This window comes from Rhodanobacter sp. OR87 (assembly GCF_000473345.1).
In the GTDB taxonomy this organism is placed as follows: domain Bacteria; phylum Pseudomonadota; class Gammaproteobacteria; order Xanthomonadales; family Rhodanobacteraceae; genus Rhodanobacter; species Rhodanobacter denitrificans.
On the sequence record NZ_AXBJ01000004.1, the window covers coordinates 164,746 to 218,477 of the forward strand.

Sequence of the window (53,732 nt, forward strand, 5' to 3'; positions counted from 1 at the left end):
AGCTCGGCGAGACGCCGGAAGCCACCGAAGCGGTCGTCGTCGGTGAGGACGCCGCGATGCTGGCAATCCCCGACAGCATCCAGCCGGTCATCGACCAGGACACCACGCCGCCGGACAGCGTCGAAGAGGACCTCGTCGAGGCACCGCTGGACAGTCCGGAATGGCACCAGGTGCAGTCGCTGCAACCAGGCACCTGGCTGGAGTTTTGCCTGCCCGACGAGCCGATGACCCGGGCCAAGCTGTCGTGGATCAGCCCGATGAGCGGCCGCTACCTGTTCGTCAACCGGCGCGGCCTGAAGGTGGCCGACTATTCGCCGCAGGAATTGACCGTGCTGATCACCGATGGCCACGCCCGCATGCTCGCCGCCAACGCGCTGTTCGACCGCGCGATGACCGCGATCGTCGACAAGCTGAGCCAGCCCGGCACCACGCCACCGGCGGACACGGCCACCGAATGAGCGGGGCTTCGTCGTTCGCGCCGCCCGACGCCGCGCAGATCGCCGCCGACGTCGAACGCGCCTTTGCCGAGGATCTCGGCCCGGGCGACGCCACCGCAGGGCTGCTGCCGCCCGACGCCAGGGCCCACGCCGAACTGACCTGCCGCGATGCGGCGGTGATCGCCGGTACGCCGTGGTTCGATGCCTGCTTTCGCCGGCTCGACCCGGCTGTGCAGATCGACTGGCGGGTCCGCGACGGCGACCGGGTCGCCCCCGGCACGGTGATCTGCCGCCTGTCAGGGCATGCCCGCTCGCTGGTCACCGCCGAGCGCTCGGCGCTGAATTTCCTGCAACTGCTGTCCGCCACCGCCACGGTGACCGCCGGCTATGTCGCTGCCACCGCCGGCACCGCGGTGCGCGTGCTGGACACTCGCAAGACCATCCCCGGCCTGCGCCTGGCGCAGAAATACGCGGTGCGCTGCGGCGGCGGCCACAACCAGCGCATGGGCCTGTACGACGCGGTCCTGGTCAAGGAGAACCACATCATCGCCGCCGGCAGCATCGTTGCCGCGGTGCAGGCGGCGCGCCGGCTGCATCCGGAGCTGCTGCTCGAAGTCGAAGTGGAAAACCTCGACGAGCTGGAGCAGGCGCTGCAAGCCGGCGTGGACCGGATCATGCTGGACAACTTCGAGCCGGCGCAGATGCGCGAGGCGGTGCGGTACACCGCCGGCCGCGTGCCGCTGGAAGCCTCGGGCAACATCGACCTCGGCACGATCGGCGACTACGCGCGTACCGGCGTCGACTTCATCTCGGTCGGTGCGCTGACCAAGCACGTGCACGCCATCGACCTGTCACTGCGCCTGCAACTGGACTGAACCCGCGCTTGCGCCCGCCCACCGGCGCCCACACACTGCGGGGATGAGCGACCTTTCCAACCTGTTGCTGCTGCTGGCGCTTGCCGCCGTCGTGGGACTGTGGCTGAAGCTCAGCGCGGCGCGTGAACGCGCCGTGCGCGAAGCACGCCAGCAATGCCAGCAGCACGGCGTGCAACTGCTCGACGAGACTGTCGGCCTGCGTGCCGTGCGCCTGCGCCGGATCAACGGCCTGCGCATGCTCGAGCGTTGCTACGGTTTCGAGGTGAGCATCGACGGCCACGACCGCGAGTCGGGCCGGCTGTGGATGATCGGCGACGCGCTCAGCAGCCTGAGTCTGCCCACCATCGAACTGCTGCCGCATGAGGAAGCCGCGGTACGGAACACGGCGGTAGCGTCCGGCAATGTGGTGCCGCTGCGCCCGCGCAACCGGCCGAACTGAGTAGGAGCGGAGCCCGCCGCACGGGTTGAGCGCGGCAGCCCGTTTCTACTTGACCACGCGAAGGTGCGGCGTGCTGCGTTTCGGCTTGTCGCCGCCGGCGTTGTCGGCACCCGACGCCGGCGCGGTGTCGTCGGGCTCGGGGGCCGACGGCGGCGGCGGGTCGCCGCCCTCTTCCTCGGCCGGAAACATCATGCCCTGGCCGTTCTCCTGCGCGTACAGCGCCAGCACCGCCTGCACCGGGATCTGGATCGCCTGGCTGACCCCGGAAAAGCGCGCCTGGAAGCTGATCCACTCGTTGCCGAGGTCGAGATTCGCCACCGCACGCATCGCCAGGTTGAGCACCACCTGGCCGTTCTTGATCACTTGCGGCGGCACCCGCACGCCGGCCACACCGGCGTCGACCAGCACGTACGGAGTCAGGTTGTTGTCGCTGATCCAGTCGTAGATCGCCCGCAGCAGGTACGGGCGGTTGGAGCTCATCGGTGCCGCTTCATTCTTGCTCATGGATCTGCCGCATCGCCTTTTCCTGGTCGGTCATGCTGCGCGCAAAACCCTGACTGTGGAACAAACGCTCGCCGTAATCGATCACCGGCTTGCCCTCGCGCCCCAGCTCCACGCCCAGCCACGGCAGCCGCCAGATCACCGGCGCCACCAGGCAGTCGGCCAGGCTCATTTCCGGATTGAGGAAGAACTTCGCGGCCTTGAACAGCGGCACCGAGGACAGCAGGTGCCCGCGCAGGCGCTTGCGCGCCGCGTCCGCGGGCCGGCCGCCGGCGCGGATGATGTCGACCTCGGTCAGCCAGTCCTTCTCGATGCGCACCGCGGCCACCCGCAGCCGCGCGCGCGACTGCGGATCGATCGGCATCAGCGGCGGGTGCGGATAGCGCTCGTCGAGGTATTCGCAGACCACCGAGGTGTCGAACAGGGTCAAGTCGCGGTCGACCAGGGTCGGCGTGCTGGCATACGGATTCAGGTCGACCAGGTCTTCCGGCGGTCGGGCCGGATCGACCAGTACCCGTTCGTAGCTGACCCCCTTGGCGGCCAGCACCAGCCTGGCGCGATGACATTGCACGTCGTCGGCGGTGGTGTAGAGCGTCAGTACGCTGCGTGAGCGGGCGCTTGGGACCATGCGCAATTCCCCATCGGTGAGACGACTGCGGCGGCTCGTGGCCGCCGCAGTCGGATAATGCCATCCAGGCTGCTCAGTGGACGTCCTTCCAGTATTCCTTCTTCAGCAGGGCGGCCAGGAAGGTAAAGAACGCCAGGAACAGCAGCACCCAAACGCCGTAATGATGGCGCTGCAGGGCGGCTGGCTCGGAAGCGTATTCCAGGAAGGTCGTCAGGTCACGGCTGGCCTGCTGGAACTGCGCCGGAGTCAGCTTGCCCGGCTGAGACAGCACCAGCTTCTCCACCCTGGCGTCCTCGCCCGGCTTCGCCTCGGTCATCACCGCGCTCTGCAGGCCCTGCAGTTCCCACAGCGGGAACGGCATCGACGCGTTCGGGAACACCGTGTTGTTCCAGCCCACCGGGCGGCTCGGGTCCAGGTAGAACGAGTTGAGGTAGGCGTAGACCCAGTCGGCTCCCTTCGCGCGCACTTCCAGCGAGAGGTCCGGCGGAGCCTTGCCGAGCCACTTGGCCGCCGACGCTTCGGGCATGTGCGAAACCACGGTCTCACCGAACTTGGCGCCGGTGAAGTTGAGGTTCTGCATCACGTCCTGCTCGGTCAGCCCGAGGTCGCCGGCGATCCGCTCGTAACGCATGTACTTCAGCGAATGGCAGCCGATACAGTAGTTGAAGAACAGCTTGGCGCCGCGCTGCAGCGAAGCCTGGTCCTGCACATTGGTGCCGGCATGCGGCAGGCCGCCTTCCGCTGCCTGCACCGACACGCTGCCGACGACCAGAGCGAGCGCCAACGCCACCGGGAAGATGTACCGCTTCATTAGCAGCTGCCGCTTAGTCATGCGTCGTCACCCGTTCCGGAACCGGCTTGGTCTTTTCCCAGCCGAAATATGTGTAGGCCCAAAGAAATGCGAAGAACCCGAAATAGACCGCCGTCATCACGCGACCGAACAGGTTCTCCCAGAACGTCACGTCGACGTCGCCGAACCAGCTCGGGATCACCTCGGCCGTGATGCCCGCGCCGACCGCACCCAGCGCAATGAAAGACAGCACGAACAGCCCCAGCGCCACCTTGAAGCCGGTCCCGCGGTAGCGGATCGACTTCACCTTGCCGCGATCGAACCAGGGCAGCGCGAACAGCACCGCGATGGCGCCGAACATCGCCAGCACGCCCCACACGGCCGAGCCGAGGAACGACGGGATCATGCGCACGATCGCGTAGAACGGGGTGAAGTACCAAACCGGCTTGATGTGCGACGGCGTCGCCAGGTTGTTCGCCGGGATGAAGTTGTCGTGCTCCAGGAACCAGCCGCCGAAGGTCGGCGCGAAGAAGATGATGAACGCGGCGATCAGCAGGAAGAAGCCCACGCCGACCAGGTCCTTCACCGTGTAGTACGGATGGAACGGAATGCCGTCGGCCGGCTTCAGCGCATCCCAGCGGTTGCCCTTGGGACCCTTCTTGATCTCCACGCCGTCCGGGTTGTTCGAACCCACCTCGTGCAGCGCGGCGATGTGCAGCACCACCAGCAGCAGCAACACGATCGGCAGCGCGATCACGTGCAGCGCGAAGAAGCGGTTCAGGGTGGCATCGGCCGGCAGGAAGTCGCCCATGATCCATTCCACCAGCGAATTGCCGATGTAGGGGATGGTGCCGAACAGCGAGATGATCACCTTGGCGCCCCAGAACGACATGTTGCCCCACGGCAGCACGTAGCCCATGAACGCTTCGGCCATCAGCACCAGGAAGATCAGCATGCCGAGCAGCCACACCAGCTCGCGCGGCTTCTTGTACGAGCCGTACATGATGCCGCGGAACATGTGCAGGAACACCACCACGAAGAACAGCGAGGCGCCGGTGGAATGCATGTAGCGGATCAGCCAGCCCCACTCCACGTCACGCATGATGTACTCGACCGAGGCGAAGGCTCCTGCCGCGCTCGGGTTGTAGTTCATGGTGAGGAAGATGCCGGTGACGATCTGGTTTACCAGCACCAGCAGCGCCAGCGAACCGAAGTAGTACCAGAGGTTGAAGTTCTTCGGCGCGTAGTACTCGGTCATGTGCGCGCGGTACATCGGCATCATGCCCGGTGCGCGCTCGTTGACCCAGTCACCGATGCTCGTGAATACGTTGGCCATTAGCCAGCCTCCTTCGGATCCACGCCAATCTGGATGGTGCTGTCGTCGATGAAATGGTACGGCGGCACCGGCAGGTTCTTCGGCGCCGGCACGCCGGCGTAGACGCGACCGGCCAGGTCGTAGCGCGACTTGTGGCAGGGGCAGTAGAAGCCGCCCTTCCATTCCGGATCGAACGGCTCGGGCTTGATCTCCGGCACGAAGTCGGGCACGCAGCCCAGGTGCGTGCAGATGCCGATCACCACCAGCCATTCCGGCTTGATCGAGCGCCCCTCGTTCTGTGCGTACTTCGGCTGCTGGTCGGCGGAGGCGCCGTCGGACTTGGGGTCCACCAGGCGCGAATCGACCTGCGGCAACGTGGCCAGCTGTGCCTTGGTGCGGTTGAGCACGAACACCGGCAGGCTGCGCCATGACACGGTCAGCATCTGCCCCGCCTCGATCTTGGCCAGCGACTGGGTGACCGGAGCGCCAGCGGCCTTGGCGCGCGCGCTGGGTTCCCACGACTTGATGAAGGGCACAGCCGCCGACACGATTCCGATACCACCAACCACCGCGGTGGTTGCTGTCAGGAAGCGGCGGCGGCCATGATCGACGACTTCGTTCGCCATCAGGCTCTCCGGTACTTGCGATGTCATGCCAGGTGGGGTTTGGGCCCCGCAAAAATCGCGTTAGTGTAGCGTCAGGCCCCGCCCCGTACAATAAAGCGCATCGCGGCGAAGTCCAGACGCCGCAACACTCGCCACGACTGCCGGGACCTCTCCTTTCGACATGAAACATGCCGCCGGCACGCTCCTCTTCATCGCGCGCTTTGCCATCCTCGGCCTCGCGATGGCCTTCGTGGTCGGCCTGTTCTGGCCAGGCAGTGGCGAGCACCTGCGCGAACGCTTCGGGCTGGGTGCGGCAGCGCCGACCGCGCCCGCGGCCAGGTCGCCCCATCCAGGCAGCGGGCCGGTCTCCTACGCCGACGCCGTGGCGGCCGCGGCGCCCTCGGTGGTCAACATCTACGCCAACCGGATCGTCACCGAGCAGGCCGTGCGGATGTACGACAACCCGGTGCTGCAGCAATTGTTCGGCGGCCAGCCCACCACCTTCCAGCACCGCGAGCAGACCCTCGGTTCCGGCGTCATCGTCAGCGCCCAGGGCCAGGGCTACGTGCTGACCAACAACCACGTGATCGCGCACGCCGCCGACATCCAGGTGTTGCTGTACGACGGGCGCATCGCCAAGGCCAGCCTGGTCGGCGCGGACGAGGAATCGGACCTGGCGGTGCTGAAGATCGACGCCAGCAACCTGCCGGTGATCCACATCGCCGAGCAGCCGCTGCGGCCCGGCGACGTGGTGCTGGCGATCGGCAACCCGCTCGGCCTCAACCAGACCGTCACCATGGGCATCGTCAGCGCGATCGGCCGCCAGTTGAACAGCTCCAGCGCCGAGGATTTCATCCAGACCGACGCGGCCATCAACCTGGGCAATTCCGGCGGGGCGCTGGTCAACGCCGAAGGCGAACTGGTCGGGATCAACACCTTGCTGATCGGCAAGGCCGCCGGTGCCGAAGGTATCGGCTTCGCGATCCCGGTGACCACGGCCAAGAAGGTGCTGGACCAGATCATCGCCACCGGCCACGTGGTGCGCGGCTGGCTCGGGGCCGACTATGCGTTCGTGCCGGTGGCCGCCAACGGCGGTCTGCCGGGGGCAGCACGCGGTGCGCTGGTGACCATGGTCTACCCGGGCGGCCCGGCCGCGCTGGCGGGCATTCGCCCGCGCGACATCCTGTTGCGCATCGGTGCCGACGACATCCTCGACCCGGCCGACCTGCGCCGGCGCGAGGCGGCGCTCAAGCCGGGCAGCACGGTGACCGTCTCCGGGCTGCGCAACGGCACTCCGTTCCACCTCGACGTCACTCTTGTCCAGCGCCCCGCCATGAGCGCCGGCAGCATGCCGGACGGCTGACAGCCGACGGCTCAGCCCGGCCCGCGCAACGCCAGCGGCGGATGGATCGCCGCGCCGTAGCGCCGGCGCAAGGTGTCCACCCGTTCCACGTAGACCTGGGTTTCGGCGTACGGCGGCACGCCCTTGTAGCGCTGCACTGCACCGGGGCCGGCGTTGTAGGCGGCCGCGGCCAGCCGCTCGTTGCCGTCGAAGTCGCGCAGCAGCAGGCCCAGGTAGCGCGCGCCGCCGCGGATGTTCTGGTCGGAGTCGAACGCGTCCAGCACACCCATGTCGCTGGCCGTGCCCGGCATCAGCTGCATCAGTCCTTGTGCGCCCTTGAGCGACAGCGCGCGCGGATTGAACGCGCTCTCCGCGTGGATGATCGCGCGCAGGAACGCCTCGTCGACGCCGTACTCGATGCTGGCGGCACGGATGGTGTCGGCGTAGGCGATCAGGTTCAGCCGTGTCGAATTCCAGTGGATCGGCGAGTGCAGGTCGCAGGCGGCGCAGGTCCTGATGTACTCGACGAAGGTCTTGGTCAGCACGTCGTCTTTCTGCAGCGGCGGCGAGTGGTCGCCCAGATACATGCTGCCGTCGGCGTGCACCACCTTATAGTAATAGGTGCGCCCGATGGGCCCGTTCGCCGATGCCTCGGCTTTCCGGGCATCCCATGCCGGCTGCGCCGCAGTGGGCGTTTCCGTTGCCGGAGGAAGCGGCACGCCACCGGTCACCACCGAGCCCCGGACCGCGGCCAGTGAAGCCCGCTCCTGCGGCTGGGCGTCTAGGCGGCGGGCACGGGTCTCGACCACCGCGCCGCGCACGCCGGCCAGCGAAGCCACCCCCGCTGCTTGCGCCTGCAACGGGTTGGCCGTGGTCTGCACCGTGCCGGCCACCCGGTTCAGCGCGGCCCGCGGCGGCGCCGCGCGGCGCCGAGGCGCGGGGGCGGCATAGCCGCCGATCGCCTTGCAGCCGTGGTAGCCGACCTTGCTGGAGCTGTACACCGCCTCGCCGCTGGCGCCGGCGCACTGGTACAACGTGCCCGCCCGTGCTGTCGGCCACCACAACAGCGCGCAGCCGAACGCGATCCCGCAAAGGATCGAACGTGTTGGGAAGCCCCCGGCAGGCCGATCGGCGCTTCCCCCTTGGCTTGCGACGCCGAACATGGGGCGCAGTGTGCCGCCATGCACCCGCCAACGCCAAGTGCGCACGTCTCATTCCATGACCTTTGCCGGGCAGGCACGCCCTCGCGGCCCTGCCGCCTGGAAACGGCGGGTGGCAGCCGCCCTGCAAAGCCCGCAAGTGCTTGATCTGGCAGGTGCGTCCGCGCGGGGGTAAACTGCGCGGTCGATCGGATGGCCAGTCCGGCCTCACGCACCACGGTACCCCACGCCCATGAGCGGCAAACTTTTCATCAAGACCCACGGCTGCCAGATGAACGAGTACGACTCGGCCAAGATGGCCGACGTACTGAAGGCCTCGCACGGCCTGGAGCTGACCCAGGACGAGTCCGAGGCGGACGTGATCCTGATCAACACCTGCTCGATCCGCGAGAAGGCGCAGGAAAAGGTCTTCAGCCAGCTCGGCCGCTGGAAGCAGCACAAGCAGGACGGCAAGCCGGTACTGATCGGCGTCGGTGGCTGCGTGGCCTCGCAGGAAGGCGCGGCGATCGTCAAGCGCGCGCCCTATGTGGACCTGGTGTTCGGGCCGCAAACCCTGCATCGCCTGCCCCAGCTGATCGAGGCGCAGCGCGCCAGCGGCTTGCCGCAGGTCGACATCAGCTTCCCCGAGATCGAGAAGTTCGACTGCCTGCCCGAGCCGCGCGCGGAAGGCCCGACCGCCTTCGTCTCGATCATGGAAGGCTGCTCGAAATACTGCAGCTACTGCGTGGTGCCGTACACCCGCGGCGAGGAAATCAGCCGTCCCTTCGACGACGTGCTGGTGGAAGTGGCCAAGCTCGCCGCACAGGGCGTGCGCGAGGTGAACCTGCTCGGCCAGAACGTCAACGCGTACCGCGGCCCGACCCACGACGGCGGCATCGCCGACCTCGCCGTGCTGATCCACGCGATCGCGCAGATCGACGGCATCGGCCGCATCCGCTTCACCACCTCGCATCCGCTGGAGTTCTCCGACTCGCTGATCGAGGCCTACGCCAACGTGCCGCAACTGGCGAACTACCTGCACCTGCCGGTGCAGGCCGGCTCCGACCGCATCCTCGGCGCGATGAAGCGCGGCTACACCGCGCTGGAGTTCAAGCAGAAGATCCGCAAGCTGCGCGCGGTGCGGCCGGACATCTGCGTGTCCACCGACATCATCGTGGGCTTCCCCGGCGAGACCGACGAGGATTTCGCCAAGACCATGAAGCTGGTCGACGACGTCGGCTTCGACCAGAGCTTCACCTTCATCTTCTCCTCGCGCCCCGGCACACCGGCGGCCAAGCTCGCCGACGACACCCCGATGGCGGTGAAGCACGAACGCCTCGCGCGCCTGCAGGCCGCGATCAACGCGAACGCGAGGAAGATCAACGGGGCGATGGTCGGTTCCGTGCAGCGCGTGCTGGTGGAAAAGCCCAGCACGCGCAATCCGGACGAACTCAGCGGCCGCACCGAGAACATGCGCTACGTGAACTTCGCCGGCCACCCGCGCCTGATCGGCCAGTTCGTCGACGTGGTGATCACCGATGCGATGAGCAACTCGCTGCGTGGACGCGTAAAGCTGGCCGACGAACCGGCCGCGCTCGCTTCATGAGGGCTGGGCTGGTGCTGCGGGAGATCGGTGCGGACGAGTTCGCGCGGGTGTGGCCGCTGTTCCGAACGGTCCTCGCCGGCGGCGATACGTACATGTACCCACCTGATCTGGGCATGGATCAGGCGTGCGCGATGTGGACCACGTCGCCGTCGCGATGTTTCGTCTGCGAACGCGACGGCGAAGTGTTGGGTTGCTACCGGCTGGCGCCGAACCAGATCGGCCTCGGTGATCACGTGGCCAACGGCAGCTACATGGTGGCGCCCGAGGCGCGCGGCCAGGGCATTGCCTCGGCCATGTGCGAGCACTCGCTGGAACAGGCGCGCCAGACCGGCTTCACCGCGATGCAGTTCAACTGCGTGGTGGCCAGCAACACCATCGCGGTTCGCCTGTGGCAGCGCCACGGCTTCCGCATCGTGGGCACCGTGCCCGGCGCGTTCCGCCACGCACGACTCGGCCCCACCGACTTCTACGTGATGCACCGCACGCTGTGACCGGGTGGCCGCACGCGGCATGCCGGCTCAATCCAGCCGTTTGCGGAAGCGCCGGATCGCCAGCGCCATCATCACCAGGACGAACGCCGCCAGCGCCAGTACGTCGCCCCACATTTCCCCCAGCCCCGCGCCGCGCAGCATCACGCCGCGGATCAGGCGCAGGAAATGGGTCAACGGCAACACCTCGGCCAGCCACTGCACCAGCTTCGGCATGCCGGCAAACGGGAACATGAAACCCGACAGCAGGATCGACGGCAGGAACACGAAGAAGGTCATCTGCATGGCCTGGAACTGCGACTGCGCGCGGGTGGAGATCAGCAGGCCGAGCGCGAGGTTGGCCAGGATCAGCAGGCCGGAAGCCAGGTAGACATCGAGCACGCTGCCGCGGATCGGCACCTCGAACAGCCACGTGCCGAGCGCCAGGATCACGCTGGTCTGCACCAGGCCGATCGCAACATACGGCAGCACCTTGCCGACCATCAGCTCGGCGCTGGTCAGCGGCGTGGCGATCAGCAGCTCCATGTTGCCGCGCTCGCGTTCGCGCACGACCGCGATGGCGGTGAACAGCACCATCGTCATGGTCAGGATCACGCCGATCAGGCCAGGCACGATGTTGACCGCGGAGCGCCGCTGCGGATTGTAGAAGCCGACCACGCTGATCCGCCCGTCGGCCGGCGTGCTGGTCAGCGGTGCGCGCGTGTCGGGCACGGCGCTGTCGATCGGCACCTGCATCAATTGCGCGGCGGCGCCCTGCACTGCCGTGTCGCTGCCGTCGACCAGGATCTGTGCCACGGCGCGTCCGTCGCTGCGGCGGCGCTCGAAATCCGCCGGCAGCACGATGCCGATGCTGATCCGGCCGCGCCGGATCATCGCCATCAACTCCTGCGGCGTATCCGCCCTGGCTACCGGCGCCACCACGCCGGTGGCCAGCATGTCCAGCACCAGTGCGCGCGAACCGGCGCTGTTGGCCTGGTCGACGATGCCGGCGTCGAGCCCGCGCAGATTGGTGTTGATCGCATAGCCGAACAGCACCAGCTGGATCACCGGAATGCCCACGATCATCGCCAGCGTGATGCGGTCGCGGCGCAGCTGGCGCAGCTCCTTGACCACGATCGCCCACAGCCGGCGCCAGTTCATGCGGCGCACTCCTCGCCGTCGCCCCTGTGCGTGGCGGCGACGAACACGTCTTCGAGATTCGGCGGTGCCGCCGCCAGTCCGGCTTCCTGCCCGGCCGCAGCCAACGCCTTGTCCATGTCCGGCGTCGCGCCATCGGCGCCGGTCAGCACGCGCAAGGTATTGCCGACCTGGGCCACGCCGAGCACGCCCGGCACATCGGCCAGCGCGCGCTGGGCGGCGCGCGGGTTGCCCGTCTCGACGAGGAAGGTGCGTCCCTCCAGTTGCGCGGTCAGCTCATGCGGCGTGCCGTCGGCAACCAGCACGCCCCGATCGAGGATCGCCAGCCGGTGACAACGCTCGGCCTCGTCCATCAGGTGGGTCGAGACCAGCAGGGTGGTGCCGATGTCGGCCAGTTCAAAAAGCTTCTCCCAGAAATCGCGGCGCGATTCCGGATCGACCGCGCTGGTCGGCTCGTCCAGTAACAGCAATTCCGGCTCGTGGATCACCGCGCCGGCCAGCGCGAGGCGCTGCTTCTGGCCGCCACTCAGGGTGCCGGCCAGCTGTTTCTGCCGATCGCCGAAGTGGTATTGCCCGATCAGCTCGTCGATGCGGCGCCTCGTCTTCGCCTTCGGCACGCCCTGGATCGCGGCCAGGAACTCCAGGTTCTCGCGCACGCCGAGGTCCTCGAACAGCGAGAAATTCTGCGTCATGTAGCCGATGTGCGGACGCAGCGCGTCGGCCTGCGCCGGGACGCGCAGGCCGAGCACCTCGATCTCGCCCTCGCTCGGCGTCAACAGGCCGCACAGCATGCGGATCGTGGTCGACTTGCCCGAGCCGTTCGGGCCGAGGAAGCCGTAGACGCGTCTGGCCGGCACTTCGAGATCGACATGATCGACCGCCACCAGCTTGCCGAAGCGCCGGGTCAGGCCGCGCGCGCGGATCGCCACGCCGTCGGCATCGGCGCTCATTTCGCGGTCCGGCGAAATTCGACGCGTACCGGCAGGCCGGCAGGAAGCTCGGCCGCATCCGCGCCCAGCGCGACCTCGGCGAGATAGCTCAGCCGCGCCGCGTCGTCGCCGATCAGCGCGTAGTACGGGGTGAAGTCCGGTTCGCTGCGGATCATCCGCAGCTTGCCGGCATACGGCTGCGCGCGACCGGCCACGAAGACCTCGATCGGGTCGCCGACGTGCACGCCGGCGCGTTGCTGCACCGGCACGTAGATGCGCGCGTAGGGCGCGTCGCCCGCCAGCAGGATCGCCAGCGGCGCGCCGACCGGCGCCTGGTCGCCGAGCTTGTACGGCAGGCTGTCGATGCGCCCGGCACGTGGCGCCACGATGGCCAGCTTGCCCAGCAGCACCTGCTGCGCACCGGCCTGCGCCTGCGCCGCCGCCACCGCGGCCCGCGCCTGCGCGATCTGCTCCGGACGGGTGCCGTGACGCAGTTCGTCGAGTGCGGCCTGCGCCGCCGCGACCTGGCCATCGGCATTGCCTGCCGCGGCGCGGGCACGGTCGAGGTCGGCGGCGGCCGCGTAACCGTTGCCCCCGAGCGGCACCAGTCGCGCGTAATAGGCCCGCGCCTCGCGCGCCTGTGCCTGCGCGGCAGCCAGGTTCGCCCGCGCCCGGTCGATGTCCTCGCGGCGCGGGCCGGTTTCGAGCTCGGCCAGCCATTCGCGCTGCTGCTGCACCTGCGCCTGCGCCGCGGCCAGCTCGGCGCGGGTGTGCGCGGGGTCGAGCTGCAGCAGCGGCTGGCCGGACGTCACCTGTTCGCCCTCGCGCACGTCGATCGCCACGACGCGCTCGGCGGCCGGCGCCGGCAGGGTGATGCGGTCGAACTCCAGCGTGCCCAGCGCCTGCGGCGGCGGCTTGCTGCAGCCGGCCAGCGCCGCCACGGCCAGCAGGAAGACCGCTGGCAGGCGGTGAATCGTGCGTGCGACGTTCATGCGGCTTCTCCGGATTTGCGGGTGCCCACGCCATGACCCAGCAGCGCGAGCGTGTGTTGCGACATCGCCGCGGACTCCAGCCCTTCGGCACCGAACATGCGCCGCCAGATCGGCGCGCCAGCGGCGGGGAACAGGGTCAGCCCGACCAGCGAGACGACCAGCAGGCGCGGGTCCAGGCTGGCATTCAGCCGTCCATTCGCCTGCGCCGCCGCGAAGCGTTGCGCCAGCAACTGCGGCAAGCCCGGCACCGCCTGGGTGAACAGCACCTCGCGCAGCGCACCGCCGTCGCACAGCACCTCGCGCACCCATAGCGGCGGCAGCCATGGATGTCGCGCCACCACTTCGCCGATGCCGCGCACGAAAGCTTCGATCAATACCCGCGGATCGTCGCCGGCCCGTTCCAGTTGCACGCGCAACGGCGCCAGTGCCGGCAACAGGCGCTCCTCGACCAGCGCCTGGACCAGCCGTGGCTTGTCGCCGAAGTAGTAATGCAGCATCGCGGGCGTGACCTCCGCCTCGCCGGCGATCGCGCGCAACGACGTCGCGCCTATTCCCGCCCGGGCGAACTGCGCGATCGCGACATCCAGCAGGCGCGCGCGCAGGTCCAGGTCGTCGCCGCTGGGACGCCCGGCGCGGCGCCCGGCTTTCGCGCGCTTGGTCGAAGTAGCCATGCACATAAATTAATTCAACATTTAATTTCATGCAACTGGCGACATCGCGGCCGTCACGGCCGACTGTCGTCATGGCTCTTCCCGCAGCGGCGCGCTACTCTCGCGCCCCTATGAGCGAACTCAACCAGCGCGACTTCACCCTCGACCCCGAAGACAACGCCCGCCTCGCCAACCTGTGCGGGCCGTTCGACGAACACCTGCGCCAGATCGAGCTGCGCCTCGGCGTGGAAATCAACCACCGCGGCAGCATCTTCCAGGTGATCGGCGAGGACGCTCCCGCCAAGGCCACCGAGAAAGTGCTGCGCACGCTGTACGCCGCCACCGTCGACGAAGCCCTGACCGGCGCGAAGATCAACCTGCAGCTGGCCGAATCCGGCATCGACGCAATCACCGAGGCAGCCGCCGAGGGCGCCCAGGAAGTGGTGATCAAGGTCAAGCGCGGCGTGATCAAGGGCCGCGGCCCGAACCAGGCGCGCTACCTGCACGCGATCGCCAGCCACGACATCAACTTCGGCGTAGGCCCGGCCGGCACCGGCAAGACCTACCTGGCGGTGGCCAGCGCGGTCGAGGCGCTGGAAGCGAACCGCGTGCAGCGGTTGATCCTGGTGCGCCCCGCGGTCGAGGCCGGCGAGAAGCTGGGCTTCCTGCCCGGCGACCTCAGCCAGAAGGTCGACCCCTACCTGCGCCCGCTGTACGACGCGCTGTACGAGATGCTCGGCTTCGAGAAGGTGGCCAAGCTGATCGAGCGCAACGTGATCGAGATCGCGCCGCTGGCGTACATGCGCGGGCGCACCCTCAACGATTCCTACGTGATTCTCGACGAGGCGCAGAACACCACGGTCGAGCAGATGAAGATGTTCCTCACCCGCATCGGCTTCGGCACGGTGGCGGTGATCACCGGCGACGTCACCCAGGTCGACCTGCCGCGCAACACGCGCTCGGGCCTGCGCCAGGCGATCGAGGTGCTGCGCGGGGTGGGCGGCATCAGCTTCACCTTCTTCACCTCGCGCGACGTGGTGCGCCACCCGCTGGTGGCGAAGATCGTGCGCGCCTACGAGGCGTTCGAGCAGAAGGACGAGGACGGCGCATGAGCGCCCCGCTGACGCTCGCCGTGGGCTATGCGGTGCCGCGTGCCGGCCTGCCCGCGCCGGCCAGCTTCCGCCGCTGGGTCGAGGCGGCGCTGCGCGGGGCGAAGCGGCGCAAGGGCACCGAGCTGGCGATCCGCATCGTCGACGCCGACGAAGGCCGCGCGCTCAACCGCGACTATCGCGGCAAGGACTACGCCACCAACGTGCTGTCGTTCCCCGTCGAACTGCCGCCCGGGGTGGCGCTGCCGCTGATCGGCGACCTGGCGATCTGCGCCCCGGTGGTGCTGCGTGAGGCCGCCGAACAGGGCAAGGCGCTACGCGACCACTGGGCCCACCTGACCGTCCACGGCGTACTGCACCTGCTCGGCCACGACCATATCGAAGACGCCGAGGCCGAAGCCATGGAAGCGCTGGAAACCCGCATCCTGGCTGGCCTGGGCTTCGCCGACCCGTACGCCTGAGCCACCGGGCGGGCGGCGGGCGAAGCGGAGGCACCTGCGGCGCCTGTGCCTGAACCGTCACTTTTTTTCCGCTAGAATCGGCCTTCCGCCCGGTTTCGGGCAGACTCCCAACGAGTAATGAGCGACGACCCTGGCAGTACCAGCGGCCCGGCCCACCGAACCTGGTGGGATCGACTGGGCCACATGTTTTCCGGCGAACCGCGCAACCGCGACGAACTGATCGAGGAACTGCGCTCTGCCCAGACCAACGGACTGCTGTCCGTGAACACCCTCACCATGGTCGAGGGTGCGATCAAGGTTACCGAACTGAGCGTGGACGACGTAATGGTCCCGCGCGCGCAGATCGTGATGCTGGCGGCCGACTCGCCGCTGCCCGACATCCTCGCCGCCGTGGTCGAATCCGGCCACTCGCGCTTCCCGGTGCACGGCGAGGACAAGGACGAGATCCTCGGCATCCTGCTGGCCAAGGACCTGCTGAAGTACTTCGGCGCCGCCGAGCATTTCGACATCCGCGCGATCCTGCGCCCGGCGGTGCTGATCCCCGAGTCGATGCGGCTGAACGTGCTGCTGGAGGAATTCCGGCTCAGCCGCAACCACATGGCGCTGGTGGTCAACGAGTACGGCGGCGTCGCCGGCCTGGTCACCATCGAGGACGTGCTCGAGCAGATCGTCGGCGAGATCGACGACGAGCACGACGACGAGGTGGAGCCCGAGCTGATGCACGAGCAGCCCGGCGGCGACTGGCTGGTCAGCGCATTGACCCCGATCGAGGACTTCAACGAACAGACCGGCGCCGACTTCCCTGACGAGGAATACGACACCGTCGGCGGCATGGTCACCGCCGGGTTCGGCCACCTGCCCGAAGTCGGCGAGGAAGTCGCCATCGGCGATTACCTGTTCCACGTCACCGAGGCCGACGACCGCCGCGTGCAGGCGTTCCGCGTGGTCAAGCAGTAGGCGCGCCCCTGCCGATGCACCGCATGCACCTGATCCGCCGCAAGCTCCTGCTGCTCGCACTGCTGGTCCTGGCCGCGCTTTCGCCAGCCCATGCCGGCGTCGCCAACGCGCCCGGTGCCAACCTCGAGGTCTCGCTGATCACCTACGGCCCCGGCGAAACCTACTGGGAGCGCTTCGGCCACGATGCGATCGAGCTGCGCGACACGGTCTCGGGCGAGGCGGTCAACTTCAACTACGGCGTGTTCGATTTCAGCGAGAAGAACTTCCTGCTGAACTTCGCCCGTGGCCGCATGCACTACCTGATGGATGCCGCCCCCAGTGATGCCGACGAACGCTACTACGTCGAGGCCGGCCGTTCGATCACCCGCCAGCGGCTGGCGCTGACGGCCGAACAGGCCACCGCGCTGCGCGACTTCCTGCTGTGGAACCTGCGCCCGGAAAACGCCGGCTACGCCTACGACTACTACGTCGACAACTGCACCACCCGCGTGCGCGATGCGCTGGACAAGGCGCTCGGCGGCATGCTGGCGACGCAACTGAAGGCGCATGCCGGCGACATGACCTACCGCCAGCAGACGGTGCGGCTGATGAGCGCGCAGCCGTGGCTGATGCTGCTGCTCGACCTGGGCCTGGGGCCGTATGCCGACCAGCCGCTGGACGCCTGGCAGGAAAGCTTCCTGCCCGACGTGCTGCAGGCGCAGCTGCGCGAAGTGCGCCTCGACGACGGCCATGGCGGCCGGCGGCCGCTGGTGCTGGTGCTGGACGAACAGTTGGTCTCGCCGAACCGGCTGCAGGCGCCGCCACCGACCGCGCCCGACCTGCGCCTGCCGCTGGCCCTGGCTGGCCTGCTGCTGGCCGCGCTGATCGTACTCGCCCGCCGCCGCTGGCCTGCCGGCTACGCCCTGCTCGGCACGCTGTACCTGCTCGCGGCCGGCGTGACCGGCCTGCTGCTGCTGGCGCTGTGGACGCTGACCACCCACCACTCGGCGTGGGCCAACGCGAATCTCCTGCTGTTCAACCCGCTGGCGTTCGCGCTGCTGCCGACGCTGTGGCGCGCGCGCCGCGGCCTCGCCGCCTCGCGCTTCATCGATGGCGTGATCGCGCTGCAGCTGCTGGCCTGCATGGCCGCCGTGCTGCTGCACCTGCTGCCCGGCACCGTGCAGCAGAACCAGCCGTGGCTGCTGTTCGCCCTGCCGTGCTGGCTGGCGCTGGTCTGGAGCCTGCGTCGCCGCCAGTGATGCAATTGCCCCGTCCACCGGCGCGGGGCATGATGCGCGCATGAATCCGATCACGCCGCCGAGCGCACCGCCGAGCAGCAGCCCGCCGATGGTGGTCAACTGCATCGCCTACCGCAGGGACGGCAGCCGCATCGGCGAGGTCACCATCGATGCGATCAGCGACGTGCTGGCCGAGCCGGACACCTTCGTCTGGGTCGGCCTGTACGAGCCGGACGAGACGCTGCTGGAGAAGATCCAGGACGAATTCGGCCTGCACGACCTGGCGATCGAGGACGCGCACGCCGCGCACCAGCGCACCAAGCTGGAAACCTACGGCGACTCGCTGTTCCTGGTGGTGCAGACCGCGCAGCTGGTCGACGGCGAACTGGCGTTCGGCGAGACGCACATCTTCTTCGGCCCGCGCTACCTGGTCACCGTGCGCCACGGCGCCTCGCAGTCCTACGCGCCGGCGCGGCGCACCTGCGAGCACGCGCCGGAATTGCTGGCGAACGGGCCCAGTTACGGGCTGTACGGCGTGCTCGACTTCATCGTCGACAACCTGCTGCCGATCGTGCGCGACTTCCGCGAAGAGGTGCACCAGCTCGAACACGACATCTTCGGCGAGACGTTCAAGAGCAGCACGGTGCGCCGGCTGTACGACATGCAGCGCGACCTGATGACGCTGCGCCTGGCGGTGGCGCCGCTGCAGGACATCATCAACCAGCTGATCCGGCTGCACCCGCACCTGGTCCCCGAGGTGCTGCACGCGTACTTCCGCGACGTCTACGACCACGCCTTCCGCGTCAACGAGGCGATCGGCGCGATGCGCGAGATGCTCACCGCCGCGATCAACGTCAACCTGTCGCTGGTCAGCCTGCGCCAGAACGAGGTGATGAAGAAACTCGCCGGCTGGGCCGCGATGCTCGCCGCGCCGACCCTGCTGACCAGCTGGTACGGCATGAACTTCGCGCACATGCCCGAGCTCGGCCAGCCCTGGGCGTACCCCGCGATCATCGTGGTGATGGCCTGCGTGGTGGGTGGCATCTACCTCGGGCTGAAGCGCGCGAGGTGGCTGTAGCGGGCGGCGGGCGGTTGTCGCTGCCGCGCGAACCGTTCAAGATGCCGTCCGATACCCGCCCCGCACGCGACCACCGATGAACGATCCCAGCCGCATCCCCGCCGACGCCGCCGCACCGGTGGAAACCCTGTACGAAGGCCGCTGGCTCAGCCTGCGCAAGCGCGGCCGCTGGGAATACGCCGAGCGCAACAACCCCGGCGGCGCGGTGATCATCCTGGCGGTGACGCCGGCGGACAAGGTGCTGTTCGTCGAGCAGTACCGCGTGTCGATCCTGCAGAACACCATCGAGATGCCGGCCGGCCTGGTCGGCGACCTGGCCGGCCAGGCCGACGAGAGCGCGCAACTGGCCGCGCAGCGCGAGCTGGAGGAGGAAACCGGCTGGCGCTGCCGGCGGGTGGATTTCGTCCATTGCGGCCCATCGTCCTCGGGCATGAGCACCGAGATGATCACCTTCGTGCGCGCCCGGGAGCTGGAGAAGGTCGGCCCCGGCGGCGGCGACGAGACCGAGAACATCGTGGTGCACGAGGTGCCGCGCCGTGAGGCCGGCGCCTGGCTGTTCGCGCGCGCCGCCGAGGGCTATTCGATCGACCCGAAGCTGTTCGCCGGGCTGTGGTTCATCGAACACGCCGACGGCTGAGCGGCGGCGGGGTTCCGGGCGCAGCCTTGCCGCGCCGCGGCAGCGGGCCGCTCACCAGGTGCGCACGTCGACCACGCTGACCGTGTAGCTGCTCATGCCGGACTGGTAGCGGAACAGACGGCCCAGGTCGAACTTCACCACGTCGCCGGGGGCGATGTTGGCCGTGCCGGCCGGCCACGCCTGCTTGCTCTGGATGACGGAACCGGCATCGTCCTTGATGTCGATGCGGATCTGCGCGGCCGAGGCCGCGGCGCAGTTGTTGACCAGCTCGCCGCGCAGGCTCATGCGGGTGACCGTTCCCGTGTTGTTGACCGCGGGCTTGAAATCCTTGATGGCGAAGTCCTTCGGATTGCAGTCGGCCTGGGCGGCCAGCGGGGCGAACAGCAGTACGGCGGAAATGATCAGCGTCTTCATGAGGTTTGGGCCATCCCGAGGCATGCCTTCGATGCGGGCATGGAAAATCATCGGCATGCCGGCGGAATTCTTTAGCCGGCCGCGCCCGGCGCGTGGCCGCAGAGAGCCGGCCACCCGCCGCTAAAGTTCCTCGCGCTGGCGTCGATAGAGGGAGGTCCCGTCCCCCGCATTGCGGTCCCCCCACTGTTCGATGGAGTTTCCCCATGAAGGCTCTCGTTGTTTCCGCCGTGTTGCTGCTCGCTCCGCTGGCCGCCCAGGCTGCCTGCGCGCCTGGCGATTTCGCGATCAAGGATTTCAAGCCCGGCGTCGCGGCGTCGCGGCTCAGCCTGCGCGGCGAGCTGGTCAACAACTGCGCCGCGGCCTCGGCCGCGCAGGTCCGCATCGAGGTCAAGGACGCCGCCGGCAAGGTGCTGCAGAGCAAGCAGGGCTGGCCGGCCGGCACCGCCAACATCCCCCCCGGCGACGTGGTGAAGTTCGACCTGGGCCGCATGTTCCACTACCAGGCGGAGATGGACAGCTACACGGTCAGCGTGGTCGACGTGCGCACCTGGTGAGGCAGCCGGCAGCGTGAAGCGACGAAGGCTCCGCAAGGAGCCTTCGTCGTATCCGGCGCCGCCGCGTGCACGTCGCGCCGGCAGACAGGCAGGCAGGCGGTCAGTGCAACACGAACAGCTTGTCGAAGCCGGCCACGCGCAAGGTGCCGCGCAGCTCGCCGGAGGCATTGACGATGCGGATGTCGGCGCGGTCGGCGCCGGCGTGCTCGCGCAGCAGCAGCAGCATGCCGAGCGCCGAACTGTCCATCCCGGTGACCTCGCCCAGGTCGATCACGTAGCTGCGCGCGGGCTTGCCGCTGCCCAGGCAGGCGTCGTGGAAATCGCGGTGGATGCTGAAGTCGAAACGCTCGCCCAACTGCAGGGTCAGGCAATCGAGTTCGCTGTCGTGGTGGACGATCATGGGGCCATCCTCAGAAGAGTTCGATTTCGCCGGCGTCCATCGTGTTCTGCAACGCCGGGCCGCGCGAGCGCAGGCGCGCCTTCTCGCGCTGGATCGCCAGCCGGCTGCGCACGCGCTGGGCACGTTCCTCCAGCGCGTCGGCCTCCAGCGGGGCGCATGCCAGTTCCTCGATGTCGCGGGTGCATTCGGTGGTGACTTCCTGCAGCTCGGTCAGCCGGGTGCGGGTCTGGCTGATCAGCTGGCTCAGGATGTCCTCGAACTGCAGCGAGCGGATGGTGGTGGAGACGTCGCTGCCGAGGCCGCGATTGATCTCCACCGCCTGGTCGGCCACCGCGCTGGTGCGCGCGTCGCTCTCGGTGACGTGGGCGGTCATCGCGTCGATGCCGCCCTTGGCCGACAGCGCCACGTTGAGGTCCTGCGAGGCCATCGCGCCGATCAGCCCGCGCAGCTGTTCCATCGCCGAGCGCGCGCGCTCGACATGGCCGCCGATCTGCTCGTTGAGCTGGTTGGAGTTGCTGGCCAGGTTGCGGATCTCGCCGGCCACCACCGCGAAGCCGCGGCCGGATTCGCCGGCGCGCGCCGCCTCGATCGCCGCGTTCAGCGCCAGCAGGTTGGTTTCCTCGGCGATGGTGTTGACGTTCCTGAGCAGGCCAAACACCGCGTCCATCTCCTTCGCCATGCCGTCGATGCGGTAGACGATGCGCAGGCTCTCGCGCGACATCTGCACGATCATGCCGACGAAGTGCTCCAGCAGGTCGCCGGTGCGGGCGGCGAAATCCTGCACGCTGACGCCGCCGTCCTGCACCTCGATGATCTGCTTGAGCAGCGACTGCTGCAGCGCGGTCTTGCTGGACAGCCCGTCGAAACCGCCGCCCAGCTCGGACACCGCATCGCGCAGCAGGTCCAGGCCCTGGTGCAGCTCGCGGGTGGCGTGGCCGAGCTCGTCGACCAGCGCGCCGCGCACGTCTTCCAGCGCCTCGCGCACCGGTTCGGCGCGGGCGCCGGCGGCGGCCTGCACGGCCAGCGGCGCGGCGGGCCGTGCCGACAGCGCCCACGCCGCGGTCAGTGCCGCCACCAGCAACGGCGCCAGCCAGGCCGGGTGCCAGGCCAGCGCCAGCAGCAGGGCGACGGCGCTGGCGATCCAGCCGGCGGCTTGGCGTTGGAGCAAGAGAGCGGGAGTGAATGGCATGATCCGGTATCCGCGAGTCAGGCGCCGCCGGCGCCGGTATGGGGGTGGCGGGCCAGCGCCAGCAGGCGCGCCGCCATGTGTTCGATCGACTGCATTTCGCCCGCGGCGTCGAGCTTCCAGGCGGCACCGGGCATGCCCCACACCACCGAGCTGGGCTCGTCCTGCACCAGCGTGGCGGCGCCGGCCTGGCGCAGTTCCAGCAGGCCGCGCGCGCCGTCGTCGCCCATGCCGGTGAGCAGCGTGGCGATGGTGGCGGCGCCGGCGCTGGCCGCCAGCGAGCGGAACAGCACGTCGACGCTGGGGCGGTGCCGGTTCACCGGCGGGCCGTCGTGCAGCCGGCAGACGTACTTCGCGCCGTCCCACATCACCAAGAGGTGGTGGCTGCCTGGCGCGATGTAGGCATGGCCCGACTGGATCGGCTGGCCGTCCTGCGCCTCGCACACGCGCATCGCCGAGCAGCGGTCCATGCGCGCGGCGAACGGGCCGCTGAAGGCGGCCGGAATGTGCTGGGTCACCAGGATCGGCGGCGCGTCCGGCGGCATCGCCTCGAGCACCACGCGCACCGCCTCGGTGCCGCCGGTGGAAGCGCCGATCGCGATGATCGGGCTGCCGCCGCGCGTGCCCGCAGTCTGCGCGCGCGGCAGCACCGCGTCCGCCGACAGCCGTGGCGCCACGTCCAGCTTGCGCACCGTGGTGCGCGCGCGCGGCCTGGCCTGCGCCGCCTGCTTGACCTTGGCGCAGATCTCCAGCGCGTGCTCGCCAAAACTGCTGGCCAGGTCGCTGCTCGGCTTGGCCAGGAAATCCACCGCACCCAGTTCCAGCGCGCGCAGCGTCACCTCGGCACCCTGCGTGGTCAGCGACGACACCATCACCACCGGCATCGGCCGCAGCCGCATCAGGTTTTCCAGGAAGGTCAGCCCGTCCATGCGCGGCATCTCGACGTCCAGGGTCAGCACGTCGGGGTTGAGCTGCTTGATCTTGTCGCGGGCGATCAGCGGATCCGCCGCCGTGCCGACGACCTCGATGTCCGGATCGCAGGCAAGCATGGTCGACATCAGCTTGCGCACCAATGCGGAATCGTCGACTACCAGAACACGCACTCTATCCATTGCTCACCTTGCCATGCAGCCACGGCCCCGTCGCCCGCGACGGTGGCCCGATCGATTGCCACGCCGGAACCGCGACGCTAGAACAGCTCGACCTCACCCTTTATCGGATCGTTTGCCAAACGCTTGAGGTAGCCGCGCTCGTCGGCCACCAGCGCCACGTCGTCGCTGCGGCGCAGCTGGCGCACGCGGACCCGCCCGCTGTGCGGGAAGAACTGCACCTGGCGCGGGTAGACGTCGCCCAGGTCCTCGGCCGCCAACTGCAGCCGCTCGGCCTCGATGTAGCGATGCACGAAGTCGATGTTGCGTTGGCCCACGTCGCTCAACTGGGCCAGCACGCGGCCGCCGCCGAACACCTTGACGCGCAGGTTCGCGCGCTGGCCGCCCGCCTTCAGGATCGCGTTGATCAGCTGCTCCATCGCATCGCTGCCGTAGCGCGCGGCGCGCCCGATGGCCGACGACCAGCTGTCGCGCTCGCCCATCGGCTCGGGCAGCATGAAGTGGTTCATGCCGCCGACGCCGCGCTCCGCATCGTGGATGCAGGCCGACACGCACGAACCGAGCACGGTGCTGACCAGCTCGTCGCTGCCGCTCACGTAGAACTCGCCCGGCAGCACCCTCACCACCATGCGGCCCTGGGCCGGGTCCCAGAACCGGCGCAAGTGCTCGAAGCCGGGCATGGCCTCGGGCAGCGTGGTGGTACGGCGTTCGGCCGTCACTACCGGCGTCATCCGAGCTTCCGGTAGACGGTGCGGCCGATCAGCTCGAAATCGTCGTTGATGCCGTGCAGCGACTCGGAGTGGCCGAGGAACAGGTGGCCGCCGGCCGGCAGCAGCGCGGCGTAGCGGCGGAACAGGCGTTGCTTGGTCGGCTGGTCGAAGTAGATCACCACGTTGCGGCAGAAGATCGCGTCGAACGGACCGCGCATGGGCCACTCGTGCAGCAGGTTCAACGGCTGCACGGTCACCAGTTCGCGCAGGCGCGGATGCACGCAGGCGAAGCCTTCGTACTCGCCGGCGCCGCGCAGCATCCAGCGGCACCGGCGCTCGTCGCTGATGCCGGCCAGCCGTTCCAGCGGATACACGCCGTTGCGCGCGGTTTCCAGCGCCTGCGGCGACAGGTCGGTGGCGAGGATCTTCGCGTCGATGCCCGCCGCGCCGTGCCGCTCCAGCGCCTCGGCCAGCACCATCGCCAGCGCATACGGCTCCTCGCCGGTGGAACAGCCGGCCGACCAGATCCTTAGACGGTCGCCGCTGCGGCGCTTCTGCTGCAGCCACTGCGGCAGCAGTTCGTCGACCAGCAGGTCGTAATGGTGCTGTTCGCGGAAGAAGGAGGTGACGTTGGTGCTGATCACGCTGGCGAGGTTGTCCAGCTCGCTCTGCGGGTCGTGCCGCAACAGCTCGCAGTACGCGCCGAAGTGGCGCAGGCCCAGCGCACGCAGCCGCCGCGCCAGGCGTCCCTGCACCAGCTGGCGCTTGTGTTCGCCCAGCGCGATGCCGCAATGCTCATAGACGAAGTCGCGCAGGAAGCGGAACTCGGCATCGCCGAGCGCCCCCCCGCCGCCGTCGGCCGGCACGGCATCGCCTTGAACCATGCCGGCAGCGGCGCGCACGTTCAGAACTCCTTCCAGACGCCGGCATCCGCCGTCTCGGCGGCAATGGCGCGCGGCGGCGCCTTGCGTACCGCGGCGAACACCGCCTCGGTGGCGCGGGCCACGTCCTTCGCGCGCTCCGGCGGTGCCGCCGGCGACGCCGCGCCATCATCGGCCAGGCGGAAGAAGCCCACCTGGTTGGACAGGTCACCGGCCTGCTCCTGCATGGCGCGGGCGGCGGCCGAAGCCTCTTCCACCAGCGCGGCGTTCTGCTGGGTCATCTCGTCCATCTGCATCACGGCGTTGTTGACCTGGTCGATGCCGGCCGACTGCTCCTGGCTGGCCGCGGCGATCTCGGCCACAATGTCGGTGACCTTCTTCACGCTCTCGACGATCTCGGCCAGCGCCTTGCCGGACTGGTTGACCAGCTCCGAGCCGCAACGCACCTTCTCCTCGCTCTCGGCGATCAGGCCCTTGATCTCCTTCGCCGCGCCGGCGCTGCGCTGCGCCAGGCTGCGCACCTCGCTGGCCACCACCGCGAAACCACGGCCCTGCTCGCCGGCGCGCGCCGCTTCCACCGCGGCGTTCAGCGCCAGCAGGTTGGTCTGGAACGCGATCTCCTGGATCAGCCCCACGATGTCGCCGATCTTGCGGCTGGAGGCGTCGATCTCGCCCATCGCGGCAATCGCCCTGCCGGCCACCTCGCCGCCGCGCTCGGCCTGCTCGCGGGCGCCGCGGGCCAGCTGGTTGGCGTGGCTGGCGTTCTCCGCGTTCTGCTTCACGGTGGAGGTCATCTGCTCCATCGACGAGGCGGTCTCTTCCAGGCTGGAAGCCTGCTCCTGCGTGCGCTGGCTGAGGTCGTCGTTGCCGCGCGCGATCTGCTGCGCCGCGCTCGACACCGCATCGGAGCCGTGGCGCACCTCGCCCACGATCGCGCCGAGGCGCTCGTCCATGCTGCGGAAGGCGTCCAGCAACCGGCCCAGCTCGTCCTGCCGCTTGACCTTGATGACATGGCCCAGCCGGCCTTCGGCGATGGCATGCGCCACCTTGACCAGATGCGTCAGCGTGCCGCTGATCGAGCGCACCAGCAGGGTCGACACCAGCAGCGCGAACAGCAGGCCGCCAATCAGCGCGAACAGCACCAGGTTGCGCACCAGCTTGTAGCGGCTGACCTGCGCCTGATAGATCTGCTTCACCTCGTCGCTCTGCGCCTGCATCAGCTTGTTGATGGTGTCCACGCGCAGCATCAGCTCAGGGCGCACCTGCATTTCCAGCAGGTCGCCGGTGCCTTCGTCGTTTTGCGCCAGCGCGTCGTAGATGTCCTTGAGACCGCTCAGGTAGTCCGCATCGGTGGCGCGGTAGGCCTTGTACTTCGCGGCGATGTCCGCGCTCATCGGCATCGTCGACAGCTGCTTGTTGACCTCGGCGATCTCCTTCTGCAGGCGCTCGGACTCGGCGACCTTCTGCTTCATCTGGTCGGGTTTGCCGATCGCCCCGGCCGCTTCGCCGAGCACGATGAAGTCGGTCAGCGACTTGACGCGCAGGCTGCCGATCAGCTGGGCCGGCACCATCGCCTCTTCGTAGCTGCGCCGCATGCCCTCGTTCTGCCAGGACATCATGCCGAGGCCGACCGCCGCGCCGGCCGCGAGCATCAGCCCGAGCAGCGCGAACACGCCGATCAGGCGCGCCTTGACGGACAGCGTCGGCAACTTGGTGAAACGTGCCATGAATTTCTTGATGTTCATCGTGATTCCCGGATCGGATCAGGCGGCAACTTCGACATCCCGGACGCCGGTCAGCGCGGCGTCCAGCGTTTCAACGTCTTCCGGACGCATCAGCTTCTCCACGTCCAGCAGCATCACCATGCGCTCGACGTGGGTGGCCAGGCCCTTCAGGTAGCGCGTGTCGACGATCGCGCCCATGTCGGGCACCGGCTTGATCGCCGCCGGCTCGATGTCGACCACGTCGGACACCGCATCCACCACGATGCCGAACAACCGCTCGGCGACCGCCACGATGATCACCACCGTGCTGTCGCCGTAGCTTTCGCGTGCCAGGCCGAAGCGCAGGCGCAGGTCCATCACCGGCACGATCGCGCCGCGCAGGTTCAGCACGCCCAGCACGTAGTCGGGGGTCTGCGGGATGCGGGTGACCCGCGACCAGCCGCGGATCTCGCGCACCGACAGGATGTCCACGCCGTATTCCTCGCCCGCCAGGTTGAACGTCAACTGCTGGACGGTGGGGGCCGTGGCCGCGTTGTCTTCGTACATGGATCGTCTACCTCGTGATGGGCGCCTGCGGGCGCCCGGCCTCGATGTTGTATCGGCCCCGCCAGAGAGGACTTGAGCACGCCGCCGCAGCCCGCCGCCCGCGCCGCCACGTCACCGCGACGACGCGGAAGCCACCGCTCAGAACTCGCTCCAGCCGTCGGCCGCCGCGACGGCGGCGACCGGCCCGGCATGCCGCGCCGGTCGCGCCGCTCGCGGCGGCATCGGCAGCACGCGCGCGCTCGGCCCAGCGGGTGCGGCAGGCGCGGCTGCCGGCACGGCCGCGTGTCCGTCCAGCCGGAAGAACGCCACCTGCCGCCGCAGTTCGTCGGCCTGCTCCTGCATCGCCCGCGCCGCCGCCGCCGCCTCTTCCACCAGCGCCGCGTTCTGCTGGGTCACCTCGTCCATCTGCATCACCGCGCGGTTCACCTGGTCGATGCCGACGGACTGTTCCTGGCTGGCCGCGGCGATCTCCGCCACGATGTCGGTGACCTTCTTCACGCTGTCCACGATGCCTGCCAGCGCCGCGCCGGACTGGTCCACCAGCACGCTGCCGGCGTGCACCCGTTCCACGCTTTCCTTGATCAGGCCCTTGATCTCCTTCGCCGCCGCCGCACTGCGCTGCGACAGGCTGCGCACCTCGCTGGCCACCACCGCGAAACCACGGCCCTGCTCGCCGGCGCGCGCCGCCTCCACCGCCGCGTTCAGCGACAACAGGCTGGTCTGGAACGCGATCTCGTCGATCAGCCCCACGATGTCGGCGATCTTGCGGCTGGAGGCGTTGATCTCGCTCATCGCTGCCACCGCCTGCGCCGCCACTTCGCCGCCGCGCTCGGCTTGCTCGCGCGCACCGCTGGCGAGCTGGTTGGCGTAGCCGGCGTTCTCCGCGTTCTGCTTCACGGTGGAGGTCATCTGCTCCATCGAGGCGGCGGTTTCCTCCAGGCTCGACGCCTGTTCCTGCGTGCGCTGGCTCAGGTCGTCGTTGCCCTTGGCGATCTGCTGCGCCGCGCAGCTCACCGCCTGCGAACCGTGCTGCACTTCGCCCACGATGCCGGTCAGCTTGTCGCGCATGCGCACCAGCTCGGCCAGCAGACTGCCCACGGCGAAGGCCTTGCCGCCGTCGTCCCGGCCGAGATCGCCGTTGGCGATGCGCGTGGCCATGGCCACCGCAAAACCCGGCTCGCCGCCGATGCTGCGGCGGATGCTGCGCAGCGACACCCACACCAGGGCGATCACCAGCAGGCCCAGCAGGCCGGCCCGGGTCAGGTTCACCATCAGCGTGTGGCGGAACTGCGCGTCGATGTCGTCGAAATAGGCGCCGGCGCCGAAATGCATGCCCCACGGCTGGAAGCGCTCGGTGTAGGTGAGCTTGCCCACCACCTTGCGGGTGCTGGGCTTGAGCCAGTCGTAGTAGGTCACGCCGCGGCCGTCCTTCATGTCGATGTCGTGCATCGCCTGGAAGATCGGCTTGCCGTTCTGGTCGGTCATCTCGCGCACACTGGTACCCAGTTTGTCCAGCATCACCGGGTGCTCGGTCAGCACGTAGTTGTCATCGAACGCGAACACGTAGCCGGCGCCCTTGTCCCACTGCATGTCGCGGATCTGCGCCAGGGCCCGCTTCTGCGCCTCGGCCTCGCCGAACTCGCCCCTGGCCGCGCGCTGGTGGAAGCTGCTGGCCACCGAAACCGCCGATTCGATCTCGCTGCGCAGCAGGCGTTCGAGCCCTTCCATCTGGCTGGCGCGGCTCTGCAACGCGTTCATCACGGTCAGGCCGAACAGCCCCAGCACGACCACCGACACCACCATGACCAGCCGCGCATTCAGGCTGAGCCGATCAAAGAACCCGCGTATTCCGGACAACATGTCGCAAACCTCAACCTCGTAAAAGAAGCCCGCCAGCCACGACGGCCATGCGGGGTGGCGCGCAAAGACGCCGGAACCTTCGCCAGCGGAAGCGCCCGCTCCGTTCGCGCATTGCTTCACGCCGTGGCCGCGGCCACGGCAACTGCGTGTCTCAGGCGGCCTTGCTGCGCCGCCCCAGCCGCACCACGCCGCCCACATCGACGATCAGCGCGACCGAGCCGTCGCTGAGGATGGTCGCGCCGGACACGCCCTGCACCCGCTGGTAGTGCTTCTCCAACGACTTGATCACCGCCTGCTGCTGGCCGAGCAGGTCGTCCACCAGCAGGCCCACGCGGCGGCTGTCGTCCTCGATCACCACCACGATGCCGCGCTCGACCTCGGTGATCGCGTCGGCGCAGTCGAAGGCGCGGTGCAGCCGCATCAGCGGCAGGTACTCGCCGCGGAACTGGAACACCTCGCCGCCGCCGGCGATCCGCCGCACCGCCTCGGCGCCGAGTCGCTGCGACTCGACGATCGAGGTCAGCGGCACGATGTAGCGCTCGTGGCCCACCGCGGTCACCAGCCCGTCGATGATGGCCAGGGTCAGCGGCAGCGCGATGGTGAACACGCTGCCCTTGCCCGCCTCGCTCTTCACGCCGACGCTGCCACCGAGGTCGCGCACGTTGCGCCGCACGACGTCCATGCCGACACCGCGGCCGGACAGGTCGGTGGCCTGCGCGGCGGTGGAGAAGCCCGGCTGGAAGATCAGCTCGGCCACCTCGGTGTCGCTGGGTTCCTGGCCGGCGCCGAGCAGCCCGCGCTGCTGCGCCTTGGCCACGATGGCGGCGCGATTCAGCCCAGCGCCGTCGTCGCTGATCTGCACCACGATGTTGCCGCCTTCGTGATAGGCGTTGAGCTTGAGCGTGCCGGTCTCCGGCTTGCCGGCGGCCTTGCGCTGCGCCGGCAACTCCAGGCCGTGGTCGATCGCGTTGCGCACCAGGTGCACCAGCGGGTCGCCGATCTTCTCCAGCACCGTCTTGTCCAGCTCGGTGTGCTCGCCGTGCAGCTCCAGCCGGACCTGCTTGCCGAGCTTGCGCTCCAGGTCGCGCACCAGCCGCGGGAAGCGGTTGAACACCGAGCCGATCGGCAGCATGCGGATGCGCATCACGCTCTCCTGCAGCTCGCGGGTGTTGCGTTCGAGCTGCAGCAGGCCTTCGCGCAGGCGCTCCAGTTGCGAGGGCTGGAAGTTCTCGCCGATGTCGCTGAGCATCGACTGGGTGATCACCAGCTCGCCCATCATGTCGATCAGCGCATCGACCTTGTCGATGCCGACGCGGATCGAACTGCCTTCGCCGGCGGTGGTGGCTTCGCGTGCCGGCGGCGCGGCGGGCGCGGGCGCTGCTGCGGGAGCGGCAACCGCCGCCAGTGCCGCCGCGGCCGACGATTCCGCGGCCAGCGCCGCGATGGCCAGCTCGCAGTCGCCGTCGAGCCAGTCGAACACGGCGTCGACGTCGCCGCGCGCCACCGCGCCGTGCAGGCGCAGCTCCCAGCCGAGATGGCAATGGCCGGGATCGAGCTCGGCCAGTCGCGCCGGCGCACTGTCGAGCACGAAGGCCCGCCGCACTTCCAGCCGGCCCAGTTGCCCAAGCTCGCGGAACAGCCGCAACGGATCGTTGCCGGTCTGCAGCAGGTGCGGCAGCGCGACGAAACGGATGTCCCAGCCGTTCGCCGATGCGGCCTTCGGCGCGGCCGCGGCGGGCGCCGTCGCCAGCTCGCCGCTGACCAGCCGCACCAGTTCGCCGCGCAGCGCCTCGCTGCCGGCGTCGGCCGCCGGCTGGTCGCTGCCCGAGCGCGCCAGCATGGCGCGCAGGCAGTCGACCGAGCGCAGCAGCAGGTCGATCAGCTCCGCATCCACCGCGCGGCGCTCGCTGCGCACTTCCTCCAGCAGCGATTCGGCCACGTGGGTGAACGCGGCGACGTCGGCGAAACCGAAGGTCGCCGCGCCGCCCTTGATCGAATGTGCCGCGCGGAAGATCGTGTGTACCAGCTCGTGGTCGGTCGAACCCGAATCCAGCGCCAGCAACGCCGTCTCCATCGCGTCCAGCCCTTCCAGGCTTTCCTCGAAGAAGGTCTTGTGGAATTGAGTCAGGTCGACGGCGCCCATGGATCTTCCTTCAGCCCAGCACGCGCTTGACGGTGGCCAGCAGCTGCTCCGGGTCGAACGGCTTGACCAGCCAGCCGGTGGCGCCGGCCGCCTTGCCTTCCATCTTCTTCTCGGTGTGCGACTCGGTGGTCAGCATCAGGATCGGCACGCCCTTGTAGGCGTCCATCGTGCGCAGCTCGCGCACCATGGCGATGCCGTCCATCACCGGCATGTTGACGTCGGCCAGCACCAGGTCGAACGCGCTGCCGCGCGCCACGTCCAGCGCCAGTTGCCCGTTCTCGGCCTCGGCCACCTCGTGCCCGGCGCCGCGCAGGGTGAACGCCACCATGCCGCGCATCGAGACCGAATCGTCTACCGCAAGAATCTTTGCCATGCTGCCACCTCGTTCAGGCCGGCCCTGCGGCCGGCAGTTCCAGAATCCGCGCCAGGCCGAGCAGGCCAGCCGCCTCGTTGAACGCCTCGCTCGCGCCGCGCCAGTCCAGCGCGCCGCCGCGTGCCTGCAGCTCACGCCGCAACAGCACCAGCAGCTGCAGCGCCGCCGTATCGACACGCTCCACCTGGCTGGCATCCAGCACCACGCTGGCGCCATGCTCCAGCGCACCCAGCAGCTGCGTCTTCAGCGCGGCCTGGGCGGCGATGCGGCAGTCAGCCGGAAGCACCACCGCGGCCGCACCGTCCGGCGCCGCCTGCCGCTCGTCCTGTTGCTGCTTCACCGCCCGTTTGCCGGCCATGCCGCCACTCCACGCGCGCTCGTTGGCGCTGACGAGTTGCTTATCGGCCGTCGCCACGATCGCTTTAGGGATCGCCGGCCGTGCCCCGGCATCGAACGCGGCTCAAGTTCCCCCGCGCGCGGCCGATGTCCTGCTGGACGAACCCGATCGCCCCCACCGGCCCGCGTGCAGGAACCGACTTGATCATCCAACCGACCAGCCTGGCCGCCCTCACCTGGGCCGGTGCCGCTTCCGGCACCAGCGCGCAAAGCTGGCGCATCGGCACGGTGCTGTCGGCGCGGCCGCTGGGGCTGAACCCGCAGGGGCTGCTGGTGCTGCAGGTCGGCGCGCTCGCGGTGGAGACGGAACTGCCCGGCAGCCAGTTGCCGGCGCAGTTCCAGGTCCGCGTGCTGAGCCTGGGTGCGCAGCCGCAACTGGAGGTACTGTCGCCTCCCGCCGATCCAACCTTCCAGCGCGTGCTGCGCGAACGCCTGCCGCAGCAGAACGGCTATGCACCGCTGCTGGCCACGCTGGGCACGCTGGCGCAGCGGCCGGTATTGCGCCAGTTGCCGCCGGACCTGCGCGCAGCGCTGGCCCTGCTCGAACAATCGCTGCGCACGCCCGCCGAAATCACCCGCGGCGAAGGCCTGCGCGAGGCCGTCAGCCGCAGCGGCCTGTTCTTCGAATCCCGCCTGGCCAGCCCGCACGGCAACCTGGCGGCGCTGGCCGAGGACGACTGGAAGGGCGCGCTGCTGCGCCTGGCCGGGCTGCTCGACCGGCGCGCGCCGGCGCCGGCGCCGGCCAACCGCAGCGATGCCGCACCACCGATGCTGCAGCGTGGCATGCAGGCGCAACCGCGCGTGCCGCTGCCGCTGGTACCGGCCGACGATGGCGTGGACCCGCTGCTGGATCGCCTGCACGGCGACGTCAAGGCAGCCCTGGCACGGGTCGAGGTGGCCCAGCTGGAAGCCGGCACGAGCCCGCTGCCGGCATGGATGATCGAGATTCCGCTGCAGGGCGAGGGCGGGCGCGACGTGCTGCAGCTGCAGCTGGAGTTCAGCGCCGATCCCGTCGACGGCAGTCACGGCTGGACGCTCGGTTTCGCGCTGGACCTGCCCGCACTGGGCCCGCTGCAGGGCGAACTGCAACTGCGCGAGCCGCGGCTGACGGTGCGCCTGTGGGCCGAGCGGGCACAGACCGCGCAACGCATGGAGCGCCAGTTCGGCCCGCTGCGCCAGCGGCTGGCCGCCTGCGGCGTGCTGCTCGACCAGCTGAGCTGCCAGGTCGGCCTGCCGCAACCGCCGGGCCGGCACAGCGCCGTGCTGCTGCAGGCCACCGCATGAATGCCTCGCTGCCCCCGCGCCGGGTCAGCCTGCGGCTGGCTGGCGGCAACCACGCCGAGATCAAGCCGATGCCGCCGGAGGCGCTGGAAACGCTGCTGGCCCGCGCGCAGGTGCTGGGCCTGCCGCTGCATCACGATCCGCAGATCGCCGCCCTGCTGGCCTCGCTGCGCCTGCGCGACGACGTGCCGGTGCTGCTCTACGCGGCCGCCGCCTCGGTGCTGGCGGCCGTCTACGACGCGGCGGAAGAATGACCCGCGCGGCTCACGCCGGCCGGCGACGCAGCGCTTTCAGGAGTTGGCCGGGTGCATCTGCAGCACCAGCCTCGCCTCGTCGCGCGACAGGCCGCAGCGACTGACCAGTTGGTCGAGGTCGGCGCCTTCGCGCGCCAGCCGCTGGGCCAGTTCGTAGGATTGCCGCAGCGGCGGCGGTTGCTGCTCGATCCGGCCGAGCTGACGCTCCAGCCGCCCCAGCGCGGTCACCAGCATCGAGGTCGGCACGTCGGTACAGGCATAGCCCGCCTCGCGCGACAGCGCGCCGACACGCCGCTGCAGTTCGCGCAGCTGGCGCCAGCCGTGGAACAGCAGCAGCGACTGCACCAGCGCCAGCGCCAGCAGGACGCCCACGCCAAGTTCAAGCCACATGGCCGCCCCCGTCCTCGGCCCGGCACAGCCGGCGCACGTCGAGCAGGGCCACGAACCCGCCCTGCCAGGCCAGCACGCCGCTGACCGGATCGTCGTCGCGGCTGGCGCGCCCCGGCGGCGGCGGTGCGATTTCGATGCCGTCGCTGCACAGCAGTTCGCCGACCGCATCCACGCGCAGGCCGACGCGCTGGCCCGCCTGCGACAACATCACCACCCGCACCATGACCGGGTTCGCCGCCGGCGCCTCCGCCAGGCCCAGCCGACGGCGGCCGTCCATCACCGGCACGATGCGCCCGCGCAGGTGGCGCACGCCGAGCAGGTCCGGCGCGGCGCCCGGCACCGGGGTCAGGTCGCCGTCGCGGATGACTTCGCTGACATCGTCCAGCGGCGCCGCATACAGCTGCGTGCCGATGCGGAACGACAGCCAGTGGCGGGTGTGTGTCGCGGACGCGGGGACGGCGGCATTCATGCGACTACTCCATGGCCGGTGACGACATGCATCGGATTCATTGGCTCGAACCGGCCTGACGCGCGGCGCCGGCGGCATGCGGCAACACCGCGGCGTCGCTGTCCGGCAACGGCTGGCCGGACGCGCCGCCGCCGACGGCGCGCACAGTCGGCAGTATATCGACCGCCGGCGGCGGCGCCGCCGCCAGGCCGGCGATCCCGCCGACGCTTTCCGGGGTGGCGTGGTCGCGCGGCGCGGTCGGGTGGTCGCTCATCACCACCACCAGCACCCGCCGGTTCTGGTTGCGGCCTTCCTCGGTGGCGTTGTCGGCGATCGGGCGCGTCTCGCCCCAGCCGATGATGCCCAGCCGCGCCGGGGCGATCCCGTTGGTGGAAAACAGCCGCGCCACGCGCGCCGCGCGCGCCGCCGACAGTTCCCAGTTGGACGGGTACAGCGTGTTGCTGATCGGCTTGTCGTCGGTAAAACCCTCCACCCGCAGCGGGTTGCCGAAGCGGGCCAGGATCGCCGCCAGGTCGCGCAGCACCGCCGTGGCCGGCTCCGACAGTTGCGCCACGCCGCTGGGGAACAGGATGTCGGTGCGGATCTCGATTTCCAGCCAGTCGGGCTTGTGCCGCACCACCACCAGCTTGCGGTCGATCAGGGGCTGCAGCGCCTTGCGCACCTGGTCCTCGATGCGCCCCAGGGTCGCCTGCTGCGTCGACGCGTGGCCGGCTTCGCGCCCGCTGCCGCCGCTGGCGGGCACCGGATGCGGCGGGATCGGCACCGCGATCGGCACGATCGACGAACCGGACTGGCCGGCCGGCGCGGCGATCGCCGGCGCGACGTTGTGCGGCCGGATCCGTGTCGGCGGCAGCGGCGCGATGGCGTGGCTGGAACCGTTGAACGCCTCGATCAGCGACTCGGACATGACCCGGAACTTGCCTTCGTTGACCACCGAGACCGCATACATCACCACGAAGAACGCCAGCAGCAAGGTCATCAGGTCGGCGTAGGGAATCGCCCAGGCCTCGTGATTGACGTGTTCCTCGTGCTTGTGCCTTCTCATGCCACGTAACCTTGCAGGCGCGCCTCGATCTGCCGCGGGTTGTCGCCCTGCGCGATCGACACCAGGCCCTCGATCAGGATCTCGCGCATCTGCGTCTGCTTGCTGATCAGGCCCTTCAGCCGCGCTGCCATCGGCAGCATGAACAGGTTGGCCAGCGCCACGCCGTAGATGGTGGCGACGAAGGCGGCGGCGATACCGTGGCCGAGCTTGCTCGGGTCGGCCAGGTTCTGCATCACCGCCATCAGGCCCATCACCGCGCCGATGATGCCCAGCGTGGGCGAGTAGATGCCGGCCATTTCGTACACCTTGGCGCCGGCCAGGTCGATCGCCTCGCGCGTTTCCAGGTCCACCTCCAGCACGCTGCGGATCGCCTCCGGCTCGCCGCCGTCGACCAAGAGCTGCAGCCCCTTGCTGACGAACGGGTCGGGCTCCGCCTCGATCTGCGGCTCCAGCCCGAGCAGGCCCTGCCGCCGCGAGATCTCGCTCCAGCCGACGATGCGGCTGATCAGGTCGCCCGGCTGGTGCCGGGGCGGCCGGTAGACCATCGAGAGCATCTTGAACGCTTGCTTGAGCACCTTGCCCTGGTTCTGCACCAGCAGGGCGGCGGCCGTGCCGGCGAAGACGATCACGAACGCCGCGGGATTCCACAGCGCGCCCACGGTGGAACCCTTGAGGATGGTGCCCACGATGATGACCACGAAGGCCAGAATGGTGCCGATGATGCTTACCAGATCCATGCCGATCAGCCGGTCAGTTGCGGTGAAGTGGAAAGTTGCCCGGCATCGCCGGCCAGGCCGGCCAGGTCCATCACCAGCGCCAGCCGGCCGTCGCCGGTGACGGTGGCCCCGGCGATGCCCGGCACGCCGTCGAACAGCGGCCCCAGCGGCTTGACGATGACGTCCTCGCGGCCGAGTACCTCGTGCACCAGGCAGCCGAGGCGCTGGTGGCCGATGTGCAGCACCACCACGTGCCGCCCCGCCGCCACCATCGCGGCGGCCCAGCCGGCCAGGTCGAGCAGCGGCAGCGCGCGACCGCGGTGACGGGCCACCAGGCGCCCGTCCAGCAGGCAGTCCTGGTCCGCATCGAGTTCGAACACCTCCTCCACGTTGCCCATCGGCAAGGCGAACAGGCGCGTGCCCACGCGCACCATCAGCACGCGCAGCACCGCCAGGGTCAGCGGCACGGTCAGTTCCAGTTCGCTGCCGTGGCCCAGCTGCGAGCGCACCTGCAAGGTGCCGCCGAGTTCGGCCACGCGGGTCTTCACCACGTCCATGCCGACACCGCGGCCGGAGATGTCGGAGACCGCCGCGGCGGTGCTGAAGCCCGGACGGAAGATCAGCTCGTAGCACTCGGCCTCGCTCAGCCGCGAGGCCTGCGCAGCGTCGATCACGCCCTTCTCCACCGCCTTGCGGCGCAGGATCGCCGGATCCATGCCGCGACCGTCGTCGCGCACCGCGATCACGATGCGCTCGCCGCGCTGGCTGGCCGACAGGCACACGCGCCCCTTGCGCGGCTTGCCTGCCCGTTCGCGCTCGGCCGGCTGCTCCACGCCGTGGTCGAGCGCGTTGCGCAGCAGGTGGATCAGCGGATCGGCCAGCGCCTCGACCAGGCTGCGGTCGAGGTCGGTGCCCTCGCCTTCCAGCAGCAGTTCCACGTCCTTGCCGAGCTGGCGCGCCAGGTCGCGCACGATCCGCGGGAAGCGCTGGAACAGCCGGCCGACCGGCTGCATGCGCATGCCCATCACGGCGTTCTGCAATTCGTCGGTGACCCGGTCCAGCTCGCCGGCCGCGGCGGCCAGCACCTCGCTGCCGTGGCGCGCGGCCAGGCTGAGCAGGCGGTTGCGCACCAGCACCAGTTCGCCGGCGTGGTTGACCAAGAGGTCCAGCCGCGCGGTGTCGACCCGCACGCTGTTTTCCGCCGGCGCCGCATGATGCGCCGCCGTGGCCGCGGCGGGTTTCGGCGCAACCATTTCGGCTACCGCCGCCGGCGCCATCGCGGCTGCCGCGGCCGGCTGCCCGGCCTTGCCGTGCAAGGCGTCCAGCAACGCCTCGAACTCGTCGTCGTCGATCGTCGCGGATGCGGCCGGCGCGACCGGCAACGCGGCCGGCGCGACGGTACCCGGCGCAGCGCTGCCGTACATGCTGTCCAGCAGCGCCTCGAACTCGCTGTCGTCGATCGCGCCGCCGTCCGCCGACGGCGCCGGCGTGGCCGCCGGCGCCACGACCGGAGCCGGCCGGGCTCCCGGCAACAGCGATTGCAGCAACGCCGGCGGCGGCATGCCCAGCGGTGCCTCGGCGCTCACCGCGGCCATCATGTCGTTGAGCAGATCGAGCGCCTCGAGCAGCGCATCCATGTGGACGGCGCCGAGCACCACCTTGCCGTTGCGGGCCTCGTTGAGCAGGTCCTCGGCGTGATGGCACAGCACCACCATCGGCTCGAGCGCGAGAAAGCCGGCGCCGCCCTTGACGGTGTGGAAGGCGCGGAACACCGCATTCAGCAGCTCGCCGTCGCCCGGCGCCGCTTCCAGCCCGACCAGCTGCTCGCCCAGCCGCTGCAGCAGTTCACCGGCCTCGACCAGGAAATCCTGGCGCAGCTCGCTGTCGAATTCCGCATTCATGACCGGCGACTCGTCAAAACCCGAATTCGCTGAGCAGGCGGTCGGCATCTTCCTGGCTGGACACCTTGGCCGCCTTGGCCGGCGCCTCGCTGCCGGCCAGCGCACCGGTCAGGCGCACCAGTTCCAGCAGCGACGACTCGACCGTGCCGATGAAGCTGGCCACCTTCTTGATGCGCTGCCCGGTCAGGTCCTGCCACGACTGCGCCAGCACCATGTCGGCGAGGCCGTCGCGGCAGCTGCCGGCGAACGCCACCGCCTCGCGCGCCAGCACCGCGGCGGCGTCGTTGCCGTTGGTCCACTCCAGCACCTGGCCGGCATTGCGCGTCAGCGACTCGGCCTGCGGCCGCATGCGTTCGGCGAAGTCGAGGCTGCGATGCGCCGCCTGCGCGCTCATCTCCAGCGCGTCCTGCAGGTGCTGGCGCGCGTCGGCCACGATGCCGGGCACGCCTTCCTGGGTCAGTTCGCCGCCGAGCCGGCGCACCGCGTCGTGCAGGTCGCGGGCCAGCTGGCCGAGCGCGCGGAACAGGCGCTGCTCGCGCTGGCGCACCATCACGTCCAGCGCCTGCTCGAACGCCTGGCCGTCGGGGCTGTTCAGCAGATCGCGCAGTTCGGGCGGCAGCGTCTCGTCGATGGCGAGGGAGGAAGAAACGTTCATGCGCTGACTCCACTGGCGGCGATCCGTTCGAAGATCTTGGTGAGTTTTTCCTTGAGCGTGACCGCGGTGAACGGCTTGACGATGTAGCCGTTCACGCCGGCCTGCGCGGCGGCGATGATCTGGTCGCGGTTGTTCTCCGCGGTGACCATCAGCACCGGCAGGCCCTTCAGCGCCTCCTCGGCGCGGATCGCGCGCAGCAGGTCGATGCCGGTCATGTTCGGCATGTTCCAGTCGGTCACCACCAGGTCGAACGGCTGGCTGCGCAGCAGCGCCAGCGCGCTCTCGCCATCGTCGGCCTCCTGGATCAGCGGGTTGCTGAAACCCAGCTCGACCAGCAGGTTGCGGACGATCCGGCGCATGGTGGAAAAATCGTCCACCACCAGGATTTTCATGTTCTTGTCCAAACGCTTTCTCCACGTGCGGTACAGGCCGAGGTCCGGCCGCGGGGATTCAATGGGTTACTGGATCAACTGCGCCAGCCGGCAAGTCGTGCGCGTAGCCGGATCACCGCCTGGCCATGGATCTGGCACACGCGCGACTCGCTCACGCCGAGCACGGCGCCGATTTCCTTGAGGTTCAATTCCTGCTCGTAGTACAGCGACATCACCAGCTGCTCGCGCTCGGGCAGGCCGCCGATCGCCTCGGCCAGCGCCTCGCGCATGCCGTCGCGCTCGATGTTCTCCGACGGCCCCAGGCTGCCTTCGTCGGCCACGTCGAGCACCGTGCCTTCCTCGCCGTCGTCCGAGGCGGTGAGGCTGAGCAGGCGCACGCAGGCCGCATCGGCGAGCACCTGGTGGTACTCCTCCGCGCTGATGCCGAGCCGGCGGATCACCTCGGCATCGTCGGCCTCCGCGCCGGTCTCGGTCTCGATCTGGCGGATCGTCTCGGCCACCTCGCGGGTCTTGCGGTGCACCGAGCGCGGGGTCCAGTCGGTCTTGCGCAACTCGTCCAGCATCGCGCCACGGATGCGGATGCCCGCATACGTCTCGAAGCTGGCCCCCTTGTCGTGGGCAAAATGGCGCGCCGCCTCCAGCAAACCGATCATTCCCGCCTGGATCAGGTCGCCCACATCGACGCTGGCCGGCAACCGCCCCATCAGGTGATAGGCGATCCTCCGCACCAGCGGCGCGTGCCGACGCACCAGTTCGTCGGCACTCTCGCGGGAGAGTTGCAGATATTCCGAAGCCACACTCATCTCGGCACCCCACCCACCGGTGTTGTCCGGCCAGCAAAAAAAGCAATCCGGTCGAGACCCGCGCGCTCGGGCTCCACCCACTTATCGGCCGCACCGGCCAATTGCTTGAATGCCAGCGCGGCATGGCTGGACGGCCACAGGTCGACCACCGCGCACTGCCGGCGAATGGCCTGGCGCAGGCGCTCGTCGTGCGGCACCCAGCCGCCGAACTCGATCACCACGTCGAGGAAGCGGTCGCTGACCCGCGCCAGCTTCTGGTGCAGAGCGCGCGCGTCGCCCTCGTTGCGCACCATGTTGGCGACCATGCGGATGCGGCGCACGCCGAAGTCGCGGCTGAGCACCTTGGTCAGGCCGTAGGCGTCGGTCAGCGACGCCGGCTCGTCGCACACCACCACGATCACCTCGGCGGCGGCGGCGGCGAACATCGTCACGTTGTCCGACAGGCCGGCGGCGGTGTCCACCAGCAGGTATTCGGGCGGCTGCGCCAGTTCGTCGAAGGCGCGGATGATCGCCGCATGCTCGCCGTTGTCCAGCTGCGCCAGCCGGCGCGCACCGGAGCCAGCCGGCACCACGCGCAGGCCGCGCGGTGCGGACAGCATCAGTTCGTCCAGCGTGCACTCGCCGTCGAGCAGGTGGCCGATGTGGCGCGACGGCGCGAGGCCCAGCATCACGTCGACATTGGCCAGGCCCATGTCGGCATCCAGCAGCACCACGTCGCGCCCGGCCACCGACAGCGCCATGCCCAGGTTCACCGCCACCGTGCTCTTGCCGACGCCGCCCTTGCCGCCGGCCACCGCGATGGTGCGGCAGTGCCGGCGCGCGGCGGGTGCGGCGGCCAGCAGGCTGCTGGCCTGGTGGTGTGCGGGCGGCGCCTCCGCGGCGGGCCGGCGGGTCATCGCCGACAGCATCTGCGTCAGCCCGGAAGCCTGGTCCATCGCCAGTACCCCGCTCATGCGCCAGCCACCGCGAAGCCGAAGCGCTCGGCCATCAGGCCGTCGTCGGGCGGCGGGCTTTTCAGCGACTGCGCGGCGCGGCATACCAGCACGCGTGCGTCCGCCGCGGCGATGTCCTCGGGCACGCGCTGGCCGTCGGTGACGTAGTCCAGCGGCAGCCGGTGGCGGATCAGCACCGACAGCGCCCCGCCCAATGCCGGCGCCTCGTCCAGCTTGGTCAGGATGCAGGCCTGCGGCCGCAGCGGCAGGTAGGCGCGCACCGCTTCGTCCAGCGACTGCGATTGCGCGTTCGCCGCCAGCACCAGGCAGGCGCGCAGGCCGCTGGCGTCGGCGAGGATCTCCAGTTGCTGGTTGAGCCGCGGGTCGCTGCCGGCGACGCCGGCGGTATCGATCAGCACGGTATGGCTGCCGCGCAGCATCTCCAGCACCTTGCGCAGGCTCGCCGCGTCGTAGGCCGGGTAGACCCGCGCGCCGAGCAGCCGGCCGTAGTGCTCCAGTTGCGCGGCGGCGCCGATGCGGTAGTGGTCGGTGCTGACCAGCGCCACCTGGTCGGCACCGTGGCGCATCACCGCGCGGGCCGCCAGCTTGGCGATGGTGGTGGTCTTGCCCACGCCGGTCGGCCCGACCAGCGCGACCACGCCACTGTCGTCGCCGGACAGGTCGCGGCCGCTCACCAGCAGGCTGCGGCTGAGCATGCCCAGCGGCAGGTAGCGCGCCTGCTCGGCGTTGATCGGCTCGGGCAGCTCGGCCACGAGGGCGCGCGCCACGTCGGCTTCGATGCCCAGCCGGGTCATCTCGCGCAGGATCCGCGCGCGCAGCGGCTGGCGCCGCTCCATGTCGTTCCAGGCCAGGCTGGACAGCTGCATCTCCAGCATCTCGCGCAGGCTGCCCAGTTCGCTGCGCAGCTGCGCGGTGTCCTGTGCGGCGCGTTCCACCAGCGGGCGCATCGCCGGCCTCTCGTTCGCCGGCGGCGGTACGGCGGCCACGCGCCGGCGCGGCGGCGGCGCGGTCGCCGCGGCCGGCTCGGGCTGAGGTTCGGCGATCGTCGCCTGGGACGGTGCGGCCGCGAGCGGCGCACCGTGCCGGACCGCCTCGCGCACCAGCGACTCGTCGTAGTCGATCGCGGCCACCAGCTCGATGCCTTCATCCAGCCGGCGAGTGGACAGGATCACCGCTTCCGGTCCCTGCTCTTCGCGCACTTCGCGCATCGCTTGGCGCATGTCCGGCGCCACGAAACGTTTGATCTTCATGTCCGATTGCTCCGCTGCATCACGCGGACGACGCGGCGGGCGCGGCGGGAGAGCCGCCGAGTGGAAGTTCCGGTTGCGCGTTGCCTGACCATCGCCATCTCATCCATCCTGTTCACCGCCCCAGCGCCTGCACCAGTCGCACCCGACGGTTGTCGGGCACCTCGTTGTAAGCGAGTACGTGCAGGTTCTGTGCCACGTGACGGGTGAAGCGCGCGAGCCACGGCCGCAGCAGCGGCGCGACCAGCAGCACCGCCGGTTCGCCGCTCAATTCCTGGCGCCGCGCGGCGTCGGCCACGCTCTGCTGCAGGCGGTCGGCCAGGCCCGGTTCCACCGCGGCGCCGGCCACGCCACCGCCGCCGGACAGCGAGCCGAGCAGGATCTGTTCGAGCTCCGGCGCCAGCGTGATCACCGGCACCTCGGTGCCCAGCCCGGTGATCTCCTGCACGATCTGCCGGCCCAGCGCGACGCGCACGGCGGCGGTCAGAACGCCGGGATCCTGACTCTGCCCGGCGTGCTCCGCCAAGGATTCGACGATGCTGCGCATGTTGCGGATCGGCACCCGCTCGGCCAGCAGGTTCTGCAGCACCTTGACCACCACGCCCAGCGTCAGCCGCTTGGGCACCAGGTCCTCGACCAGCTTCGGCGCGTTGGCGGCGAGCCGGTCCAGCAGTTGCTGCACGTCCTGGTGGCTGAGCAGCTCGTGCGCGTGGCCCTGCAGGATGTGCGACAGGTGGGTGGCGATCACCGTGGCCGGGTCGACCACGGTGTAGCCGTAGCTCTGCGCCAGCTCGCGCTGGCCGCTCTCGATCCACACCGCTTCCAGCCCGAACGCCGGATCCTGCGTGGCGATGCCCTGCAGGGTGCCGTGCACCTGGCCCGGATTGATCGCCATCAGGCGCTCGTTGTGCACCTCGGCCTCGCCCATCGGCACCCCCATCAGGGTGATCCGGTAGGTGTTGGGACCTAAGTCGAGGTTGTCGCGGATGTGCACCGCCGGCACCAGGAAGCCCAGCTCCTGTGACAGCTTGCGGCGCACCGACTTGATCCGCCCCATCAGCTCGCCGCCCTGGTGCACGTCGACCAGCGGGATCAGCCGGTAGCCCACTTCCAGGCCCAGCGGATCGACGCTGGCCACGTCCTCCCAGCCCAGCTCCAGCCGCTCGGCTGGCGCCGTCGCGACCGGCTTCTCGGCAACCGACTCGGCCAGCCTGGCTCGCGTCTCGCGCTCGCGTTTCAAGAGCAGCCACGCCACGCCGCCGCAGCTGGCGCCGAGCAGCAGGAACGCCACGTTCGGCATGCCAGGGATCACCCCCATCACGGTCAGCACCACTGCCGCCACGCCGAGCGCGCGCGGCTGGCCGAACACCTGGCCGATCACCTGCTTGCCCATGTCCTGCGATTTCGACACGCGGGTCACGATGATCGCCGCCGCCACCGACAGCATCAGCGCCGGCACCTGCGCCACCAGTCCGTCGCCGATGGTCAGCAAGGTATAGGTCTTGGCCGCTTCGCCGGCGGACAGGCCGTGCTGCATCACGCCGACGAAGAAGCCGCCGACGATGTTGATGATCAGGATCAGGATGCCGGCGGTGGCGTCGCCGCGCACGAACTTGGAGGCGCCGTCCATCGAGCCGTAGAAGTCCGCCTCCTCGCGCACTTCCTGGCGCCGCTCGCGCGCCTGCTCCTGGGTCAGCAGGCCGGCGTTGAGGTCGGCGTCGATCGCCATCTGCTTGCCGGGCATGGCATCGAGGGTGAACCGCGCGGTCACTTCCGACACGCGGGTGGCGCCCTTGGTGACCACCACGAAGTTGATGATGGTGATGATCGCGAACACCACCAGGCCGACCGCGAAGTTGCCGCCGATCACGAACTCGCCGAACGCCTCGATCACCTTGCCGGCGGCGCCGGGGCCGTCATGCCCGTGCAGCAGCACCACGCGGGTGGAAGCGATGTTCAGCGCGAGCCGCAGCAGCGTCGCCATCAGCACCACGGTGGGGAATGCGGCGAACTCCAGCGGTCGCATCACGTAGACCACCGCCAGCAGGATCACCAGCGACAGCGCGATGTTGAAGCTGAACAGCATGTCGAGCAGGAACGGCGGCAGCGGCAACATCAGCATCGCCAGCATCACCAGCATCATCACCGGCGCGCCAATACCCCGTCGCGCCAGGTGTTTGAAATTGCCCAGTACATCTGCACCCGTCATGGATTTGACTCGTCGTTATTCGCGGTAAGGCCCCATCAGGTCCGGATCGACCTCGGGGGTGGGCGCTGCCGGTGGTGTCTCGCCCTGCGCCGTGGCTTGCTTCAGCTGGTAGACGTAGGCCAGGACCTGGGCCACCGCCACGTACAGCGCGGCGGGGATTTCCCGGCCCAGTTCAGTCGTTGCATACAAGGCGCGTGCCAACGGCGGCGCCTCGACCAGCGGGATGCGATGGCTGCCCGCCACCAGGCGGATCTGCTGGGCCAGCACGTCGACGCCCTTGGCGATCACCCGCGGCGCGCCGGTGCGGCCTTCGTCGTAGCGCAAGGCCACCGCGAAGTGGGTGGGATTGACCACCACCACGTCGGCCCGCGGCAAGTCCTCCATCATGCGGCGGCGCGCCTGCGCCTGCTGCACCTGGCGGATGCGCCCCTTCATCTCGGGGTTGCCTTCGCTTTCCTTCATCTCGTCGCGGATCTCCTGGCGGGTCATGCGCAGGTTTTTCGCGTGGTCGAATTTCTGGTAGATGGCATCGATGCCGCCGATCAGCGCCAGCATCGCGCCGAACCACAGCGCGGCGCGGCCGAGCAGGCCGATCGACTGCGCGATCCCGGCCAGCACCGAACCGCGGCCGGTGGCCTGCAACTCGCCCTGCCAGTGCCGCAGCAGCAGGGCCAGCACCGCGCCGATGAACAGCAGCTTCAGCAGCGCCTTGCCCAGCTCGACCAGACCGCGCATCGCGAAGATCCGGCCCAGCCCCTTGACCGGGTCGAGCCGCTCGAACTTCGGCTGCAACGCCTGCGCGCTGAAGTTCATCCCGCCCAGCAGCAACGGCGCGGCCAGCGTGGCCAGCATCGTCGCCAGCGCCACCGGCGCGAACAGCCCCAACGCCTCGTACACCACCGCATGCAGCGTGCGGCCCGGCAAGTCATCGCTGAACAAGGCGTCGCGCGAGTAATGCATGCCCAGCGAGAAGATCCGCCTGGCATGCACCAGCGCCTGCTCGCCGCCGCTCATCAGCGCCGCCACGCCGGCCAGCACCACCAGCGCGCCGGACAGGTCGCGCGATCGCGGAACCTCGCCCTTCTCGCGCGATTCGCGAAGCTTCTTCTCGGTCGGTTGTTCGGTTTTTTCCTGGTCGCTGTCGTCGGACATGGCCTCAGCCTCCGAACAGTTGGCGCATCAGCGACCAAGCGCTATCCTGCAGCGCCTCGAACGCGCCCGGCAGGCTGCGCAGCGACAGCCACAGGGCGATGAAGCCCAGCGACACGGTGATCGGGAAGCCCACTGCGAACAGGTTCATCGACGGCGCCGCGCGGCTGATCGCGGCGAAGCCGATGTTCACCACCAGCAGCGAGGTCACCGCCGGCAGCGCCACCCGCACCGCACCGGCAAACAGTTCCGCGGCGAAGCCGACCACCGCGTGCAGGCCGTTGGCGTCGATCGTCGGCACGCCCGGCGGCAGGCTGCGGAAGCTGTCGGCGAGCAGCGCGATCAGGCGCAGATGGCCGTCCATCGCCAGGAACAGCAAGGTCACCAGCAGCAGGTAGAACTGGCTGAGCACGTTCGAGCTGCCGCCGGCCTGTGGGCTGATCACCTCGGCAAAACCCAGGCTCATGCTCTGCCCTACCAGCTCGCCGCCGAACGACACCGCCTCGAACACCAGCTTCAGCACGAAGCCCACCGCCGCGCCGATCAGCACCTGTGCGGCCATCGTCGCCACGCCGTCGCCGCTGAGCGGGTCGATCGTCGCCGGCGCCAGCGGCGCCAGCACCAGCGCCAGCACCACCACCACGCCGACGCGAACCCGCGCCGACACCACCGTCGCGCTGAACACCGGCGCCACCAGGCACAGCCCGCTGACCCGGCCGACCGCCCAGAACAGGCTGCCCAGCCACGCCGGCAACTGCGCCAGGTCCAGCGCCGTCATCTGACCGCGCCCGGCAGGCTCTCGATCAGCTGCGTGGTGTACTGCACCAGCAGGCGCAGCATCCACGGCCCGGCGATCAGCGCCACCAGCGCCATCGCGATCAGCTTGGGGATGAAGCTCAGCGTCATCTCATTGATCTGCGTGGCCGCCTGGATCACGCCCACCAGCAGGCCCACCGCCAGCGCGGTCAGCAGCAGCGGCGCGGCCACCAGCATCGCCACGTAGAGCGCGTGCTGGCCGATCTCCATGATGGATTCGGGGGTCATGGGCAGGCTCCGGTAGTGTGCTTCGCCGCAGCAGCGGCGGAGCGCTGTCGCGCCTGCAACTGCAGGAGCGCACTTGTGTGCGATGCTCTTGCTTCGTTCAGGGCAAAAAGCTTCAGAGGCAAGAGCTTTCGTGCGCCTGCGGCGCCCGAGTTACTTCTCTTTTGCTTGTCCAAAAGAGAAGTAACCAAGAGAAAACGACCCCCCGCTTGGCGCTTGCCGGGCATCCTGCCCGGCAAGTCCGTGAGCCGGGGCCGGGCTTTTCGAACGGGCATCCTGCCCGTGCGAAAAGGAACCGACATCCCTGTCGGTTCCCGCTGCGCGGCCTGTCGACCCCGACTCACCGCCGCGCAAGGGACCCCGGTAGAGCAGCGGGCCATCGTGGCCCGCACTCGGTGATGAAGCCGGGAAGCAAAAGCCAGAGAGCAAGGCCCAGCGCTGCTGTTGCACTGCCGTTGATCCGGCTGTTGATCTGGCTGTTGCTCTGGCTTTTCTGAAGAGTGCGGGCCACGATGGCCCGCTGCTCTACCCGGGGCCCCTCTGCAGCGGCGGGCGGGCGAAGGAAAGCCCGCAGGGTGGCCGGCAGGGATGCCGGCCAGTTTGGCGTCAGGGCAGGATGCCCTGTCGACAAACCCCGTAGCCCGCACGCGGACTTTCCGGGCAGGATGCCCGGAAAGCGCGGAAGCGGGGTGGCCTTTCTCTTGGGTTACTTTCTCTTTGGCCACGCAAAGAGAAAGTGACTCGGCTGCCGCAGGCAGACGAAAGCTCTTGCTCTGAAAGCTCTTAGCTCCGAATGCAGAGACAAGCGAGAGCATCGCCCGCGAGCGGGCTCCCACAAAGGTTACGGCCAGCCGACGCACGGTCACGTGTAGAAGCTCCCGGCCAGGGTCCCGAGCAGCAGCGTCCACCCATCCACCAGCACGAACAGCATGATCTTGAACGGCAGCGAGATGATCATCGGCGAGACCATCATCATGCCCATCGACATCAGCACGCTGGCCACCACCAAGTCGATGATCAGGAACGGGATGAACAGCAGGAAGCCCATCTGGAACGCGGTCTTCAGCTCGCTGGTGAGGAACGCCGGCATCGCCACCTTGAACGGCACGTCCGCCTTGGCCGCATAGGGCTTCTCGCCAGCCAGCCGTGTGAACAGCGCCAGGTCCGCTTCGCGGGTCTGGTCGAGCATGAACTGCTTGAACGGCGCCGACGCCGCCGGCAGCGCCTGTTCGGCGGCCAACTGGCCGTCCATGTACGGCTTCACGCCGTCGGCGTAGGACTTGTTCAGCACCGGCGACATCACGAATAGGGTGAGGAACAGCGCCAGCCCCAGCAGCACCTGGTTCGGCGGGGTCGATTGGGTGCCCAGCGCCTGGCGCAGGAAACCGAGCACGATGATGATGCGGGTGAACGAGGTCATCATCAGCGCGATCGCCGGCAGCAGGGTCAGCGCGGTCATCAGCGCCAGCACCTGCAGCGACAGCGTCCAGCTCTGTCCGCCGCCGGGCACGTTCTGCACGTTGACCAGCGGAATGCCCGGCGGCGGCGCCGCCAGCGCCACTAGCGGCAACAGCAGCAGCGACGCGGCCACGATCCAGCGCCAGGTCCTCATGCACTGCGCTTCCAGCGTGCTAGCAGCTCGCCGAACGCAGGCAGGGGCGCCGCGGCGGCGGGTTCGATCGCGACGGGCTCGGCCGGCGTGCCGTCGTAGACGTGCAGCGTGCGCATGCCGCCCGGGCCCACGCCGACCAGCAGGCGCTTGCCGTCGGCGTCGAGCAGCAGCACGCGCTCGCGCGCGCCCACCGCCATCGCCTCCACGCAGCGGATGCGCCGCCCGCCGGGCCGACTGCGCGCCTGCAGGCGCCGGCTCAGCCAGCCCGCCACGAAAATCAGCGCCACCACGGCGGCCAGGCTGAGCAGCACGCGCACCAGCTCGCCGCCCACGTTGACGTCGGCGGCGGGCAGCGCTACCGGCGCCAACGCCGCGACGATCCTATTCCCTATTCCCGATTCCCTGTTCACGGCTTCACCGCAACTTGCGCACGCGTTCGGCCGGGCTGATCACGTCGGTCAGGCGGATGCCGAACTTCTCGTTGATCACCACCACCTCGCCGTGCGCGACCAGGGTGCCGTTGACGAACACGTCCAGCGGCTCGCCGGCGGCGCGGTCCAGTTCCACCACCGAGCCCTGGTTCAGCTGCAGCAGGTTGCGGATGCTGATGCGGGTGCGCCCGACTTCCATCGCCAGGGTCACCGGCACGTCCAGGATCATGTCGAGGTTGACCTCGCCGCTGCCGGCGGCGAGGCCATGCAGCGAATCGAACTCGACGCGTTCGCCGGCAATGGCGGAGGCAGCTTCTGTGGACTGGTTCATGCGGGAGTCTTCTCTTTGAAATGGTCGCCGGCCGCGCGCTTTTCGCGGCGCCCGGCCTGGGCATGGAAACGCACGGCGTTGCGGCCGCCGGACTGGCCGTAGTGGCCGCGGAACACCGGCACGTCCTCGGCGTAGACGGTGGCCAGCTCCGGCAGCTGCACCGGAATCACGTCGCCCGGGCGCAGGTGCAGGAACTCGCCAAGGCTGAGCTGCACGTCGAGCAGCAGCGAACTCAGGTCCACCTCCGCGTCGAACACCTCCTCCTGCAGCATCTCCGCCCAGCGGTCGTCGCGGTCGGCGCGGTCGCTCTGCACGCCGGCGTCGAGCAGGGTGCGGATCGGTTCGACCATCGCGTACGGCAGGCTCAGGTGGATCTCGCCGCCGCCGCCGTCCAGTTCGACGTGGAAGCGCGACACCACCACCGTCTCGGTCGGGCTGACGATGTTGGCGAACTGCGGATTGATCTCGGAGTTCTGGTATTCGAACTGCAGTTCCAGCACCGGCGCCCACGCTTCGGTCATCGCGCCGAACAGCTCCTCCAGCATGATCTGGATCACGCGGTTCTCGGTGGCGGTGAAGTCGCGGCCCTCGATGCGCGCGTGGTAGCGGCCGTCGCCGCCAAAGAAATTGTCGATCACGGTAAACACCAGGCGTGGCTCGAACACCACCAACGCGGTGCCGCGCAGCGGCTTGATGCGCACCAGGTTCAGGTTGCTCGGCACCGCCAGGCTGTGCACGTACTCGGCGAACTTGACCATCTTCACGCCCAGCACCGAGACCTCGCAGGTCTTGCGCAGCACGTTGAACACGCCCAGCCGGAAGAACCGCGCGAAGCGCTCGTTGACCATTTCCAGCGTGGGCAACCGCCCGCGCACGATGCGGTCCTGCTGGGTGAAGTCGTACGCGATCACCGCATCGCTCGGCGGCGGCTCGTCGCCGCCGGTGGCCACCGCGCCGCCGCTGACGCCGTCCAGCAGCGCGTCGATCTCGTCCTGGGAAAGCAGATCGCTCATGCCTGCGGCCTCTTCGTCACTGCATCACGAAACTGGTGAAGTACAGCGCGTCGACGCCGGGCCGGCCGAGCCGGGCCTTGACGATCTTGCGCACGGCGGCCAGCGCATCGGCCTGCAGCTTCTGGCGTCCGGCGGCATCGCCGATGATCGCGAAGTCCTGGTTGCTGAACAGCGCCACCAGCGCGTCGCGGATCACCGGGTCGGCGGCCTTGGCCACCTCGATCGCCGCGGGGTCGTGCGACATCAGGGTGACCCCGACCTGCAGATAGCGCAGCGAACCCGCGTCGCGGAAATTCACCACGAAAGCCGGGTCCAGCGGCAGGTAGAGTTCGGCCTGGGCAACCTTCGGCGCCGCCTTGCCGGCCTTGCCCGGCACGGACTGGCGCGATTGCCAGACATAGCCGCCGATGCCCAGCGCCAGCAGCAGCGCCACCGACACCGCGATCACCAGCGGCTTGCGGCTCCTGCGCTCGGGCGTGGCATCGGCCACCTCGCCAGCTTGTTCCTCGTCGACCATGGAAACCTCGATCTGCAGATAGTTGAAAGGCATGCGGTGCGCGTGCCCTGCAGCAAAAGCAAACCGCGTGCCATCGACGGAAAGCGTTGCCCCGGCTCGCCTGGCGGCGGACGCGCCAAGTGCGCGGCGCTTTCTTGACGCCCGCCGGCGCATCGACGCGACGCGATCACGGCGGACTTCTGCCGGGCGAAGATCCGCGCGCCCGTGCCGCGGCGAAACCATGGCGCGGACGTCAGGCTGGCGAAGGAACGGGAGCGGACGAACTCAGGCGAACGCGTCGAGCAGGCCGACCTTGCCCAGGATCACCGACACGCCGCCGTGGCTGTCGGCGACCTCGTCCAGCGCGCCGGCGCCGCCACTGCCGGCCGGCCCGCGGCGGTCGCCGCGATCGCGCTGGCCGACTTCGGTGTGGCCGAGCGAGAGGCCGTGCCGCGCCAGCATCTGGTCCAGCTGCGGCAGGCTCTGCTGCACCGCCGGGATCGCCGCCGCGTGCTGCGCGCTGAACACCACGTCGACGCGCCCGTGCGTCACGCTGACGCTGACGTCGAGCGAACCCAGTTCCTCCGGATGCAGGCGGATTCGCGCCTGCTTGATGTTCTGCCCGCTCAGCCAGGCCACCTGCTGGCCCAGATCCTGGCCGAACGACGGACTTGCCGGCGGTGTGGGCAGTTGCAGCTGGTGCGCCGCGAGCGGCGCGGCGGCCGCGGGCGACGCTGCCAGCACGGCGGCGGCCGCGGGCGCCTTCGATGCCTCCTTGTCGAGGAGGTTGGCGGCCGGTGGCGCCGCCTGCGCCGCGGCCAGCATGCTGGCCGCCTGCGGCACGACGTTGACGGGCGCGGCCGCCGGGCCGGCTGCCGCGGCGAGCTGGAGCATGGCGGCGGCCCCGGCGTTGACGGCCACGCCCTTGCCGGTCTGCGCCAGCGCGCCCCTGGCGCCGTCGGCGACGGGCGCCAGCACGCCGGCCACCGACGAGCCGAGCAGGGCGAACATGGCATCCACCACGGCGGTCGCCGGCTCGTCGCCCGGCTCGCGCCGTGGCGCCGGGGCGTCCGCTGCCGGCACGTCGGCCGGCTCCGCTGGCGCGGCCGCGGATACCGGTGCAGCCGGCATGACGCCCGGCTTCGCCGCCGGCGCGGGATCCGTTGGCGGATCGAGTGGCGCGCGTGCTGCCGGCGTCGGCCGGTGCTCGTCCTTCGACCCGCTCGACGCGTCGTTCGCGCTGCTGGCGTCGTGCTGCTGGCGCGCGGCGTGCAGCTGGCTGTCGAAGCCGGCCGCCGCCGTGTCGTCGCGCGGCTCGGCCACGGCGCCGGGCCGCGCGGCGGACGGCACGGCAGCGTTGGATGCAGCAGGGACGGAAGCGGTCATGGGGTGGACAGTCCTTCGGCGAGGAATCCGCGCGGCTGGCGGCGGCACGGCCCGGCGACCCGGGCGGACAACGGCGGGGCGGGCGTGGCGCTCATCGCAGCCGCCGGTACTGCATGCGTTCGTCGAGCTCGGCCTGCTCGTGACGGTCGGCGGCGCGACGCTCTTCCTCGCGGTGCTGCGCGACCACGCTGCTCAGCGCGCTCTCGCGGGCATGTGCGCGCCGCCAGTGCTCGCGCAGCTGGGTGAGCTGGCGGTGCTGCCGGGCCAGCTCGGCCTGCTGCTGCACGATCGCCTGATCGATCCGTTCCACGAATTGCTGCCGGTTGAGCAGCGCCGTCACGCTCTGCGCCCCATCGGCGGCCGCCGCGTACTCCAGCCGGTAGCGCTGCAGTTCGCCGAGCTGGTGCTCGGCCCGGGCCAGCACCTGCTGCTGGGTCGCCAGCTGGGCCAGCGCATCCTCGCTGCGCTGCCGGGCCTGCTCCACTGCGGGCTCCAGTTGTTCGGCGCGCGAACTCATGCGGCCACCTGCTGGGCGAGGGCGTCGAGTTTCCCGACCGCCGCCTCGAGCGTCATCGGTTCGTCGACTTCCTGCTGCAGGAAGGCGCGCAGCTGCGGCCACAGCTCGATCGCCTGGTCGACCTGCGGGTCGGAGCCTTTCTGGTAGGCGCCCACCGCGATCAGGTCGCGCTGCTGGCGGTAGGCGGAATAGACCTGGCGGAAGCACTGCGCCGCACGCAGGTGTTCGCGCGCCACCACCGCCGGCATCACGCGGCTGATCGACGCCTCGATGTCGATCGCCGGGTAGTGGCCGGCTTCGGCCAGGTCGCGCGACAGCACGATATGGCCGTCCAGAATCGCGCGCGCGGCGTCGGCGATCGGGTCGTGGCGGTAGTCGTCGCCCTCGGTCAGCACGGTGTAGAACGCGGTGATCGAACCGCGGCCGTCGGCGTCGTTGCCGGCGCGCTCGACCAGCGCCGGCATCATCGCGAACACCGACGGCGGGTAACCCTTGGTCGCCGGCGGCTCGCCGATCGCCAGCGCGATCTCGCGCTGCGCCTGGGCGTAGCGGGTCAGCGAATCCATCAGCAGCAGCACGCGCTGGCCGCGGTCGCGGAACCATTCGGCGATGGCGGTGGCGTACTGGGCGCCGCGCAGGCGCTTGAGCGGCGGCGCGTCGGCCGGCGCGGCGACGATCACCGCGCGCCGCCGCCCTTCTTCGCCCAGCGTGTGCTCGACGAATTCCTTCACCTCGCGGCCGCGTTCGCCGATCAGCCCGACCACCACCACGTCGGCGTTGGTGTAGCGGGTCATCATGCCGAGCAGGGTCGATTTGCCCACGCCGGAACCGGCGAACAGGCCCAGCCGTTGGCCGCGGCCGACGGTGAGCAGCGCGTTGATCGCGCGCACGCCGACGTCCAGCGGCGCGTCGATCGGCTTGCGCGCCATCGGGTTGATCGGCTCGCGCTTGAGCGCGGCGTGTTCGTCCGCTTCCAGCGCGCCGAGTCCGTCCAGCGGCACGCCGTCGGCGCCAATCACGCGGCCGAGCAGGCCCATGCCGACCGGCAGGCCGCCGCTGCGCGCATACGGGCGCACCCGCGCGTTCGGCAGCACGCCGTGCATGTCGCCCACCGGCATCAGCAGCAGGCGCTCGTCGGCAAAGCCGACCACTTCGGTCTCCAGCGTGGCGCCGTCGGCGGTGTCGACCAGGCAGCGCGCGCCGAGCGCGGCCTCGCAGCCCTCCGCCTCCAGGGTCAGCCCGACCACCCGGCGCAGGCTGCCTTCCACCACCAGCGTGCGCGCCGCCTGCGCGCGCGCGCCCTGCCGCGCGAACTGGCGTTGCCAGTTAGCCTGCCGCGCGGCAATGAGCGCCTCGGTGTTCATTGCGCGACACCAACCGCTGCAGGAGCCCGCTGGCGGGCGATGCTCCTGCATATCCCGAGTCCCGGCCTTGAAAGCATCGCCCGCCAGCGGGCTCCTACGGGGGCGGTCGGGTGGATCATTCGGCGAGTCCCATGCTGTCGCCGAGCACGGCGTCGATCATCGCGGCCAGGCGGGTTTCCACCCGCGCGTCCAGCCGCGAACGTTCGCTTTCCAGGCGGCAGTCGCCGCGCGCGAGCGTCGCATCGGCCAGCAGCTGCCAATGCGTTTCGGCCACACCCGATTCGCGCAGCAAGGTCAGATCGGCCGGGTGCAGGTGCACGCGCAACTCGCGCGTGGCCGCCGGCAAGGCGTCAGCCGCGTGGCGCACCGCCTGGACGACCAGCGCCGGCGACAGCTGCAGTTCCTGCGCGATCACCCGCTGCGCCACGATCATGGCCAGCCGCGCCAGC

Annotated in this window: 60 protein-coding genes (2 of these 60 only partly in view); 15 read left to right on the plus strand and 45 right to left on the minus strand. The window is 69.7% G+C overall.

Going from position 1 to position 53,732, the window contains the following annotated elements; translation table 11 throughout:
* The 3 genes in view from RHOOR87_RS0105380 to RHOOR87_RS0105390 are tightly spaced (at most 43 nt apart) and all read left to right on the plus strand, a layout consistent with a single transcriptional unit that may run on beyond the window.
* On the plus strand, positions 1-458 hold the 3' end of the coding sequence (locus RHOOR87_RS0105380; RefSeq protein WP_007507475.1) for a DUF1631 domain-containing protein. 1,792 nt of this gene lie to the left of the window's left edge; 458 of the gene's 2,250 nt are visible here — the last part of the coding sequence; its start codon lies beyond the left edge, outside the window; its stop codon occupies positions 456-458.
* Positions 455-1,312, plus strand: coding sequence for a carboxylating nicotinate-nucleotide diphosphorylase (nadC, locus tag RHOOR87_RS0105385; RefSeq protein WP_015448462.1), 858 nt, complete (start codon positions 455-457; stop codon positions 1,310-1,312). Before RHOOR87_RS0105380 ends, nadC begins: the two co-directional genes overlap by 4 nt.
* 43 nt (positions 1,313-1,355) lie before the next feature.
* On the plus strand, positions 1,356-1,751 hold the full coding sequence (locus RHOOR87_RS0105390) for a DUF3301 domain-containing protein (protein WP_007507471.1): 396 nt from the start codon (positions 1,356-1,358) through the stop codon (positions 1,749-1,751).
* A gap of 45 nt (positions 1,752-1,796) precedes the next feature.
* Here the strand turns inward: RHOOR87_RS0105390 and RHOOR87_RS0105395 are convergent, their stop codons facing one another.
* The 5 genes from RHOOR87_RS0105395 to petA form a co-directional block, all read right to left on the minus strand.
* Complete coding sequence (locus tag RHOOR87_RS0105395; protein ID WP_027484445.1) at positions 1,797-2,255, minus strand: ClpXP protease specificity-enhancing factor; 459 nt, start codon at positions 2,253-2,255, stop codon at positions 1,797-1,799.
* Positions 2,242-2,880, minus strand: coding sequence for a glutathione S-transferase N-terminal domain-containing protein (locus RHOOR87_RS0105400; protein WP_007507466.1), 639 nt, complete (start codon positions 2,878-2,880; stop codon positions 2,242-2,244). The genes RHOOR87_RS0105395 and RHOOR87_RS0105400 overlap by 14 nt, the downstream gene beginning before the upstream one ends.
* Before the next feature lie 73 nt (positions 2,881-2,953).
* Positions 2,954-3,691: a cytochrome c1 gene (locus RHOOR87_RS0105405; RefSeq protein ID WP_007507464.1), complete on the minus strand. Its 738-nt coding sequence runs from the start codon at positions 3,689-3,691 to the stop codon at positions 2,954-2,956.
* A gap of 13 nt (positions 3,692-3,704) precedes the next feature.
* Entirely contained in the window at positions 3,705-5,006 is a 1,302-nt protein-coding gene (locus RHOOR87_RS0105410) for a cytochrome bc complex cytochrome b subunit (protein ID WP_007507462.1), read from the minus strand.
* Positions 5,006-5,611, minus strand: a complete 606-nt coding sequence (petA, locus tag RHOOR87_RS0105415) for a ubiquinol-cytochrome c reductase iron-sulfur subunit (RefSeq protein WP_007507459.1) — start codon at positions 5,609-5,611, stop codon at positions 5,006-5,008. Before petA ends, RHOOR87_RS0105410 begins: the two co-directional genes overlap by 1 nt.
* A 160-nt stretch (positions 5,612-5,771) precedes the next feature.
* Here petA and RHOOR87_RS0105420 point away from each other — a divergent pair, with 160 nt between their 5' ends.
* A complete protein-coding gene (locus RHOOR87_RS0105420) occupies positions 5,772-6,953 on the plus strand; it encodes a trypsin-like peptidase domain-containing protein (RefSeq protein WP_007507457.1) in 1,182 nt (393 codons plus the stop codon).
* 11 nt (positions 6,954-6,964) lie between these two features.
* Here RHOOR87_RS0105420 and RHOOR87_RS0105425 read toward each other — a convergent pair whose 3' ends face one another.
* The gene (locus RHOOR87_RS0105425; protein WP_007507453.1) at positions 6,965-7,966 is read right to left on the minus strand and encodes a lytic transglycosylase domain-containing protein; all 1,002 of its coding nucleotides are present in this window, start codon (positions 7,964-7,966) and stop codon (positions 6,965-6,967) included.
* A gap of 358 nt (positions 7,967-8,324) precedes the next feature.
* On the opposite strand from RHOOR87_RS0105425, the gene miaB reads away from it, so the two are divergent.
* Both miaB and RHOOR87_RS0105435 read left to right on the plus strand, forming a co-directional pair.
* Positions 8,325-9,677: a tRNA (N6-isopentenyl adenosine(37)-C2)-methylthiotransferase MiaB gene (gene miaB, locus RHOOR87_RS0105430; protein ID WP_007507451.1), complete on the plus strand. Its 1,353-nt coding sequence runs from the start codon at positions 8,325-8,327 to the stop codon at positions 9,675-9,677.
* Positions 9,674-10,168: a GNAT family N-acetyltransferase gene (locus RHOOR87_RS0105435; RefSeq protein WP_007507449.1), complete on the plus strand. Its 495-nt coding sequence runs from the start codon at positions 9,674-9,676 to the stop codon at positions 10,166-10,168. Before miaB ends, RHOOR87_RS0105435 begins: the two co-directional genes overlap by 4 nt.
* A 27-nt stretch (positions 10,169-10,195) precedes the next feature.
* Here RHOOR87_RS0105435 and RHOOR87_RS0105440 read toward each other — a convergent pair whose 3' ends face one another.
* Genes RHOOR87_RS0105440 through RHOOR87_RS0105455 form a run of 4 tightly spaced genes read right to left on the minus strand, consistent with a single transcriptional unit; the run spans position 10,196 to position 13,894 of the window.
* The gene (locus RHOOR87_RS0105440) at positions 10,196-11,305 is read right to left on the minus strand and encodes an ABC transporter permease (RefSeq protein WP_007507447.1); all 1,110 of its coding nucleotides are present in this window, start codon (positions 11,303-11,305) and stop codon (positions 10,196-10,198) included.
* The gene (locus RHOOR87_RS0105445; protein WP_007507444.1) at positions 11,302-12,252 is read right to left on the minus strand and encodes an ABC transporter ATP-binding protein; all 951 of its coding nucleotides are present in this window, start codon (positions 12,250-12,252) and stop codon (positions 11,302-11,304) included. Before RHOOR87_RS0105445 ends, RHOOR87_RS0105440 begins: the two co-directional genes overlap by 4 nt.
* Positions 12,249-13,223 (minus strand): HlyD family secretion protein, encoded by a 975-nt coding sequence (locus RHOOR87_RS0105450; RefSeq protein WP_007507442.1) that lies wholly within the window; start codon positions 13,221-13,223, stop codon positions 12,249-12,251. Before RHOOR87_RS0105450 ends, RHOOR87_RS0105445 begins: the two co-directional genes overlap by 4 nt.
* Positions 13,220-13,894: a TetR/AcrR family transcriptional regulator gene (locus RHOOR87_RS0105455; protein ID WP_043292012.1), complete on the minus strand. Its 675-nt coding sequence runs from the start codon at positions 13,892-13,894 to the stop codon at positions 13,220-13,222. Before RHOOR87_RS0105455 ends, RHOOR87_RS0105450 begins: the two co-directional genes overlap by 4 nt.
* A gap of 110 nt (positions 13,895-14,004) precedes the next feature.
* On the opposite strand from RHOOR87_RS0105455, the gene RHOOR87_RS0105460 reads away from it, so the two are divergent.
* From RHOOR87_RS0105460 to RHOOR87_RS0105485, 6 genes are all read left to right on the plus strand, one after another.
* Positions 14,005-14,985, plus strand: a complete 981-nt coding sequence (locus RHOOR87_RS0105460) for a PhoH family protein (protein WP_007507438.1) — start codon at positions 14,005-14,007, stop codon at positions 14,983-14,985.
* Positions 14,982-15,443, plus strand: coding sequence for an rRNA maturation RNase YbeY (gene ybeY, locus RHOOR87_RS0105465; RefSeq protein WP_007507436.1), 462 nt, complete (start codon positions 14,982-14,984; stop codon positions 15,441-15,443). The genes RHOOR87_RS0105460 and ybeY overlap by 4 nt, the downstream gene beginning before the upstream one ends.
* Before the next feature lie 117 nt (positions 15,444-15,560).
* Entirely contained in the window at positions 15,561-16,400 is an 840-nt protein-coding gene (locus RHOOR87_RS0105470) for a transporter associated domain-containing protein (protein ID WP_027484449.1), read from the plus strand.
* Between the two features lie 14 nt (positions 16,401-16,414).
* On the plus strand, positions 16,415-17,638 hold the full coding sequence (locus tag RHOOR87_RS0105475; protein WP_027484450.1) for a DUF4105 domain-containing protein: 1,224 nt from the start codon (positions 16,415-16,417) through the stop codon (positions 17,636-17,638).
* Between the two features lie 40 nt (positions 17,639-17,678).
* Positions 17,679-18,695 carry a magnesium and cobalt transport protein CorA gene (locus tag RHOOR87_RS0105480; protein WP_027484451.1) on the plus strand — a complete coding sequence of 339 codons (1,017 nt, stop codon included), beginning with the start codon at positions 17,679-17,681 and terminating at the stop codon, positions 18,693-18,695.
* A gap of 76 nt (positions 18,696-18,771) precedes the next feature.
* Positions 18,772-19,332: an NUDIX hydrolase gene (locus RHOOR87_RS0105485; protein ID WP_007507427.1), complete on the plus strand. Its 561-nt coding sequence runs from the start codon at positions 18,772-18,774 to the stop codon at positions 19,330-19,332.
* A gap of 51 nt (positions 19,333-19,383) precedes the next feature.
* On the opposite strand, the gene RHOOR87_RS0105490 is transcribed toward RHOOR87_RS0105485, so the two are convergent.
* A complete protein-coding gene (locus RHOOR87_RS0105490) occupies positions 19,384-19,746 on the minus strand; it encodes a hypothetical protein (RefSeq protein WP_027484452.1) in 363 nt (120 codons plus the stop codon).
* 203 nt (positions 19,747-19,949) lie between these two features.
* On the opposite strand from RHOOR87_RS0105490, the gene RHOOR87_RS0105495 reads away from it, so the two are divergent.
* The gene (locus tag RHOOR87_RS0105495) at positions 19,950-20,300 is read left to right on the plus strand and encodes a hypothetical protein (protein ID WP_027484453.1); all 351 of its coding nucleotides are present in this window, start codon (positions 19,950-19,952) and stop codon (positions 20,298-20,300) included.
* A 100-nt stretch (positions 20,301-20,400) separates the two neighbouring features.
* Here RHOOR87_RS0105495 and RHOOR87_RS0105500 read toward each other — a convergent pair whose 3' ends face one another.
* The 11 genes from RHOOR87_RS0105500 to RHOOR87_RS0105550 form a co-directional block, all read right to left on the minus strand.
* Positions 20,401-20,700, minus strand: a complete 300-nt coding sequence (locus RHOOR87_RS0105500) for an STAS domain-containing protein (RefSeq protein WP_007507420.1) — start codon at positions 20,698-20,700, stop codon at positions 20,401-20,403.
* A gap of 10 nt (positions 20,701-20,710) precedes the next feature.
* On the minus strand, positions 20,711-21,889 hold the full coding sequence (locus RHOOR87_RS0105505) for a methyl-accepting chemotaxis protein (RefSeq protein WP_015448479.1): 1,179 nt from the start codon (positions 21,887-21,889) through the stop codon (positions 20,711-20,713).
* A 17-nt stretch (positions 21,890-21,906) separates the two neighbouring features.
* On the minus strand, positions 21,907-22,998 hold the full coding sequence (locus RHOOR87_RS0105510) for a chemotaxis response regulator protein-glutamate methylesterase (protein ID WP_015448480.1): 1,092 nt from the start codon (positions 22,996-22,998) through the stop codon (positions 21,907-21,909).
* A gap of 77 nt (positions 22,999-23,075) precedes the next feature.
* Positions 23,076-23,726, minus strand: coding sequence for a chemoreceptor glutamine deamidase CheD (cheD, locus tag RHOOR87_RS0105515; protein ID WP_015448481.1), 651 nt, complete (start codon positions 23,724-23,726; stop codon positions 23,076-23,078).
* Positions 23,723-24,607, minus strand: coding sequence for a protein-glutamate O-methyltransferase (locus RHOOR87_RS0105520; protein ID WP_027484455.1), 885 nt, complete (start codon positions 24,605-24,607; stop codon positions 23,723-23,725). The genes cheD and RHOOR87_RS0105520 overlap by 4 nt, the downstream gene beginning before the upstream one ends.
* A gap of 2 nt (positions 24,608-24,609) precedes the next feature.
* On the minus strand, positions 24,610-26,331 hold the full coding sequence (locus RHOOR87_RS0105525; RefSeq protein WP_027484456.1) for a methyl-accepting chemotaxis protein: 1,722 nt from the start codon (positions 26,329-26,331) through the stop codon (positions 24,610-24,612).
* Positions 26,332-26,349: 18 nt separating this feature from the next.
* On the minus strand, positions 26,350-26,856 hold the full coding sequence (locus RHOOR87_RS0105530) for a chemotaxis protein CheW (RefSeq protein WP_015448484.1): 507 nt from the start codon (positions 26,854-26,856) through the stop codon (positions 26,350-26,352).
* A 138-nt stretch (positions 26,857-26,994) separates the two neighbouring features.
* A complete protein-coding gene (locus tag RHOOR87_RS0105535) occupies positions 26,995-28,716 on the minus strand; it encodes a methyl-accepting chemotaxis protein (protein ID WP_015448485.1) in 1,722 nt (573 codons plus the stop codon).
* Positions 28,717-28,867: 151 nt separating this feature from the next.
* Positions 28,868-30,859, minus strand: coding sequence for a chemotaxis protein CheA (locus RHOOR87_RS0105540; protein WP_015448486.1), 1,992 nt, complete (start codon positions 30,857-30,859; stop codon positions 28,868-28,870).
* A 10-nt stretch (positions 30,860-30,869) separates the two neighbouring features.
* Complete coding sequence (locus tag RHOOR87_RS0105545) at positions 30,870-31,232, minus strand: response regulator (RefSeq protein ID WP_015448487.1); 363 nt, start codon at positions 31,230-31,232, stop codon at positions 30,870-30,872.
* Between the two features lie 13 nt (positions 31,233-31,245).
* On the minus strand, positions 31,246-31,647 hold the full coding sequence (locus RHOOR87_RS0105550) for an STAS domain-containing protein (RefSeq protein WP_231378403.1): 402 nt from the start codon (positions 31,645-31,647) through the stop codon (positions 31,246-31,248).
* A 122-nt stretch (positions 31,648-31,769) separates the two neighbouring features.
* Here RHOOR87_RS0105550 and RHOOR87_RS0105555 point away from each other — a divergent pair, with 122 nt between their 5' ends.
* Together RHOOR87_RS0105555 and RHOOR87_RS0105560 are read left to right on the plus strand one after the other, a co-directional pair.
* The gene (locus RHOOR87_RS0105555; RefSeq protein ID WP_007506929.1) at positions 31,770-32,912 is read left to right on the plus strand and encodes a flagellar hook-length control protein FliK; all 1,143 of its coding nucleotides are present in this window, start codon (positions 31,770-31,772) and stop codon (positions 32,910-32,912) included.
* Complete coding sequence (locus tag RHOOR87_RS0105560; protein ID WP_007506934.1) at positions 32,909-33,163, plus strand: hypothetical protein; 255 nt, start codon at positions 32,909-32,911, stop codon at positions 33,161-33,163. The genes RHOOR87_RS0105555 and RHOOR87_RS0105560 overlap by 4 nt, the downstream gene beginning before the upstream one ends.
* Before the next feature lie 36 nt (positions 33,164-33,199).
* Here the strand turns inward: RHOOR87_RS0105560 and RHOOR87_RS0105565 are convergent, their stop codons facing one another.
* From RHOOR87_RS0105565 to RHOOR87_RS0105675, 23 genes are all read right to left on the minus strand, one after another.
* Entirely contained in the window at positions 33,200-33,553 is a 354-nt protein-coding gene (locus tag RHOOR87_RS0105565) for a DUF2802 domain-containing protein (protein ID WP_015448490.1), read from the minus strand.
* Positions 33,543-34,022: a chemotaxis protein CheW gene (locus RHOOR87_RS0105570; RefSeq protein WP_015448491.1), complete on the minus strand. Its 480-nt coding sequence runs from the start codon at positions 34,020-34,022 to the stop codon at positions 33,543-33,545. Before RHOOR87_RS0105570 ends, RHOOR87_RS0105565 begins: the two co-directional genes overlap by 11 nt.
* A gap of 37 nt (positions 34,023-34,059) precedes the next feature.
* Positions 34,060-35,067 carry a flagellar motor protein MotD gene (motD, locus tag RHOOR87_RS0105575; protein WP_027484457.1) on the minus strand — a complete coding sequence of 336 codons (1,008 nt, stop codon included), beginning with the start codon at positions 35,065-35,067 and terminating at the stop codon, positions 34,060-34,062.
* Positions 35,064-35,804: a flagellar motor protein gene (locus tag RHOOR87_RS0105580; protein ID WP_007506948.1), complete on the minus strand. Its 741-nt coding sequence runs from the start codon at positions 35,802-35,804 to the stop codon at positions 35,064-35,066. Before RHOOR87_RS0105580 ends, motD begins: the two co-directional genes overlap by 4 nt.
* A gap of 5 nt (positions 35,805-35,809) precedes the next feature.
* A complete protein-coding gene (locus RHOOR87_RS0105585; RefSeq protein WP_027484458.1) occupies positions 35,810-37,684 on the minus strand; it encodes a chemotaxis protein CheA in 1,875 nt (624 codons plus the stop codon).
* Positions 37,685-37,697: 13 nt separating this feature from the next.
* Complete coding sequence (locus RHOOR87_RS0105590; protein WP_027484459.1) at positions 37,698-38,339, minus strand: protein phosphatase CheZ; 642 nt, start codon at positions 38,337-38,339, stop codon at positions 37,698-37,700.
* Entirely contained in the window at positions 38,336-38,743 is a 408-nt protein-coding gene (cheY, locus tag RHOOR87_RS0105595) for a chemotaxis response regulator CheY (RefSeq protein WP_007506954.1), read from the minus strand. Before cheY ends, RHOOR87_RS0105590 begins: the two co-directional genes overlap by 4 nt.
* 62 nt (positions 38,744-38,805) lie before the next feature.
* Positions 38,806-39,534 carry an RNA polymerase sigma factor FliA gene (locus RHOOR87_RS0105600; RefSeq protein WP_007506956.1) on the minus strand — a complete coding sequence of 243 codons (729 nt, stop codon included), beginning with the start codon at positions 39,532-39,534 and terminating at the stop codon, positions 38,806-38,808.
* Positions 39,531-40,487 carry a P-loop NTPase gene (locus tag RHOOR87_RS0105605; RefSeq protein WP_027484460.1) on the minus strand — a complete coding sequence of 319 codons (957 nt, stop codon included), beginning with the start codon at positions 40,485-40,487 and terminating at the stop codon, positions 39,531-39,533. The genes RHOOR87_RS0105600 and RHOOR87_RS0105605 overlap by 4 nt, the downstream gene beginning before the upstream one ends.
* Positions 40,484-41,737, minus strand: a complete 1,254-nt coding sequence (gene flhF / locus RHOOR87_RS0105610; protein WP_027484461.1) for a flagellar biosynthesis protein FlhF — start codon at positions 41,735-41,737, stop codon at positions 40,484-40,486. The genes RHOOR87_RS0105605 and flhF overlap by 4 nt, the downstream gene beginning before the upstream one ends.
* A 112-nt stretch (positions 41,738-41,849) precedes the next feature.
* Positions 41,850-43,943: a flagellar biosynthesis protein FlhA gene (flhA, locus tag RHOOR87_RS0105615; protein WP_027484462.1), complete on the minus strand. Its 2,094-nt coding sequence runs from the start codon at positions 43,941-43,943 to the stop codon at positions 41,850-41,852.
* Between the two features lie 15 nt (positions 43,944-43,958).
* Positions 43,959-45,095 (minus strand): flagellar biosynthesis protein FlhB, encoded by a 1,137-nt coding sequence (gene flhB / locus RHOOR87_RS0105620; protein WP_007506960.1) that lies wholly within the window; start codon positions 45,093-45,095, stop codon positions 43,959-43,961.
* A gap of 4 nt (positions 45,096-45,099) precedes the next feature.
* On the minus strand, positions 45,100-45,870 hold the full coding sequence (fliR, locus tag RHOOR87_RS0105625; RefSeq protein ID WP_007506961.1) for a flagellar biosynthetic protein FliR: 771 nt from the start codon (positions 45,868-45,870) through the stop codon (positions 45,100-45,102).
* Positions 45,867-46,136, minus strand: coding sequence for a flagellar biosynthesis protein FliQ (gene fliQ, locus RHOOR87_RS0105630; RefSeq protein ID WP_007506969.1), 270 nt, complete (start codon positions 46,134-46,136; stop codon positions 45,867-45,869). The genes fliR and fliQ overlap by 4 nt, the downstream gene beginning before the upstream one ends.
* Before the next feature lie 859 nt (positions 46,137-46,995).
* Positions 46,996-47,745: a flagellar type III secretion system pore protein FliP gene (gene fliP / locus RHOOR87_RS0105635; protein ID WP_015448497.1), complete on the minus strand. Its 750-nt coding sequence runs from the start codon at positions 47,743-47,745 to the stop codon at positions 46,996-46,998.
* A complete protein-coding gene (gene fliO, locus RHOOR87_RS0105640; RefSeq protein WP_027484463.1) occupies positions 47,742-48,155 on the minus strand; it encodes a flagellar biosynthetic protein FliO in 414 nt (137 codons plus the stop codon). Before fliO ends, fliP begins: the two co-directional genes overlap by 4 nt.
* A 4-nt stretch (positions 48,156-48,159) precedes the next feature.
* A complete protein-coding gene (gene fliN, locus RHOOR87_RS0105645) occupies positions 48,160-48,507 on the minus strand; it encodes a flagellar motor switch protein FliN (RefSeq protein WP_007515026.1) in 348 nt (115 codons plus the stop codon).
* Complete coding sequence (gene fliM / locus RHOOR87_RS0105650; protein ID WP_027484464.1) at positions 48,504-49,520, minus strand: flagellar motor switch protein FliM; 1,017 nt, start codon at positions 49,518-49,520, stop codon at positions 48,504-48,506. Before fliM ends, fliN begins: the two co-directional genes overlap by 4 nt.
* A gap of 16 nt (positions 49,521-49,536) precedes the next feature.
* The gene (locus RHOOR87_RS0105655) at positions 49,537-50,037 is read right to left on the minus strand and encodes a flagellar basal body-associated FliL family protein (RefSeq protein ID WP_043795372.1); all 501 of its coding nucleotides are present in this window, start codon (positions 50,035-50,037) and stop codon (positions 49,537-49,539) included.
* Positions 50,038-50,301: 264 nt separating this feature from the next.
* On the minus strand, positions 50,302-51,402 hold the full coding sequence (locus RHOOR87_RS0105660) for a flagellar hook-length control protein FliK (RefSeq protein WP_081699988.1): 1,101 nt from the start codon (positions 51,400-51,402) through the stop codon (positions 50,302-50,304).
* 91 nt (positions 51,403-51,493) lie between these two features.
* Positions 51,494-51,919 carry a flagellar export protein FliJ gene (gene fliJ, locus RHOOR87_RS0105665; protein WP_015448501.1) on the minus strand — a complete coding sequence of 142 codons (426 nt, stop codon included), beginning with the start codon at positions 51,917-51,919 and terminating at the stop codon, positions 51,494-51,496.
* Positions 51,916-53,283: a flagellar protein export ATPase FliI gene (gene fliI / locus RHOOR87_RS0105670; RefSeq protein ID WP_027484467.1), complete on the minus strand. Its 1,368-nt coding sequence runs from the start codon at positions 53,281-53,283 to the stop codon at positions 51,916-51,918. The genes fliJ and fliI overlap by 4 nt, the downstream gene beginning before the upstream one ends.
* A gap of 115 nt (positions 53,284-53,398) precedes the next feature.
* On the minus strand, positions 53,399-53,732 hold the 3' portion of the coding sequence (locus RHOOR87_RS0105675) for a FliH/SctL family protein (protein WP_027484468.1). Its footprint extends 287 nt past the window's final position; only the last 334 of its 621 coding nucleotides appear in the window; the start codon falls outside the window, past its right edge; its stop codon occupies positions 53,399-53,401.

Excerpts from the sequence above, each read along its gene's own strand:
- RHOOR87_RS0105500 (WP_007507420.1), bottom strand. The coding sequence starts at position 20,700 with ATGATCGTCCACCACGACAGCGAACTCGATTGCCTGACCCTGCAGTTG.
- RHOOR87_RS0105470 (WP_027484449.1), top strand. The coding sequence starts at position 15,561 with ATGAGCGACGACCCTGGCAGTACCAGCGGCCCGGCCCACCGAACCTGG.
- fliP (WP_015448497.1), bottom strand. The coding sequence starts at position 47,745 with ATGAGGACCTGGCGCTGGATCGTGGCCGCGTCGCTGCTGCTGTTGCCG.
- ybeY (WP_007507436.1), top strand. The coding sequence starts at position 14,982 with ATGAGCGCCCCGCTGACGCTCGCCGTGGGCTATGCGGTGCCGCGTGCC.
- RHOOR87_RS0105655 (WP_043795372.1), bottom strand. The coding sequence starts at position 50,037 with ATGGTCGACGAGGAACAAGCTGGCGAGGTGGCCGATGCCACGCCCGAG.
- fliM (WP_027484464.1), bottom strand. The coding sequence starts at position 49,520 with ATGAGCGATCTGCTTTCCCAGGACGAGATCGACGCGCTGCTGGACGGC.
- RHOOR87_RS0105590 (WP_027484459.1), bottom strand. The coding sequence starts at position 38,339 with ATGAACGTTTCTTCCTCCCTCGCCATCGACGAGACGCTGCCGCCCGAA.
- RHOOR87_RS0105565 (WP_015448490.1), bottom strand. The coding sequence starts at position 33,553 with ATGTGGCTTGAACTTGGCGTGGGCGTCCTGCTGGCGCTGGCGCTGGTG.
- RHOOR87_RS0105440 (WP_007507447.1), bottom strand. The coding sequence starts at position 11,305 with ATGAACTGGCGCCGGCTGTGGGCGATCGTGGTCAAGGAGCTGCGCCAG.
- RHOOR87_RS0105570 (WP_015448491.1), bottom strand. The coding sequence starts at position 34,022 with ATGAATGCCGCCGTCCCCGCGTCCGCGACACACACCCGCCACTGGCTG.
- RHOOR87_RS0105505 (WP_015448479.1), bottom strand. The coding sequence starts at position 21,889 with ATGCCATTCACTCCCGCTCTCTTGCTCCAACGCCAAGCCGCCGGCTGG.
- RHOOR87_RS0105390 (WP_007507471.1), top strand. The coding sequence starts at position 1,356 with ATGAGCGACCTTTCCAACCTGTTGCTGCTGCTGGCGCTTGCCGCCGTC.
- RHOOR87_RS0105545 (WP_015448487.1), bottom strand. The coding sequence starts at position 31,232 with ATGGCAAAGATTCTTGCGGTAGACGATTCGGTCTCGATGCGCGGCATG.
- RHOOR87_RS0105585 (WP_027484458.1), bottom strand. The coding sequence starts at position 37,684 with ATGAATGCGGAATTCGACAGCGAGCTGCGCCAGGATTTCCTGGTCGAG.
- RHOOR87_RS0105400 (WP_007507466.1), bottom strand. The coding sequence starts at position 2,880 with ATGGTCCCAAGCGCCCGCTCACGCAGCGTACTGACGCTCTACACCACC.
- flhA (WP_027484462.1), bottom strand. The coding sequence starts at position 43,943 with ATGACGGGTGCAGATGTACTGGGCAATTTCAAACACCTGGCGCGACGG.
- RHOOR87_RS0105490 (WP_027484452.1), bottom strand. The coding sequence starts at position 19,746 with ATGAAGACGCTGATCATTTCCGCCGTACTGCTGTTCGCCCCGCTGGCC.
- RHOOR87_RS0105510 (WP_015448480.1), bottom strand. The coding sequence starts at position 22,998 with ATGGATAGAGTGCGTGTTCTGGTAGTCGACGATTCCGCATTGGTGCGC.
- RHOOR87_RS0105495 (WP_027484453.1), top strand. The coding sequence starts at position 19,950 with ATGAAGGCTCTCGTTGTTTCCGCCGTGTTGCTGCTCGCTCCGCTGGCC.
- RHOOR87_RS0105435 (WP_007507449.1), top strand. The coding sequence starts at position 9,674 with ATGAGGGCTGGGCTGGTGCTGCGGGAGATCGGTGCGGACGAGTTCGCG.
- RHOOR87_RS0105560 (WP_007506934.1), top strand. The coding sequence starts at position 32,909 with ATGAATGCCTCGCTGCCCCCGCGCCGGGTCAGCCTGCGGCTGGCTGGC.
- RHOOR87_RS0105455 (WP_043292012.1), bottom strand. The coding sequence starts at position 13,894 with ATGGCTACTTCGACCAAGCGCGCGAAAGCCGGGCGCCGCGCCGGGCGT.
- RHOOR87_RS0105480 (WP_027484451.1), top strand. The coding sequence starts at position 17,679 with ATGAATCCGATCACGCCGCCGAGCGCACCGCCGAGCAGCAGCCCGCCG.
- fliI (WP_027484467.1), bottom strand. The coding sequence starts at position 53,283 with ATGAACACCGAGGCGCTCATTGCCGCGCGGCAGGCTAACTGGCAACGC.
- fliJ (WP_015448501.1), bottom strand. The coding sequence starts at position 51,919 with ATGAGTTCGCGCGCCGAACAACTGGAGCCCGCAGTGGAGCAGGCCCGG.
- RHOOR87_RS0105535 (WP_015448485.1), bottom strand. The coding sequence starts at position 28,716 with ATGTTGTCCGGAATACGCGGGTTCTTTGATCGGCTCAGCCTGAATGCG.
- fliR (WP_007506961.1), bottom strand. The coding sequence starts at position 45,870 with ATGACGGCGCTGGACCTGGCGCAGTTGCCGGCGTGGCTGGGCAGCCTG.
- RHOOR87_RS0105445 (WP_007507444.1), bottom strand. The coding sequence starts at position 12,252 with ATGAGCGCCGATGCCGACGGCGTGGCGATCCGCGCGCGCGGCCTGACC.
- RHOOR87_RS0105525 (WP_027484456.1), bottom strand. The coding sequence starts at position 26,331 with ATGAACATCAAGAAATTCATGGCACGTTTCACCAAGTTGCCGACGCTG.
- RHOOR87_RS0105605 (WP_027484460.1), bottom strand. The coding sequence starts at position 40,487 with ATGAGCGGGGTACTGGCGATGGACCAGGCTTCCGGGCTGACGCAGATG.
- RHOOR87_RS0105485 (WP_007507427.1), top strand. The coding sequence starts at position 18,772 with ATGAACGATCCCAGCCGCATCCCCGCCGACGCCGCCGCACCGGTGGAA.
- RHOOR87_RS0105405 (WP_007507464.1), bottom strand. The coding sequence starts at position 3,691 with ATGAAGCGGTACATCTTCCCGGTGGCGTTGGCGCTCGCTCTGGTCGTC.
- miaB (WP_007507451.1), top strand. The coding sequence starts at position 8,325 with ATGAGCGGCAAACTTTTCATCAAGACCCACGGCTGCCAGATGAACGAG.
- RHOOR87_RS0105580 (WP_007506948.1), bottom strand. The coding sequence starts at position 35,804 with ATGGATCTGGTAAGCATCATCGGCACCATTCTGGCCTTCGTGGTCATC.
- fliQ (WP_007506969.1), bottom strand. The coding sequence starts at position 46,136 with ATGACCCCCGAATCCATCATGGAGATCGGCCAGCACGCGCTCTACGTG.
- RHOOR87_RS0105420 (WP_007507457.1), top strand. The coding sequence starts at position 5,772 with ATGAAACATGCCGCCGGCACGCTCCTCTTCATCGCGCGCTTTGCCATC.
- RHOOR87_RS0105530 (WP_015448484.1), bottom strand. The coding sequence starts at position 26,856 with ATGTACGAAGACAACGCGGCCACGGCCCCCACCGTCCAGCAGTTGACG.
- flhB (WP_007506960.1), bottom strand. The coding sequence starts at position 45,095 with ATGTCCGACGACAGCGACCAGGAAAAAACCGAACAACCGACCGAGAAG.
- RHOOR87_RS0105600 (WP_007506956.1), bottom strand. The coding sequence starts at position 39,534 with ATGAGTGTGGCTTCGGAATATCTGCAACTCTCCCGCGAGAGTGCCGAC.
- RHOOR87_RS0105460 (WP_007507438.1), top strand. The coding sequence starts at position 14,005 with ATGAGCGAACTCAACCAGCGCGACTTCACCCTCGACCCCGAAGACAAC.
- RHOOR87_RS0105660 (WP_081699988.1), bottom strand. The coding sequence starts at position 51,402 with ATGACCGCTTCCGTCCCTGCTGCATCCAACGCTGCCGTGCCGTCCGCC.
- RHOOR87_RS0105540 (WP_015448486.1), bottom strand. The coding sequence starts at position 30,859 with ATGGGCGCCGTCGACCTGACTCAATTCCACAAGACCTTCTTCGAGGAA.
- RHOOR87_RS0105410 (WP_007507462.1), bottom strand. The coding sequence starts at position 5,006 with ATGGCCAACGTATTCACGAGCATCGGTGACTGGGTCAACGAGCGCGCA.
- RHOOR87_RS0105450 (WP_007507442.1), bottom strand. The coding sequence starts at position 13,223 with ATGAACGTCGCACGCACGATTCACCGCCTGCCAGCGGTCTTCCTGCTG.
- flhF (WP_027484461.1), bottom strand. The coding sequence starts at position 41,737 with ATGAAGATCAAACGTTTCGTGGCGCCGGACATGCGCCAAGCGATGCGC.
- RHOOR87_RS0105395 (WP_027484445.1), bottom strand. The coding sequence starts at position 2,255 with ATGAGCAAGAATGAAGCGGCACCGATGAGCTCCAACCGCCCGTACCTG.
- cheD (WP_015448481.1), bottom strand. The coding sequence starts at position 23,726 with ATGACGCCGGTAGTGACGGCCGAACGCCGTACCACCACGCTGCCCGAG.
- petA (WP_007507459.1), bottom strand. The coding sequence starts at position 5,611 with ATGGCGAACGAAGTCGTCGATCATGGCCGCCGCCGCTTCCTGACAGCA.
- nadC (WP_015448462.1), top strand. The coding sequence starts at position 455 with ATGAGCGGGGCTTCGTCGTTCGCGCCGCCCGACGCCGCGCAGATCGCC.
- RHOOR87_RS0105475 (WP_027484450.1), top strand. The coding sequence starts at position 16,415 with ATGCACCGCATGCACCTGATCCGCCGCAAGCTCCTGCTGCTCGCACTG.
- motD (WP_027484457.1), bottom strand. The coding sequence starts at position 35,067 with ATGAGAAGGCACAAGCACGAGGAACACGTCAATCACGAGGCCTGGGCG.
- fliN (WP_007515026.1), bottom strand. The coding sequence starts at position 48,507 with ATGAACCAGTCCACAGAAGCTGCCTCCGCCATTGCCGGCGAACGCGTC.